The organism is Peribacillus sp. TH14 (assembly GCF_016651145.1).
Classification (GTDB): domain Bacteria; phylum Bacillota; class Bacilli; order Bacillales; family DSM-1321; genus Peribacillus; species Peribacillus butanolivorans.
The window spans coordinates 1,556,349-1,613,554 of sequence record NZ_JAEKEK010000001.1 but is presented as its reverse complement, the minus strand read 5'-3'; the positions used below and the strand labels follow the sequence as shown (position 1 = coordinate 1,613,554).

Genomic DNA, 57,206 nt, shown 5'->3' with positions numbered 1-57,206 from the left:
CAGGCAATCGAAGCTTCGAAAAGCAATTCGCTAGAAAAATTACTATTCGGCCTTGGTATCCGCCATGTTGGTTCGAAAGCAGCGAAGACCCTTGCGAGGGAATTCGGCACTATGGAAGCATTAAGCAAGGCGAGCCGTGAAGAACTTACAGCAATTAATGAAATTGGAGAAAAAATGGCTGATTCCATCGTGGCATATTTTGAATTGGAGGAAGTGCATGCACTGTTGAATGAGTTGGAAGCAGCCGGTGTGAACCTTATCTATAAAGGGGCAAGAGCTGTTTCTATAGAAGAAATCGATTCCATTTTCGCTGGAAAAACAGTCGTTTTGACAGGGAAACTGCATCAGCTAACACGTAATGAAGCGAAAGAAAAATTAGAGGCGCTAGGAGCTAACGTTGCTGGAAGTGTCAGCAAGAAAACGGATTTGGTCGTGGCCGGCGAAGATGCTGGTTCCAAACTAGAAAAGGCAGAAAGCCTAGGCGTTCTCGTATGGGATGAAGAGAGACTGATTGAGGAACTAAAAAAATAAGAGGTGTAGCTATGAGGAAACACTCTATTTTGGGGATGATTCTTATACTACTTCTTGCTGGATGTGCACCTAGTTTTGAGGATAAGCAAGAGGTAGTTCAAGACTCCAAAAACGAAAAGGATACAGCAATTATTCCGAAGTATAAAATTTCGGAAGAATATTATCAAACGATTCTTCCGTTTGAGCCATCAAAAGCCCGCGGTTTGGTCGTTTCGAATTTAAATACTCGATATGATATCGAAGAGTTTGAAAATGGACTGATGCGGTTGGCACAAACTCAATTTGACCCGGAAGAATACCTATTTCAAGAGGGGCAAATGCTCGACAGTTCCAAGATATCATCCTGGTTGAACAGAAAATATACAAAAAGCCAGTTGAAAGAAAAGAACAAGAAAGAAAGTGATAACGTAGGTTTAAATCCAGTTGATTCAGGTACAGGTGACATTGATAAGCGGAATGCGGAAAATCCAATTTACCTGGCTCATATTTTAGAACATAACTATTTGGTGAAATCAAAGGATAGCACAGTTAGCCTTGGTGGAGTTGTAATAGGCCTTGCCCTAAATTCAGTCCATTACTATCAAAAAGAAGCATACGGGGCAACCTATGAAAAGAAAATTGATAGTAAAGAACTAAAACAAGAAGGGGAGAAAATTGCTGAGGAAGTCTTAAAAAGATTGCGTAATATGGACAAGCTGAAAAATGTTCCGATTACCATTGCCTTGTTTGAGCAAAATGAAAAATCCTCTGTAGTGCCTGGGAATTTTATTTCCTATACGAATATAGGGAAAAACTCTAACAATATTGGAAAATGGACAAACTTAAACGAAGAATACTTCCTATTCCCTTCGGCAAGTGCAGAAAAAAAATATAGGGATGACGTCAACACATTCACAAATTTTAAAGAGGATGTTGAAGAATATTTCCCTAACTTTAATGGAGTTATTGGCAGGGCATTTTATATGGATGACCAATTACAAAGCTTGAACATCGATATCCCTATCCAATTTTATGGAAACTCAGAAGCGATTGGCTTTACACAATATGTGGCTGGTCTTGTAATGGAACGTTTCCCTAAATATATTGCAGTACAAGTATCGATCACTTCTGTAAATGGACCCGAAGCACTTATTGTTCGCGAGGCAAATCAAGACGAACCAACCGTGCATATATACGAATAAAAAAAAGATGAAGCTTAACAAGCTTCATCTTTTTTATTTGGAACAAATCTAGCCATGAGTAACCTTAACAAAATGGCTTTATGCCTGGCTATTATTCTTGAATGATATTATCTTATTTATACATAATTTGAAGAGTTTAACAGTTTTAGTTAGAATAAGATTGATAGTGTTGAAAAGTTATTTAAAACAGGGAGGGATTGTTTTGGTGCAATTGTATAAACATGAACCGTTTACGGATTTTTCTCAAGTGGCAAATAGCGAGGCGTATCAACAGGGGTTAGGCAGGGTGAAAACATACTTAGGTCAGAATTATGATTTAGTCATTGGTGGAGAAAAAATCTCTACAGAAAATAAAATTATTTCTATTAATCCAGCTAAAAAAGAAGAAGTGATAGGCTATGTATCGAAAGCCAATCGTGAGTTGGCTGAGAAGGCAGTTCAGGCAGCGGATGCGGCCTTTCAGACATGGCGTAAGGTAAAGCCTGAAGTAAGGGCAGATATACTGTTCAAAGCGGCAGCTATTGTCCGACGGAGGAAACATGAATTTTCGGCCTTGCTGACGAAAGAAGCTGGCAAGCCGTGGAATGAGGCAGATGGTGATACGGCTGAGGCTATCGATTTCTTAGAGTTTTATGCAAGGCAGATGCTCAAATTAAAAGACGGAATTCCTGTACAGAGCAGACCGAATGAAAATAATCGCTATGATTATATTCCACTTGGAGTGGGAATTATTATTTCCCCGTGGAATTTTCCTTTTGCTATTATGGCAGGAACGACTGTTGCGGCCATCGTAACGGGAAATACGGTTCTGTTAAAACCGGCATCGACTACTCCGGTTATCGCGGCTAAATTTGTGGAGGTGATGGAGGAAGCAGGTCTGCCTAATGGGGTATTGAACTTTGTCCCGGGGAGCGGTTCAGAAGTAGGCGATTATCTTATCGATCATCCCCGCACCCGTTTTGTTTCATTTACAGGATCTCGTGAAGTAGGTACGAGAATTTATGAACGTGCCGCAAAAGTGAATGAAGGTCAAATTTGGCTGAAGCGGGTGATTGCGGAAATGGGTGGTAAAGATACGATTGTAGTTGATAAGGAAGCGGACCTTGAATTGGCTGCTCAATCGATCGTGAATTCGGCATTCGGTTTTTCCGGGCAAAAGTGTTCTGCCTGTTCCCGGGCGGTCATTGTTGCTGAAGTATATGATCAGGTGCTAGAGCGTGCTTTAGAACTGGCAAAGGAATTGTCCGTTGGTGATCCAGAAGATGGTGCAAACTTCATGGGGCCGGTCATCGATGGTCAAGCTTATAAAAAAATCATGGAATACATTGAAATTGGGAAACAAGAAGGTCGTTTAGCCGCTGGTGGAAAGGGTGATGATACAACCGGTTATTTCATTGAACCAACGATCATTGCCGATCTTGATCCGTATGCCCGGCTCATGCAAGAAGAGGTTTTCGGCCCAGTTGTTGCTTTTTCGAAAGCAAAAGACTTTGATGAAGCGATTGAGATTGCAAATAATACGGATTATGGTCTGACGGGAGCAGTAATTACAAATAATCGTGAACATATGGAAAAAGCACGTGATGATTTTCATGTGGGAAATCTATACTTCAACCGTGGATGTACGGGCGCGATTGTAGGCTATCAGCCGTTCGGAGGCTTTAATATGTCAGGTACAGACTCAAAAGCAGGAGGACCCGATTATCTTATCCTTCATATGCAAGGAAAAACGACTTCAGAAGCATATTAATGGAAATGTAATCCCTTCCTATTTAGGAAGGGATTTTTGCAAGAATCGAGAACATTTGACTAATTTGACCGCCTTCTTGGAATTTCCCCGGAAATTTCGGCAACTTTCTCATATTTCCCGGAAAATACTTCTTTTTCTTTAAGAAATATTTGAATTTCGACATGGTATCTCTTGTTGCTTTACTGTGCAATAGTTTGATATGATTTAAACGATGATTTTATGGAGAAAAGCGACTATTTTAGTCGATTTGGATATTTTTTCGGAGGTGAAGAGAATGTCACGAATTTCTATGGAACAAGTAAAACACGTTGCCCATTTGGCTCGTTTGGCAATTACGGAAGAAGAAGCAGAACAGTTTCAGAATCAGCTTGAACAAATGATTTCATTTGCGGAGCAGTTGAATGAACTTGATACGGATCAGGTAAACCCGACTTCTCACGTTTTGGATATGAAAAATGTAATGCGCGAAGATGTTGCAAAACCAGGATTACCAGTAGAAGAAGTAGTTAAGAATGCACCGGATAGCAAAGAAGGATATATCCGTGTACCAGCCATTATGGAATAAGGAGGGACAATGATGTCGTTGTTCGAACAAAAAGTTTCCGAGCTTCATCAACGTTTACATAATAAAGAGATCAGCGTTACTGATCTTGTTAACGAATCGTATAAGCGAATCGGACAAGTAGAAGACAAGGTGAAGGCATTTTTGACATTAGATGAAGAAAACGCCCGCAACCAAGCAAAACAATTGGATGACCAATTAGTAAAAGGCGAGAGCCAAGGCGCCCTATTTGGCATGCCAATCGGTGTGAAGGATAATATTGTTACTAAAAATTTACGGACAACTTGTGCGAGCAAAATTTTGGAGAACTTTGATCCAATCTATGATGCAACCGTTGTTCAAAAGTTACAGCAGGCAGAAACGGTGACAATTGGAAAATTGAACATGGATGAATTTGCGATGGGTTCTTCAAATGAGAACTCAGCATATCAGGCAACACGCAATCCATGGAATACGGATTATGTACCAGGTGGCTCTTCAGGTGGTTCAGCTGCATCTGTCGCTTCTGGTGAAGTCTTATTCTCATTAGGTTCTGACACAGGTGGATCGATTCGCCAACCAGCTGCATACTGCGGAGTTGTCGGCTTAAAGCCTACATATGGACGGGTTTCCCGTTTCGGACTTGTAGCCTTTGCTTCTTCATTAGATCAAATCGGTCCGGTGACAAGAACGGTTGAAGATAATGCATACCTTCTTGAAGCGATTTCAGGCGTCGATCCAATGGATTCCACATCTGCTAACTTAGACGTACCGAATTTTGTGAATTCATTAACAGGCGATGTTAAAGGGTTGAAAATTGCAGTTCCTAAAGAATACCTTGGTGAAGGTGTTGGGGAAGAAGCACGTAATTCTGTACTTGAAGCTTTAAAAGTATTAGAAGGACTTGGAGCTGTATGGGAAGAAGTTTCCCTGCCGCATTCCAAATATGCTCTAGCTGCTTACTATCTGCTTTCTTCATCAGAAGCATCGGCAAACCTTTCCCGTTTTGATGGCGTTCGCTTCGGTCACCGTACAGATAATGCAGAAACCTTAATTGAAATGTACAAGCAAACTCGATCGGAAGGATTCGGTGACGAAGTAAAACGCCGTATCATGCTTGGAACTTTCTCCTTAAGCTCTGGTTATTATGATGCTTATTATAAAAAGGCTCAAAAAGTGCGTACATTGATCAAAAAAGACTTTGAAGATGTATTTGAAAAATATGATGTAATCGTTGGACCGACAACACCTACACCAGCTTTCAAAATCGGTGAAAAAGTTGCCGATCCATTAACGATGTATGCGAATGATATTTTAACGATTCCTGTCAACCTTGCTGGCGTACCAGGTATTTCCGTACCTTGTGGTTTCGCTGCTAATGGTCTACCGCTTGGTCTGCAAATGATCGGGAAGCATTTTGATGAAAGCACGATTTACCGCGCTGCTCACGCATTTGAGCAAGCAACAGATTTTCATAAACAATTTCCTAAGCTGTAAGGGGTGAAAAAAATGGACTTTGAAACGGTAATTGGTCTAGAAGTACACGTAGAATTAAAAACAGATTCAAAAATTTTCTCATCGAGCCCGAACCAATTCGGTGCCTCTCCAAATAGCAATACGACTGTAATCGATCTTGGCTATCCAGGTGTATTGCCTGTCGTCAATAAAAAGGCTGTTGATTTTGCAATGAAAGCTGCTATCGCGCTAAATTGTGAAGTGGCAGAAATCACGAAATTTGACCGGAAAAACTATTTTTATCCAGACAATCCGAAAGCTTACCAAATTTCTCAATTCGATCAGCCAATCGGTGAACATGGCTGGATTGAAATCGAAGTCGGTGGCAAGAAAAAGAAAATCGGCATTACACGTATTCATATGGAAGAAGATGCTGGTAAGCTGACACATAAAGGGAACTATTCACTTTGTGATTACAACCGCCAAGGTACTCCGCTTGTTGAGATCGTATCCGAGCCGGATATCACGTCTCCTGAAGAAGCGTATGCTTATCTGGAAAAATTGAAATCCATTATTCAATACACGGGTGTTTCCGATTGTAAAATGGAAGAAGGCTCACTTCGCTGTGATGCTAACATTTCCTTGAAACCAGTTGGGCAAAAAGAATTCGGTACGAAAACTGAATTGAAAAACTTGAACTCATTCAACTTCGTTCGTAAAGGGTTGGAGCATGAAGAAATCCGACAAGCAGAAGTATTGAATGAAGGCGGCGTAATCGAACAGGAAACACGTCGTTTCGATGAAGCTACAGGTAGAACAGTTCTAATGCGTATTAAAGAAGGCTCTGATGATTACCGCTATTTCCCGGAACCAGATTTATTGACTATCCATATCGACGAAGAATGGAAAGCACGCATTACTGCGGAGATTCCAGAACTTCCAGATGCACGAAAAAAACGTTACGTTGAAGAATTTGGTTTACCAGAGTATGATGCTGCTGTTTTAACGGTAACAAAAGAAATGGCTGATTTCTTTGAAGCAACAGTTGCTTCAGGTGCGGATGCGAAACTTGCATCGAACTGGATCATGGGTGAGGTTTCTGCTTTCTTAAACGCAGAAGGGAAAGAACTGCATGATATGGCGTTGACTGCTGAATCATTGGCAGGAATGATCAAACTGATTGAAGATGGTACAATTTCTTCTAAAATCGCGAAAAAGGTATTCAAAGAGTTGATCGAAAACGGTGGTAACGCAGAAACGATCGTTAAGGAAAAAGGACTTGTCCAAATTTCTGACGAAGGTGCATTACGATCAGCGGTTGAAGAAGCTTTGAATAATAACCCGCAATCAATTGAAGATTTTAAAGCTGGTAAACAAAAAGCAATCGGCTTCCTTGTCGGACAAATTATGAAAGCGACAAAAGGCCAAGCTAATCCACAACTTGTTAATAAAATTTTGGTTGAAGAAATCAATAAACGTTAATAATTGACCGTATCACTTTCTAAGTGATGCGGTTTTCATATGGTTATCAAAAGAGTTTTACGAGGAAATACTGGAACTTATAAGTGAGAAATTAATTTTATATTTTTTTTGGAGTTATCTGTAGGGGTAACTCCTTTTTGTGTCGTCTATTACATGAATGCTTAAATGAAAGGGGGGAGAGAAGTGACAGATGAGTTAGTGGAGAAGGTGAGAGGTGGAAATGATCATGCTTTCCGGATATTGATAGAAACGTATAAGGAGACGATTTTTAGAACCGTCTATTCCGTTTTACGCAATCAAAAGGATGCAGAAGATGTCACCCAGGAAGTCTTTATCAAAATCTATACTTCTCTTCCTCAATATAAAAATCAAGGTTTTAAAACATGGATTACGCGTATTGCCGTCAATCATGCAATAGATTTGAAGAGAAAACGAGAAAGGCAAAAGGAAGAATCACATGAAGTACAGCCTTCGGAAGCTCATTTAGGCCTATCTGATGATGTTGAGGCAGTGTTTTTTCGAAATGAAAAACGAAAGCAAGTATTACGGAAGCTGAATGACCTTCCGGAGGGGTATCGGGACGTTGTGTATGGCTATTACATACAAGAAAAAACATTCCAGCAAATTGCAGAGGAACAGCAGATTCAAGTCAAATCTGTTGAGGTAAAGCTATATCGGGCAAGGAATTGGATGAGAAAACATTGGAAAGAGGAGGATTTTTCATGAACCATGTTTCTGAAGCAGGGTGGATTGCTTATTTGGCGGATGAAATGCCTGATAATCTAAAAATAGAATATGAAAATCATTTATACTCCTGTGACGAGTGTTTAACAGTCTATATGGAGGCGATGGAAAGAGCTGAATCTAGTCTGCTCGTTGAAGAACTTGATATAGCAGATTCTGTTATGAGCTCGATTGCTCAACTAAATGAAGTATCTAATGAAGAGGTTAAGCAAATCAGAAAAGAAAAATCTCTTCGGACGATTACAAGACATTACCTGATTGCCGCTGGTTTTACGATTCTATTAATGGCAGCCGGAGTTTTTCAATCCCTGACTGAATACGTTGATTCTGTAGAATCCAGTACTGTAAAGGAAACTCAGACCTTAACCGATGGTCTTATTGATAAAACATTTAATTGGATGGACTCTATTGAAAAGAAAAATAAGGAGGGGTTTAGAAATGAATAAAAGTCCGATATTAGCTTTTTTGTTATCATTTCTTCCGGGTTTTGGTCATTTTTACCTAGGTAGGAGATATAAAGGTTTATTTTATTTTCTAGCCACGCTTGGATTAGGGCTGGGAGGCTTTTTTCTTACATTGATTAGTCAATTGGAAGCGTTTCTTGCCTTTTCCATTATAGGAATGGTGTTTTATTTCATCAGTATATTTGACTTGGTAGTTACCTCTCTAAGAAATCCTAAAAGCGAAACGGATGCAGGGGGAATAGTGGATCAGCCGGAAGCAGAAAGATTCTATGTAATTGTCCTTTCATTCGTGCCTGGTCTCGGACATTTTCAGCTCGGCCTCATGAATCGGGGACTTATTTTTCTAATTGGCTTTTTAGGCCTTGGCATTATGGTGATATTCATCAGTGTGATGACACAAATGGAAGGTCTGCTAATATTCATGGCTTTATTGCCAGTTATCTGGATTTACAGTTTTTTTGATTCTGTTCAACAGCTGAATAAAAAGCAAAGGGGTGAGGAGCTTATTGATCGGACCGTGTTGGAAGATTTCGAGGAGAGACGGGAATCTGGGAAGAAGAGTAAATCGGTCGCGACTTTATTCGCCATTTTCCCTGGGGCAGGTCATTTATATTTAGGGCTGCAAAAACGCGGAATCCAATTAATGGCCGGCTTTTTATTCGCCATTTATATATTGGATTTACTCCGTTTAGGATTCTTCTTTTTCCTTATTCCGATCATCTGGTTTTACAGCTTTTTTGATGGATTACAAAAAGCGGCTAAAATGGAAGAGGGTCCTGTTGAAGATACGCCCATAATTTCGGGAATTGTCAATCAGCAAAAATGGGTAGGCCTTGGTTTGGTGGGGCTAGGAATTTATTTCTTGGCAAGTAACATTATCGTTCCGGCAATTGCACCTCATTTAGATGAATGGGTTGGAAGCAACTTAGAATATTGGTTTAGAGATTATTTTCAAAAAGTACTCGTGTGTATCCTTCTTATAGGTGGAGGAATAAAATTGTTAGCTGGAAGTAAAAAAGCGAGAGACAAGGAGGAGACAAAATGAGAACATGGAGAGTCGGAACAATTTCAATGGGAGTCTCTCTGGTTGGTTTAGGTATGATTTTACTGATTTCTCAAATCGCAAATATGAATATGACGACGATTCTTCTTTCTTGGTGGCCGTTGCTTTTCATTATTTTGGGAGTGGAAATTCTCTTCTATATCTATTTTTCCAGAAAAGAAAGTTCCTTTGTAAAATATGATATTCTTAGTATTCTTTTCGTAGGATTGCTTGGAACGACGGGAATTGTTTTAATTCTGCTGACATCAAGTGGAATAATGGATCAAGTCAGGGCAGCCGTGCAAAGCGAAGAAAAAACAGTGAATTTACCTGGGTTCAATGAAAAGGCTGGAAAAGACATTCAGAGGGTCGTTCTAGATTCTGGATCATACCCATTGACGGTTGAAAGTGGGACCGATGAAGAAGTTTCTATATTCGGGACATATGATGAGCTTGTAACAGTAGATGCTGAATCCCTGTTGAAAAAGACGGAAGATTATTTAATGGTTGAGAGAAACGGTGATACACTTTATATCAGCTTCAAGGATTTACCGGTTCAAAATAGCCTTTTAGGCGGAGGCAGGACGAATCTCAAGGCTACTCTTATTATCCCTGCTGAATTATCATTAGAGATTAATGGACAAAGCACGGATCTTGTCTTAAAGCCAAGACAGCTTTTAAGTAATTGGAGTGTAAAAGATAGCGGCTACCTTAGCGTATACCTTCAAGAAAATAGTGATATCAAGATTGAAGCAAAAGGTGTCGAGGAGCTCGAGGGGCCTGAAAATAGCTGGAAAACGACCGAGATAAAAGAAGAAGACACGAATGAAGAAGGCACTGAAAAAACTGAAAAAAAGAATGGTACACTAAAGTCTGGAAAAGGGAATCATATCTTAACTGTCTTCGATACATATAAAGTGAATGTTCATTACCCATAATTTTAAACCATTTACTAGAATAAAATTGTAAAAAGCTTTATAATTTCCCTGATAAGATTTCTAGAAAAAGCATATAAAGAAATGGGCCGAAATGCGGTCCTCTTTTTTTTCGAATATTGCTTTTCATGTAGTGAACGATTAATATGTAATTTATGGAATCAATTTGTATAAGGATGATGGGAAATGAAAAGAGCAAGGTTGATTTACAACCCGACATCAGGCCGGGAAGCCATTAAGAAGAGTTTACCAGGGGTGCTTGCAAAGCTTGAAGCAGCTGGATATGAGGCTTCTACACATGCGACGACCGGTGCTGGTGATGCAACGAATGCAGCTAAAATTGCCATTGAACGCGGCTATGATATTGTCATTGCAGCAGGAGGCGACGGAACGATTTATGAGGTTGTTAATGGACTGGCCACTGCAGAAAAGCGCCCAAAACTAGGAATTATTCCGACAGGAACGACGAATGATTTCGCGCGGGCACTGCATTTACCGAAGTCAATCGAAGGGGCAGCTGATATTATTGCCAGTGGGCATACGATGCCAATCGATATTGGAAAAATGAATGATAAATATTTCATCAATATTGCTGGTGGGGGTCGATTGACTGAATTGACCTACGACGTGCCAATCAAGCTGAAAACAATGCTTGGGCAGCTAGCTTACTACATTAAAGGGATTGAAATGCTACCTTCTATCAAGCCGACAGAAGTTTCAATCGAATATGATGGAAGGCTTTTCGAAGGCGAGATTATGCTATTTTTAGTCGCCAATACAAATTCGGTCGGTGGCTTCGAAAAACTCGCACCAGACGCATCCCTTAATGACGGCATGTTCACGTTACTTATTTTGAAAAAGGCAAATCTTGCTGATATTGTCCGAGTCGTAACTTTGGCAATGCGCGGTGAACATATACATGATAAAAATGTCATTTATGAAAAAGCAAATCGGATCAAAGTAACTGCCAAAAAAGACATGATGCTTAATTTGGACGGGGAATTTGGTGGCATGGCCCCAGCTGAATTCGTAAACCAGTACCGTCATTTTGATGTATTCATCCCGGAAGGAATATTGCCGGACGATCCAACAAATAAATAATGAAAAGAAGGTCACTAAAGTGGGTGGCCTTTTAATTTTAATCTAGCAAGGAGAATGGGTAACGTGTACATCAGAAGAGCGACACCAGAAGACGCAGAAAAGGCAGCAGTATTAACACGACTTGCGATAAAGGAAATTGCCGAGGAGTTAACTGGCGAAACAGAAGAAGAAACAATACTCGCCGTTCTTGCCGACTTTTTTAGAAAAAGTGGAAATCGAATCAGCTATGAAAATACCTTCGTTAGTGAACATAATGGGGAAGTATCTGGACTGATCATTGCCTATCATGGAAAAGATGCTAAAGGGTTAGATGAACCAATAGTTGAAAGATTACGGCGGAAAATGAAAGATTCGAGTATTACACTCGACAAGGAAGCAGAGAGTGATGACTTTTATCTGGATACATTATGTGTTGACCCGAATTTTCAAGGGAAAGGAATTGGAAGTGCACTGATTCAATATGTTGAGGAGTATGCTAAGGAAAAAGGCTACCCAAGGGTTTCTTTAGTCGTTGAAGATGTGAATGAAGGGGCAAATCGTCTCTATAACAGGTTAGGATATAAGAAAATAAAAACCATTATGATAAGTGGCTATGAATTTGGATATATGGTAAAAAAATTAGAAGAACCCCTTGTTTAACAGGGGGTCCTTTTTACGTGTGTTTTTGATATATCACTTCTTCCACCATTCATTGAACTTTTCTTAGTGGAATGGGATCTACATTTGCTGTCCGTTCATCGCAGCCCAATCAGCATAAACTCCGGTTCCGTTGCAGCCGGGACAGTCGTGTATATCGGAAAAATGATATTCCGTTGGTACGAAAGAGCTGTATCCTCGCCCATAACAATCCGGACAGAGGCCCTTTTCCTCCATGCTTACTCGATGTTTTTCTAGCCTGTTTGCATTCCAGGCAGATATAGAGTTAAACAAACCCATTTCTTCACCTCATCTATTTTTCCTTATTTTTCTTTTTTTACCTCGCTTTTATACATGGAACTATGAAAAAACGTAATTCCTTCTACTATTATTTTATGAAAACCAATGTAAATTGGTGAGTCGTTTTGTGGCAAGGCTCTGAATGTGGTAAAATACAGGCTAGCTTATAAAAGAAAAGAGAAGATGATATGAAAAAAACAGCACCCGTTGCTAAAAATGATATTATAGAGGTTTTATTCGAAGATTTAACGCACGAAGGAGCTGGAGTAGCTAAAGTTGATGGCTATCCGATCTTTGTTCAGAACGCCCTTCCTGGTGAAAAGGCAAAAGTTAAAGTAATGAAGACAAATAAAGGTTATGGCTTCGGACGTTTGATGGAGATTATAGAAAATAGTCCGTATCGAGTTGAGATTACAACTGAAGACTTTCATAAATACGGTGGCTGTCAGCTACAGCATATGAGCTATGAAGGACAGTTGGAATTCAAAGAAAAACAAGTCCGTGAAGTGATGACTCGCATTGGAAAACTTGAGGATGTGAAGGTACACCCGATAATTGGTATGGAAAACCCAACTCATTATCGTAACAAAGCCCAAGTGCCTGTTGGTGAAAAGGACGGCAAGCTAATAGCGGGATTCTTTAAACCACGGACACATGAAATTGTAGAAACGAAAGAAAGCATTATCCAAAATGAAGTGATTAGTGAAGCTGTTCAAGTTGTAAAAGAAATCATCAGTAAACTTGGTATCCCTGCTTACAATGAAAAAACCCATAAAGGTGTATTGCGTCACATTATGGCTCGTTATGGCAAGCAAACAGGCGAATTGATGATAGTACTCGTTACAAGAACGAAAAGTATCCCTTTCATCGAAACAATCGTGAAGGAAATCGTTGAACGTCTTCCACAGGTGAAATCAATCGTCCAAAACGTAAATTCGAAGAAAACAAATGTTATCTTGGGCGACAACATGACTTTGCTATGGGGTAACGAAGTGATCTATGATTTGATCGGTGACGTGAAATTTGCGATTTCCGCAAAATCCTTTTATCAAATTAATCCAGATCAAACGAAGGTTCTTTATGATAAAGCACTTAATTATGCTGGTCTAACGGGCGAGGAAACGGTGATTGATGCTTATTGTGGCATTGGTACCATTTCATTATTCTTAGCACAAAAAGCGAAAAAGGTTATTGGTGTGGAAGTTGTATCAGAAGCGATTGAAGATGCACGCCGCAACGCTGAATTAAATGAAATCACAAATGCAGAATTCATCGTTGGTGATGCAGGAAACGTCATTGCTGAATGGTATCAAAAGGGTAACATGGCAGACGTCATCGTTGTTGATCCACCTCGTAAAGGTTGTGAAGAATCTCTTCTAAACACAATCATTGAGATGAAACCTAAAAAGGTCGTTTATGTATCTTGTAACCCAGGAACCTTGGCACGGGACCTTCATATTTTAGAAGAAGGCGGATATAAAGCAGTTGATATCCAACCTGTCGACATGTTCCCGATGACTACACATGTTGAAAATGTAGTGTTGTTAGAATTGAAATAATGGTGTAAGTGCCCAGTCATTGGACTGGGCTTATTTTATATTGATTTATATAATAAGTGTCTTTGTTAGATAGAGATGATGAAGCAGGACCCATTAAGGGCTCTGCTTTTTCAATGTGGTGTCAAAAATTGTAGTAAGGGTGCTGAGGAAAAAATTTTTTACATGTATATTCTTGACGTTCTAACTTGGACATATATTATGGAATATCGAATATCGAATATCGAATATCGAATATCGAATGGGAGGTAAGGTGATTTTATTAAATTCCAAAAAGTGATGGCTGTAATCGTTGGTAGCTTTTTGATAGGTATTGGAATTAATGGTTTTTTAGTTCCATATCATTTAATAGATGGCGGTGTTATTGGAATTGCTCTTATTATTCATTATTTTTTGGGCTTTCAAACGGGGTTATCCATGTTAGTTCTTAGTATTCCTTTATTTATATATGCTTGGTACTATGAACGTCACCTTTTCTATAGCAGCATCCATGGATTACTTTTGACTTCTCTTTTTATGGATTGGTTGAGTCCATTAAAAAAGGCATTTTCTATTTCCATTCTCAGTAGTTCGTTAATTGGCGGAGCTATCATTGGGCTGGGCATAGGGCTTATGCTTCGATATGAGACAAGCAGCGGAGGAACAGATTTGTTAGCAAAATTCATTTCCAAATCTTCCTCCATAGATATTGCTATAGTTATTATTGTCATTGATACACTCATTATTACAGCTGCCGTCTTTATCTTAGGTATGAGAATTTTTCTTTTTTCATGTCTGACGATTGTCATTATTGGACTGATTACATCACTTATGAAAGTGAGGGATTAAATTTTCTTATCAACCCAAAAGTATAAAATAAATTAGTTTTTTAAGATGAAGGCTACATGGTCAATTGCCTTTTGCAATTTTTCACTATTTTTGCTATACATTTCTTTAGCTTCCTTTGATTCAGTTCCAAGGGCAAATAACTCTAAGTCTGCTTGGCATTTTTTCAAAGTTGCGAGCATCAAAGGCTTTTCTTGTGGAGATGGCACTTTAATTTTATCATCAAAAAGATCCACGTTTAATTCACCATTGGAATTTGCTTGTCCAAGAAAGACATTCTCGATGGTTACGCCTAGCTTATCCAATTCGGTTTTCAACCAATTTCGGTTTAGGCCAATCGTGGAAAGTGGTTCATCAAGGATTTCTCCATCCATAATGACAGTCTGAGCCTCCTTGACTGAAGCAACTGCCAGATTCAAATCTTTTGCTGTTAAAGGTTGATTTTGCTTTTTTAACATAACAGAAAAGTCACCGTTTGCTTCTAACAAACCAAACTCAACATCAGCTACATCAAAGACATCCTTCTTTCGAAGTAACCCTAACAATTCATCAGTTGTATACTTTTCCTTTTTTAAATTGTCTTCCATGACTTTTCCATCTTTAATAAACACTGAGGCTTTTCCTTCCACAAGATCACGAATAGTTTTGCTTTTCAAAGAAATTAATCCTGCTATAAAAGGTGCGAGTGCAAAAACGAGAATAGAAAGCACCCCATTTATAATACTTCCTTCAACCTTTGTGGCTAACTCTGCCCCAACGTTCCCGATGGTTATGCCAGTTACATATTCAAAAAAGGAAAGCTGAGATATCTGTTTTTTACCTAACCATTTTGTGATTAAAAAAAGGACAATTAAAAAAAATAGTGACCGTAAAACGATTTGTAACCATTCAGGCATTACTTAGCACCTCCTGCAAATCATAGGTTTAATCAAAAACCCTTATATTGTGGTTCCTCTCGTTCTAATTCTCCAACTCGCTTGTGTACATCCTTCATCACTTCATTCACTACCATCATCGTTTCATGCAGGATACGTTTCGATTCATCATCTTGAGTTCGGAGTGCAAGGCTAGATAAACCAGCTTCTACACCCTTAAGGCTGGCGACACATTGTTTCACTTCAGATGCAATAGTCATCCTATATTCTCCTTATCCTTTTGGTTTAAAAATAATAGCTCCTATCATTCCGAAAATAATTGCTGCTGATATCCCGGCACTAGTTACTTCAAACATTCCTGAAATTACACCAATTAAGCCATGCTTTTCTGCCTCGGCCATTGCCCCATGCACAAGCGAATTCCCGAAACTTGTAATGGGGATCGTTGCGCCTGCACCTGCAAAATCAATAAATGGTTCGTATAAACCAAACCCATCTAAAAGAGCACCTACGACAACAAAGGTACTTAATGTATGGGCGGGTGTTAGCTTGAATACATCAAACATTATTTGCCCGATTACACAAATAAAGCCTCCTACAACAAAAGCCCAAAAATAAATCATCATTGCTATTCACCACCATATTCAATCGAAACGGCATGGGCGATACATGGAATCGTCTCGCTTTGCTGAAAGGATAGAGGAGATAATAATGCGCCGGTAGCTACGACTAACATACGTTTGAAATCTCCCTTTTTCATGCGGTTTAATAAATGCCCATATACAACCGTTGCTGAACATCCTGGTCCACTGGCTCCGGATAAAACTGGTTGCCCCTCTCTATAAATCATTAATCCGCAATCCTTATACTGTTCTTCACGTATAGGGGTTCCATGTTTTTTAAATAATTCTAATGAAGCTTTTTGCCCAATCTTTCCTAAATCTCCAGTTACAATCAAATCATAATAGGAAGGGTCGATGTTTCGTTCTCTTAGATGGGTCTCAATTGTATCGACAGCTGCTGGAGCCATGGCTCCTCCCATATTAAATGGATCGGTCAATCCCATGTCAATGACCCGGCCGATTGTGGCTGAAGTAACTCGAGGGCCTTTTCCGGAACTACTTAATAAGGCAACTCCTGCACCCGTAACGGTCCATTGGGCAGTGGGAGGCTTTTGACCGCCGTATTCAGTTGGGTAACGGAACTGCTTTTCAACAGCGGTGTTATGACTAGAAGCACCTGTTAACAGATAATCCGCTCCTTTGGTGTTAACAAGGTAAGCGCCGAGAGCAAGTCCTTCCATAGAGGTAGAACACGCTCCAAACAAGCCAAGATAGGGTGTACCCAAAGTTCGACAGGCAAAACTTGTAGGTGTTATTTGATTAATGAGGTCGCCGCCAAGGAAAAACTGAATCTGATCTTTTTGAAGGCCAGCCTTTTCGATTGCTTTTGTACTTGCTTCTTCTATGAGGACTTTGTGAGCCTTTTCATAGGAATCTTGATTTATCCATAAATCGGAATGAAGTAAATCAAAATCATCTGCAAGTAATCCTTCAGCTTCAAATGGTCCCCCGACAGTTCCTGTGGAGAGTATGACAGGTTTTTGATCGAAAACCCATGTACGATGACCCGTCAGCATTATAAACCACCCCATTGAATAAGAATTGTTTTAATCAGAGCAACAATAAAAGCGGAAAAAACGCCGAATAAGATGACGGAGCCTGCCAATTTAAACATATTACCACCAACTCCTAAAACAAATCCTTCTGTTCGATGTTCAATAGCGGCTGATATGACAGCATTCCCGAATCCTGTAAGCGGTACTGCAGATCCAGCTCCCCCAAATTGAGCGATTCGGTCATACACTCCAAATCCAGTAAGAAGCATAGCAATGAAAATTAGCGTTCCTGCAGTGGGGTTCCCAGCCGTTTGATCTGTGAAATCAAAGTAATGAATATAAATATTTTGAATAAACTGCCCGATAAGGCAAATGATTCCACCTGTTATAAAAGCTTTAATGCAATTTAGTAGTACTGGTCTTTTTGTTTCCAGTTGGGTTTGAAGTTGTTGATATTCTTGTTGGACAGGGGTTAATTTTTTCTTTTTATTATTTGACATGCTTGTATCACCTCTTCCATCTACGTCTGTTCCTTCATTAAACTTTTGATTTCTTTGAAGTCTTTTTTCAGTGAGTCCATCTTAGTCTTATCTTTTTCGAGCTTTTGTTCCAACTGGTCAAGTTCTAAAAACATCTTTTGGTCAGTTGAGATAAGAATTTTATAATCTGGGAACATGTTTTCTAAGTCTGATTGTGCTTGTTTTTTAACGCTCTTTAAACGGAAACGATCAAAATTATCTACTTTGACTGCCACTAACAATTCCTTATCGCTATTTACGGCTTTTACATCCGAAACCTCTTCCTCTGCTAATAGCCTATCTTTAGCTTGATTGGCCACGGATTGCTTTATTGGACTGCTAGTATGTACCTTCGAAATATTCAAGTTTTTATTATTATCTATTTGATTCGAATTTCCGGAACATCCTGAGACAAACCCGATAACAGTTATTAAAAAAAGGAATGTTTTTAATGTCTTCATTTTGTATTTCAAGGAATTGCCTCCTCAAATTAAAGATATAAAAAAGGTTGGTTGCCTCAACCAACCTTTTTATATGATTACTTATTGCTTATATTGTGGTTCTTCTTGCTCAATCTGATCAATACGAGGAGAAACGCTGTCAACAATCGATTGTGTTTGTTGAGCAGCTTGTTGATAAAGTTGTTTGGCTTGCTCGTTGTCCGTTGAAAGGGCGAAGGTCTCGAAGCTTGCTTGAGCACTTTTTAGTCCTGCTAAAGTCGTTTTAACATCACTGATTACTGTCATGGGTGTTACCTCCTTGGTTTTTAACTGCCTTTTTAGAATAAGGAAACATCAATTTTTATATACCTACCAAAATTCTCTAGATTGTGAAAAATAGTGATTTCAATCCCTTGTTTGCTTAAAAATCGCATGGCCTTGAGGATGAAACTTGATAAGGTTTATAAAATAATTTGTTTCCGATTCAAAGTATTTTATTGAGGGGGTTTAGTTTTGCTTCTTCAGTATAAAAAGGTAGCAAACGCCGATTGGCTGATACTTCTTTTGAACAAGTAACCCGGATTACTGAAGAACCAGTTATCAGTATACGGCGGATGTGGCTTTAGCGTCTGATGGAAACAGTTTGTTTTCATGAAAGTTAACTGCCACTCTGTTTCGTCAAGTGATGGTTGGTATATTTAAACTGAGGGTGTGCCGGGGGAACTGAGCAGTTTTTATGTGTAAAAAAGTAAAGGGACTGAGTTCGATTATTTAAGGGGAATTGCGCTTATCTATATTTAATCAAACGATTGATTAATAGCTGGAATAGTAATAAATATGGGGAGATAGCTAGCTTTTTTTGTATGTAAGGGAGTCAGCTATTTAAACAAATAAGTGCATTGTACGATTCAATTATTCACTCTAATTTAAAAACTGCCATAGTGTTTTAAAATTTTTAAAAAGTTGACTCAATTCAGAATTATACATATAATCATATTAAAGCTAACGTTATAACGTGAGGTGATATAACATGATGGTGGTTTTAGACGATTTGTATAATAGAGTGGTTTTTCAAATTTCGTTGGAAGAAGTAATGAAAGTTCTGCAAGGAATCAAGAGCAAACAAGAGTCGGAGATTGAATCAATGAAAAATAGGATACATAAATACGAGCAAAAACGAAGAGCAGAGGAAGCGTGGTATCAATCGCTATCCCCATTTAAACGGTTTTTTACGGGACGGGCTCCGAGCCATCATCAGGCTGTAGAGCATTTGGTGAATGTTAAAGAAAGATATATCAAAATTGAGAGTATAAAACAAAAGGTCGCTATTATAAATGAGGCGATGGGCTTACTGGAAGCAGACCCGGAAAAACGCGAAATAATATTGCCACCTACCATCATAGAAGATATAAAGGCTTGGCGGAAAGTGGAGGGACTACCAATATGACATTAGAAACGTTAAATGCTGGATTGGATACAATCTGGGTTGTTCTGACAGCAGCCATGATTCTATTAATGGAGGGCGGCTTTGCCTTATTAGAGGCAGGGTTTGTTCGTACTAAGAATAATGTGAACATCATTATGAAGGTTTTTGCTGATATTACGATTGGTACGCTTTGTTATTTCGTATTAGGTTTTGGGTTAATGTATGGGACGGATTTAATAGGGAGTATCGGGACGAGTGGTTTTATGCTGAAAGGTGATTTGTCGCACATCGATTTGACCATTTCAATAGATGCATTTTGGCTATTTCAAGGGGCGTTTGTAATTGCGGTAATCTCCATCGTTTCCGGAGCCGTTGCGGAAAGGATTAATTTTCGCGCGTACCTTATCTATGTGGTCATGATGACGGCGTTTATCTATCCGATTGCCGGTCACTGGGTATGGGGCGGCGGCTGGCTAAGTGAGTTAGGGATGCGGGATTTTGCAGGCTCAGCGGTCATTCATGCACTAGGTGGTTTTTCTGCACTGGCAGCAGCCATGGTGATTGGTCCGAGAGTGGGAAAATTTCCGTCAGAGGGACCTAGTTCTATTTCCCTGCCTAGTAATCTCCCGTTGGCATCGGTTGGAGCGTTCCTCTTATGGTTCGGCTGGTTTGGGTTTAATGCAGGAAGTACTCTGCAGGCTACAGATGGTCGTATCGGACATATTGCCATTGTCACGATGCTCTCAGCTGCATCAGGTGGTGCAGGTACTATGCTTTATACGTTATTTCGCTATGGACGATCAGATGCTCCGTCCGTCATCAATGGTTCACTAGCAGGACTTGTTGGCATTACTGCTGGCTGCGCTTTCGTTAGTGATATTGCTGCGATCCTAATTGGGGCAGTTTCCGGAATGCTTATGATAGCAGCGACTAACTGGTTAGAAGCCCGTAAGATTGACGATCCAGTGGGGGCCTTTCCTGTCCATGCGGCTTCTGGTATGTGGGGAACAATAGCTGTAGGTCTTTTTGCTACAGAAGGTGGTCTATTTACAGGTGGAGGATGGCATTTACTTAGGGTTCAAGCGTTGGGATTAATGGTATTGTGTATTTGGGGATTTGTATTAACATGGATGGTTTTTAAAGTCATCAATATTTGGGTACCAATTCGGTCTACGGATGAAGAAGAAGAGCTAGGCCTGGATATCAGCTATCATGGTATCATGGCCACTCATACCTCTCCAGAGTTTATTAAGTCAGAGAATTACTTTAAGCAGGAAGAAGAGGTAAAAAGGTAAGATTTATCTTAGAATAGAGTAAGAGGTGATTTATAAATGGGTACATGCAATCTAAATCATTCCCAGCAAGATGTCAGATTGAAATTAGAGAGTCAAATGAGATTTTTACCAAAGGACTTAGGTAAGAAATTGGGCCGCTTTCTAGAAAACGAAAATTCGCAGGAAACACTGAACGAATTGTTTCATCTTTTAAAGAAGTACGATTTGGCTTCTAAGGAAGAACAAGATGCAAGAAATGAAAAGTTAAATCATTTTATGAGATGATCGAGAAAGAACGGGAGTGCAAGAATGGCTCCTGTTCTTTTTTTGTTTCTGGTTTAAATTTGTAATATTTCCGAAAATAAATGGTTAAACATTCTTTTTGAGCGGAGTGAGAAATGAGGATCATGGGAGGCTTTAATAAAAATTCTTAAGTGATAATTTCATGGGGTATTTACATACTTATACAGAGGGCGCAGGGAAACTCGCTCCTTGATATTATTAGATACCTGTTTCGAGGAGTATTTAATGTAATAACAAGTAAAGGATGGAGGTGATTTATTGTTCAACGGCTATTCATGATATTTGAACAGATGAGGTGAGAAGGCATAGATTTCCGAACATGAATTTGAGAGTTATTTTTAGAAATTTAGAATATGGATATTAATTAACAATAATTTAATAATATGGGTAATAATAGTTCTCGTTATTTCCGTCGTTATTTACCTAAAATGTGTAATTATTGAAATGAATTATTTATGATGAAAAAGTACTAAATTTATAGGAGTTTATGTGTTAAGTGAGTAGGAAAAGGGAGAGAGTCCTAATAAATGAAAAATTGTAAATCATGTGGTAAGACGGTGAGTGAGGATTCTAAACTTTGCCTATCATGTGGCGCTTCTGTAGGTGAAGACCAAAAAACAGAAGAGGAAATGGCTACTTCTGAATTGAGGCAAGAACAAATCGAGGAAAAGCCCTCAAAAAAGCTATTCAAGAAAAAAACGTTAATTATTACGGCAGTATTAGCATTTATCATCATTACCAGTGCAGTTGCAGCTATTATTCATAAATCCCCGAAAGAGCTGTATCTTCTGTCTGAATACAAAACGTATCAGAATTACAAAGAGGAATGGACCAATAAGTATGGCAATTCAATTGAATTCCAAGAGAAAATGATGAAGCAACCTTCTAGTTCAGATATGACCCTTAGTGGAAGTGTCGAAATGGATTCATTAGGAAATAATCCAGACTTTGAAATGATTCAAGAATTATTGAGCCATATATCTTTTACAGCCAATACTGAACAGGATCCTATAAGCAAACAAGGTCACTACAAATTAGCCTTGAATGTCGAAAAGGAGAATGCTTTGGAAATTGAAATGTTCCAAAGTAAGGATAAACTCGGTTTGAAGGTTCCGGAGTTATATGAAAAATTCTTTTATTTGAATTTTGTTGAATATGGTGAGTTCATGCGTATGATTGATCCCTTATATGAGGGGCCTGAAACCTTAGAAGTATCGGATCTTAAATGGCAGGACCTGAAATTAACGGAGAAAGAACAGAAATATATTCAAAAACGGTATGGGTTATTCTTATTGGACCGATTAGAGGGTGAGAACTTTAAGGTACAAAAAGGCGTGGAATATAAGCATGAAGGCGAGACGATGAAGTTAAGGGAAGTGACTCTTAAGTTATCTGCCTCGGAAACTAAAAACCTTGTAAATGATTTTATGGATCAATTAATTGAAGATAATAAGCTTCATAGCATGATAGTTAATCGAGCACAAAAAGTGGCGAAGGCTAATGCGATGGCAGATGACGTAGAGGTACTTGATACAAAAGAAATGAAACGACAATTAATTAATGGGTTAAAAGATGCAAAGAATGAAATGAAGGATATTAGTTTTCCAAATGGGTTTTCTTCTACATTACTAATTAACAAGAGTGAGCAAGTTATCGACCGTAAAGTAACAATGGCGGTAGGAGGAAACTCAGATCAGGTCAATATGAAAGTGAACAGTAAAAATATTCCTTATGGGAATGATCAGATATTTGAAGAATTTAGCGTTGCATTATCTCCTGAAAAAGATGAGGATTCCCAGGTTATGTTCCAAGTTACAAATGATGTGGCTGTTAATAAAGATACGCGGGCTGAAAATCTTAAGGCTTCCTTTATGTATGAAGAGTACGGGGAGAGTGAGGAAATCAAGTTTGCGATGAAGAGTGATATTAACGGAGAAAACGGTGGTAAGCAGAACATCATTAGGAATTTTAACCTGAACTTCGCCGGTGGTGATTTATCTGATATGCCTTCTGCCTTTAAAGGAACAATTAAACAAGCGAGCGATCTTAACCTAAAGAAAGACTATTCCAATAGGAAATTTGAAGTAAAGCTTGGTCTAGAGGGTGATTTGGATTCAGGAACGGTTACAGTCAAGCTAGATTCTAAGACGAAGCTAAAGGATAAAGCCGATTTGCCAGATTTGGAGCTTGATTCTGGTGAAGGGTTAAGCGTAGTGAACATTTCTGAAAATAAGATGTATAAAATTCAGGAAGAAGTAGGAACGAATTTAATGGAGCTTGGTGTCAAATATGGGCTCATTCCGGAAGATAGGTATCAGTTCGATATTAACGATGAAGCTAGTTATGACGGTTATTATCAATTTGAAGACAAACATTCGGATGATAAGTTTTAGGTAGGGTGTGTTTTACATGAGAAACACGTTGGTTTTTACTTCCTTTTATTTGAAGGTGCTATTAGAAAATAGGAAGGCAGCCGAAGGAATGGCTGACTCCTATTTTCTTTTTATTGGGCGCAGCAGTCATTGGAAACTACTTTTTGAAAGAAGAGAGCCGAGTACAGCCATTTAAAGTAGCGATAGTAAAGATGATCCTACGGTTGAAACAAAGTTGGTCATCGAACAGCTTACAGATAGTCCACATTTGAACGGGATTATGACCAAGTTTGGAGGTTGATCAAAAAGAGGCAGAAGAGCTACTGCAAAACCAAACTGGAAATTAATCATTGTTGAAAAAAGACGGCCCAGCAAGGAAGAACAATGGTGTACATTACATATGACATGAGCGAAATCATGAAACTCTGTGACCGAATCGGTGTTCTGCAATATGGCGTCATGAATCACAGGTACCCTCAAGGAAGCGGCCGAAAGCTTCGGGGAATAAGGCTATTACAACATATCCCTAGAAGAAGTAGTATACAGACTATTAAGCGAAACGGATGATTGTTTGGAGAACTGGCAAATCAGTTAAGGCAACCCGAAATGACCGTTTTGTTAAGCTTTATACCTCTTAATCAATCGTTTGATTAATTCCATGTTCTTTTGATGAAAGAGCTAGTGAAAACGTAAAAAAACAGCAGAGGCCCATAATGAGCTCCTGCTGTTTTTTTCCTAAAAGCCATCATCTGTAGCGGAGAATGGGATGCTCAAGTTCCTTTCCACGGCCCGCAGTCTTTGATTAAGTCTGTTCAATCTGTTCGTATGACGCTGATCATTTTGGCTTAGCCTAGTTATTTCCTGGTTAACACGGTTCACTTCTCGATTCACCCGCGTAATCTCTTGGTTCAGTCGATTGATTTCTCTCGTTTGTTGCTCATTTTGACGCTCAAGCTCCCGAACTCTTCTTTCAATTTGTTGAGTTTGCGGCGGTTGTCTTTCAAAATCAAACTCCTCGGGCAAATGGTTATATGGATCGTCTTGAATCTGCTGAAAATTCCAATCTTGCTGTGGTACATATTCATATCGTTCGGGTTGTTGGAAGTATGGGTTGAAATTAGCCTGAATGTACTGATGATTTCCATTTTGTTGTGGAAAAGGATAAAAACCGTGTGAATTCATAGTTAGCTCTCCTTTGCAAACGGGATAGATACCCTATAACTTATGTGAGTTCTAGTAAAGTGGCAAGGCGATAGCCTAAAAAGAGTATAATGAAGAGGGGGCATTTTCCAATGAAAATATAAATTCATCGCTAAATTTGCAGAAACCATCCTGTTCCTATATCGTTTAAGTAGGAGAAAATTTTCTTCCATCTTGAAACCAATTACTGTGATAATCGTATATATAGAAAAGAGTGTAAGTCAGGAGTGTAGTGAAAATGAATCGCTTTCTTGCCGATGTTGTTCCAATATTAATTGCATTTCCAATGGTTTTGCCGGTTTGGCTGATTAGCTATTTTGCATTGAATCAATCGTTTGTTCTTTCTGTTGTCTTTTCCTTAGTTGGAGGGGGCCTCGCATACTGGCTAAGTTCCGTCTACTTTTCCTCACGATTCCTCAAAAAACATGAATTGACAAGAAAAGAATATCAATATATAAAGAAAAATTTAAGTGAAGCAAAACCGAAAATATGGCGAGTGCAAAAGGCACTAATTTCGGTCAGGCATATCTCTTCTTTTAAACAGAGGAAGGATATGATAAAGATGATCAGGAAAATATATAGTCTTACCAAAAAAGAACCAAAGCGCTTTTACCAGGCGGAACAATTTTATTATTCCCATCTGGATTCAGCCACGGAGTTGGCAGAGAAATATGTTTTTTTATCTCAGCAGCCCAGAAAGACTAAGGAGCTCGAACTATCTTTAACAGAAACACGTAAAACTTTAAAGGATCTTACTAAAACTATAGAAAAGGATTTATATAAAGTGATTGCCGATGATATAGATAACCTCAACTTTGAATTGGACGTTGCGAAGCAAACCATTAAAACTAGAAAAGAGTCACAAGTAATCGATGAAAGCAGGAGGTTAAAATGAATAATAATGATCCAAACCTGTTAAATAATACGACTAACGCCAATTTAATTGATGATCTTTTAGCCAATCCATTTGACGAGGTGCAGCAGTTGGAGAAGCTTTCTCCCCAGGAAGCAAAGCCGGTCAAACTGATTGATGTCATTCCGGAAGAAAACCGGGCAAAGGCCTACCAGCTTGCTGAACAAATTGACCCAACAAATCACCAGGCAATGATTTCCTATGGTACACCCGCTCAATCAAAACTCTTAACCTTTTCGAATTCGATGCTTGAGCATGTACAAAAAAAGGATGTAGGTGAAGTGGGCGACATTATCAGTGATTTAATGAAGAAGTTAAATGATCTGAGCCCGGATGAGCTTAAACCGGATAAGCCCTCGTTTTTTGCGCGTATGTTCGGGAAGTTGACGGGATCTGTACAGGAAGTACTTTCTAAGTATCAAAAAACAGGGGCTCAAATTGATCGAATCAGTGTAAAACTCGATCGGAGCAAGAATATCCTGCTATCGGATATCGTAATCCTTGAAAAGCTTTATGAAACGAATAAGGAATATTTTCAAGCGTTAAATGTCTACATTGCAGCGGGGGAAATTAAACTTGAAGAAATTCATGAGAAAACAATTCCAGAGCTAAAGAAATCTGCGGAATTAAGCAATGATCAAATGAAGTTTCAAGAAGTCAATGATATGCGCCAATTTGCTGAAAGATTAGATAAAAGGCTGTATGATTTGAAATTGAGTCGTGAAATCACCATTCAAAGCGCCCCGCAAATTAGGCTGATACAAAACACAAATCAGGCGCTTGTCGAGAAAATCCAATCTTCAATCATGACGGCCATTCCACTTTGGAAAAATCAGGTTGCAATTGCATTGACCTTGATCAGGCAGCGTCATGCTGTGGAGGCACAAAAGCAGGTTTCCAAAACGACAAATGATTTGCTATTAAAAAACTCGGAAATGCTGAAAATAAATACCATTGAAACGGCTAAGGAAAATGAGCGAGGGCTTGTCGACATTGAAACATTAAAGAACACCCAAGCTAATTTAATTTCCACGCTTGAAGAAACAATGCGAATTCAAGAAGAAGGCAGGCATAAACGTCGACATGCTGAACAGGAACTGGCTGCGATGGAGAATGAACTAAAGCAGAAACTTTTAGAGATAAAGGGATAAGGAGAGATTACATGGAAACTATTGAAGCTATAAAAACGAGAAGAAGTATTGGGGTTGTTAAACAAGATCCGGTACCAAAAGAATTGATTGAACAAATAATTGAAGCTGGAACGTATGCACCTAATCATCATCGAACAGAGCCTTGGCGTTTTTTTGTACTAACAGGAGAAGGAAGAAATAAACTAGGGCAGGTCTTTGAAGAGATAACAAGAATTGAAAATGCAGATGATACCCCGGAGAGTTTAATAAGTAAGATGGAAAGACAAAAAAAGAATCCACTAAGAGCTCCGGTCATTATTGCAGTAGGTATTGAACCTAGTGATAAGAATAATGTCTTAGTATCCGAAGAATATGCAGCAGTGAACAGTGCCGTTCAGAATATGCTTCTTGCCGCACATTCTCTAGGTCTTGGGGCAGTATGGAGAACTGGCAAAATCACCTATAATACGAAGGTTCGGGAATTTTTCAACTTATCCTCAAAAGGAGAAATACTAGCATTCATTTACTTGGGTTATCCCGATATGGAGCCAAAACCGGCTAAAAAAACACCGATTGATGAATTGACTACTTGGATCGAATGAAAAATTAATGGGAAGTAAATATAGGAGCAGTTGCATCAGTATAAACACACTGCGGCAGCTGTTTTTTTGTTCGATAAGATTTCTTTAATAGGTTTTTACCATATAGGATTTTGGCTTTCTTATGCTTCGTTTCAAGTGACGATTGAGGTTTTAGGTTGTACAATACATAGGGTGAATAAATTTTGATGAATTAGGATGTGTCTATAGATGAGAACGATTGATCCATTTGAGATTCTAGATGGAAAAGCGATTAAATATTTGGATGTTTTTGGCGTTGAGGATGGAATTGCTTTAAAGAGTAAGTATGAAGATAAAACGTATTGGATATATGATTATTATTGCATGCATCAGACCTGTGATTGCCAGGAAGTGTACCTTGAATTCGTGGAGGAGCGCAAGACCACCAGTCAGGCCGGACAGCATTTTGGAGTTCGGGTTTCATTCCGAGATAATCAATTCGTCCTAGAGGATTATAATATTTCCAAGCAAAAGGCGATGGATATTGCTGAAGACACGTTAAAGTACAGTAAAGACGTAATGGAACTGTTTAAGAAGCGCTATCAGCAAATGAAGGAAAAAGGCTCACAAATTATCATGGAGAGTGCAAAAGCGGCTAAAATGCCACATGTTCATACAGAACCAGTCATCGGAAGAAATGAGCCATGTCTATGTGGCAGCGGGAAAAAATACAAAAAATGCTGCGGTGCAGCTTAAGTTCATTTAAGGGAGGCTGACTCGATTCGGAGTCGCTTCTTTTTTTTGAAATCTAACATGGAAAAATAGAATGATTTCATAAATAAAAAAAATACTATAGTATTACAGGAACGTTTGTTCTATAATGGGGGTACCAGATAATGACAAGAAGAAGAAATAAAAAGTAGTAATTTAGACGGAATTTTCCGAATACTCCTTTTTTATTTTCAAAAATCTGGTATATATAAGAGAGAAGAGTTTTTTGATCTCATCTCTTTCAACGGTAGACGGCAACCAGACGGGATAGAAGATCCCCCACTGATGGCAGTTTAACTTATTGAACGAAGGAAGGGGTAATCAAATGACAAAAGAAAAAAGATTAATACCTTACAAAGTTCTTGAAGTAATGGACACGGTTAAAGAAAAAATTCCTGAGGGTGTAGAGCTTGTGAAAGCCCCGGCAATTTGGGAAAAGAGCAATTATGGTGAAGGCGTGGTCGTTGCTGTCATCGATACAGGCATTGATAAAGAGCATCCAGACCTCAAAGAAAGAATTATTGGTGGAAAGGATTTTACCAATACCGGGGATTATCAAGATGATAACGGGCATGGAACACATGTCAGCGGTACGGTTTTGGCTGCCCTTAATAAAGTTGGAGTAGTTGGAGTGGCTCCGAAAGCAAGTATTTTAGCGTTGAAAGCCTTAAATGGAAAAGGACAAGGCGATATAAATTGGATTAATGGAGCTTTAGAGTATGCGATTAATTGGCAGGGGCCTAATGAAGAAAAGGTTTCAGTTATTTCACTTTCCCTCGGTGGTCCTCCAGATGAGGCGGAACATAAGCTTATTCAAAGAGCGCTTCAGAAAGATATCCTTGTTGTATGTGCAGCTGGAAATAGTGGGGATGGGCGTGATGAAACGGATGAATTGGATTACCCAGGGGCATATCCCGAGGTAGTGGAAGTCGGAGCCGTGGATTTAAGCAGAAATTTGGCGGATTTTTCAAATACAAATGATGAAATTGACCTGGTAGCGCCAGGAGTTGATATTCTCTCTACGTATCCAGGAAATAGATATGCTAGGCTGAGCGGAACGTCTATGGCAACGCCTCATGTAAGCGGTGCGGCAGCTCTTTTGAAAGTGATTGCTGAAAAGGAATTTGGCCGTAAGCTAACTGAAGCGGAATTATATGCACAGTTAGTGAAAAGTACAGAAGATCTGGGAATAAGCAAAAGAGCCCAGGGGAATGGGCTACTAAACTTAACAATAGCGGAACAAAGAGTTGAAAAATCCATTAAGATTACCATAGAATCAGAAAATCTTCAGTTACCAAGTAAAACGGTGGTCATGGAATATTAAAAATAAAAAAGGTGTCCCAAGAAATTTTGGGACACCTAAAAGATTATTTTTTACTTTTCCTAATGGCTGCTAAAAGGGCTACAATAGAGAGAATCAAAGATATCCCTGCAAGAGTAATGATCAGTGTTTCATTGTTATCATCTTCTGCTTTTGCAGAATCCTTTGAACTGTCGGCTGAATTTGAAGCTGCGTGATCACTTTTTTCTGCATGGCTATGGCCCTCAGATCCTGTATTAGCTTTGGAAGCTACCGAAATCTCAGTTACAGAATGCGGTAGGTTGGAGCTTTCATCTCCACTCCATTCAACAATTTCACCATCTTCATAATATTGAAAGGCATCCCAAGCTACATTTGTTTCTTCTTTAGGGTTTTGGGCAACGAATAAAAATTGCTGGAATTGTCCAGCGGCAATTCCTTCATCGGTCGCTTCCCATGTTACCGTTTTTACATGACCTTCTTTGTTACCTTCAGTTGTTACTTTCCACCCTGGTACAGGCTGGTAGCTTTCAAAAGTAATGCCTTTCGGTATCTTTAAAGTCACCTTGGTGGTGGCAGTTTCTTTTTCAACGGGTACTTTAAGTGTATAGGTTTCCCAAGCCTCAGGTGCAGATGAACTAGGCTTAACAGTAACGTGTGCATTCGCTGAACCAGAAAAAATGAATAGTGCAGCAAATGTAGAGATAAGAAGCTTTGAAATGTTTTTCATTTAAATAAATCCCTTCTGTTATGAATTTCCTACTAATATTGTAAAATCGGCATCAATTGAATCTAGACTTTCAGTTAATCCATGGACCTGAATCTTCCACTTTCCTGACATGGTTAGAATCGACTTGGATGTAAACGTACCTGTATTTTCTCCCTGAAGTTGAAGTTTTATTTCTCCTCCGCCGGTATCTACAGGCTCCATTATGATTGTAAGCTGTTCAACTTCGGTATAAGGCATGCCTTCATCATTGGATATGTTTACTTGGATTCTGTTTTCACCGACTTCATTGGGAGTTACCATTAACGTAACCTCATTATTTTCTGCAGTCATCAAAGTTTTCTCAATTGGTCCTGGAGAAGACATGGCCGTTTGGACATTTGTTAATAGAGCGGCTACAAGGAGAACGACGATTCCTACACCAAACTCTATTCCCACACTATAACCAAGTTTTTTTTCTTTCTTTTTCCCCCTGAAAAAATGAAATGCTCCTAAAACAATCATGACTAACATGAGACCAACTTTCGCAAGTAACAATTGTCCATATGTTGTTTTTAACAATGAATGGATAGTCGGTACATGCTGTAAGCTGCTATATATCCCGCTAACGATCAGTATGATTACAAACAGAAATGCCCATCTGGAAAACCTTTGAATGATTGACCAGTAAAATGTTTTCTTATCTTCTGTCTGCCGATCAGCAAGCCCAGGCAATATCACCAATAAGGCCATAAGGCCGCCCAACCATAAAGCCATGGACAATAAATGGAGGATATCCATCAAAACGGCCAGAACCTGATTAGGAACAGCTGCCGTATGTCCAATTGAAGCCTTACAAACCATCAAGCTGACTATTATGATGAAAGAAAGATAGGGTAGTGATTTATTCAGGGAGTTCTCTAGCATGAAATAAATCACTAAAAATAGAAAGAGCAATATTAGAATTTCAACGATCCAGATGGCTCCAAAGTTTGTAGCATTCAATACTTCTTTTATATAACTCACATTAAATGCATCAGTCCAACCTACGCCAGCGTCAATCGTCACCTTTAAAGGCAGACTGAAGAAGATGGAAAATGCTAAACCTGCATATGAAAGCCAAAGGTATAGACGGGCTCTTCTGCTGGCTTCAAAAAGGCGAGAATCCTTCATTAACGATAATTGGAAAAAAAGGATTCCGGTAAGGGCTGCAAAAGATATGTATTGAAGACTTTGCAGGAAAACGTTGATGGAATTCGGAAAACCTGCATTCATTTCGGGATTTTCTTGGTCTGATAGGCCCGCTGAATCTCCGAATTGAAAGGGGATTGTCCCTTCAATGGGGTGGCCATCACTCGAAACCACTCTCCATTTTATGTTGTAAATTCCTTCATCGAGAGTGCCTTTCCACTTAGCTTCCAGTATTTTTTCACTTTGTTCCGAGATTGTACTGTCTTGAATTTGTATTTTGTCCCCATCTTGGCTGAATACCTCAAGTGAATGGAAAGCTGGTTGTATATTCTCACTGAATTGAATGCTGATCTTTTCAGGAAGAGTATCCATTGCTTCATTTGGACTAGGATTAGAACTTATAACAGAAGCGTGACCAGAAGCCGTTACTGGATATAAAAGCAAACTGAATAGGCTGATAACCAGCCATAAATAATTCTTCATATTGGTGCGTCATCACCCTTTCATAAGATTATGCAAGCTCAGTATAAAATAAAAATGTGAAAAAACAGTGAAAAAAAAAATACTTATATAAGGAAATTAAGAAATACTAGAAAGAGATAAAATACCTATAATAAATTTACCACTTAACGTAACTAAAATGAAAAGAGGACAGAAAATGAAATTTCAAAGTTATCCCAACACCTATGTCGGCTATGTACATATCATTATAGAGGATTTATCGCGTAGTTTAAAATTTTATAAGGAGATTATTGGATTCGAAGTACTTGAGCAATCTGCTGATAAAGCAGTGTTAACAGCAGATGGGAAGACGCCACTACTGATTTTGGAACAACCAGATGGTGTAACACCGAAGCAATTGAGGACGACTGGTTTATATCATTTTGCGCTTTTAGTACCATGCAGAGCTGATTTGGCTAAGATATTACTGCACTTGATTCAATGTCGATATCCGCTGCAAGGAGCTTCGGATCACTATGTAAGTGAGGCCATTTATTTAGGGGACCCTGACGGAAATGGAATTGAAATTTATTGTGATAGGCCGGAAGAAACCTGGAAGTGGCAGAATGGGCAAGTCGAAATGGGTACGGAGGCCCTTGATGCAGAAGGACTATTAGCAGAAAATGATGAATCACCTTGGGCAGGTCTGCCAAGTGAAACCGTAATGGGCCACATTCATTTACACGTAGCAGACATTGGTGCTACCGAAGAGTTTTATACAAAAGGACTAGGCTTTGAAATTGTTGTACGATATGGAGGGCAAGCCCTATTTGTCTCTACAGGCAACTACCATCATCACATTGGCCTTAATACATGGAATGGAGTCGGGGCTCCTGCACCGGAGGCAACAAGTGTAGGACTGAAATCGTTCACGCTTATTTTACCAAGTGAAGAGGCACGAAAAAACACAGTAGAGCGATTACAGCAATTAGGATCATTTATAAACCAGGAGAAAGAAGCTGTTGTAACAAAGGATCCGTCAGGAAATGTCATCCATTTAGTCGTTCCCACATTAAGAAATAATTAAGGTTTCTTTGTTAACCTGACCCTACCACATTTGCAGGAATAATAGGGGGGATAGGCGTTGTTAAAGAAAAGGTTTAAAGAAAAAGGTGTGAAGGTGATCTTGGTCGGTTCTCTTGTGGGAATGGGAACGTTCACTTATATGCCTACAGCAGAGGCTACGGAGGATACAGCGGTCACACAGGGAGAGGCCCAAACGGTAAATACTCTATCTAAGCTCGAAATAGATGGTATAACATTGAATCAACAGTTTTCTGCTGATGTTTTAGAGTATAGTGCAACAGTAGGGAAGAATGTTGAAAAAATCAGCTTACTTGCTGAGAGTTCTAGTGAGACTGCTACCGTATCAGTGAATGGTATACAACTGACAAATGGGAAGGCTGAGGTTTTTTCTCTTCAAACTGGTAAGAATACGTTCACGATCACGGTCAGTGATGGGATAAATGAAACGACTACCTATACCATCCAGGTTGATAAATCGGAAAGCGATGACAACCTTTTAACTGCGATTGGATTATCAAAAGGTTCTTTAACATTTGATGCGTCTGTAACAGCTTATAAGGTTTCTTTGGCGAATAAAGTCAATACCATTACGGTGGCTCCAACAGTGAGTGACAGTACTGCAAGGGTAAACGTAATTGGAATAGATGCAACGAGTAAAGGAGTAAAGGTGAACCTTCCAGTTGGTAAGACAACGGTGAAGATTGTCGTTGCAGCAGAAAATGGAGATAAAAAAACATACACGCTTACGATTACAAGGGCTGCAGCTAAAGCAAAGAGAACCGAAGATAAGGATACCTCTAAAGGAGATGAAGCTAAAAAGGAATCTTCAACGGGAACAAGTAAAACTCAACCTTCCTCCGATAACGGTGACAAACCATCATCAACTCCTTCGGATTTATCCAAAGGTCAAGTGCTAAGTAGCCAAGCACCTAAAGCACAGCAGATTGCAAGCATTTCCACACAAAAACCCTTATCGGATTCTGTTAAAAAGGCAATTTCAGCTGGGTCCGTAGGTGAGGAAGGCAATACCACACCAGTGTTGAACACTTTGACAGTATCAAAAGGAACGTGGAACAAATCTTTTGATTCTGATGAGCATACATATCATATCGAAGTCGATAAGGATATTACCTCAGTCCAAATTGAAGCTATAGCTAGCGCAAGTGGAGCTACGATAAAATATGACGGTGAAAGCAGTAAAACCGTAACGATTAAGAATAAAGCTAAGACTGCAATTTCAGTTACAGTCTCAAAAGATGGAGCACGACGTACCTACGTCCTTGTTTTCGATAAAGATATCGATGTAGACATGGATGAGGAAGAAACTGTAGATGATGCCAAAACTGAAAAAGAGGCAGTAGTTGGAGCAAAACAAATGAGTACATCTAGTAAATCGGAAAACCTTAAATCCAATAACAGAGGTAGCCAGATGATGCCGATGGATAATCAATCAACAGAATCCATCTCATTTTTGGGGAAAATAAAGAAATTCGTTCTCTCTCTTTTTTAATATTACCAAGGGACTGTTTCAAAAAATTTGAAGGGGTCTTTTTTTAGACTACAAAAAAAGGACAAGATTTAATAGGCTTGTCCTGAAATTTATATTGGTAAAACAATTTTGACTTCGGTTCCATGATTTAGCTCGCTGTTAAAACGAACCTTTCCTCTGTGCGCCTCAATAATTCGGCAGCTAACGGTCAATCCTAGACCCGTTCCTCTTTCTTTAGATGAATAAAAAGGTTCTCCTAGATGTTTCAAACGATTTTTTTCGATTCCACTTCCATTATCCCTGATGGTTATGGAAAGGGTATTGTCTATTTGCTCGAAATCAATCCAAATGTGATCGGCGGAGGCCTCCATAGAGTTCTTAATCATGTTTATAAAAACTTGTTTGAGCTGATTTGCCTCACATGAAAGAAGCGGGATTTCATTTTTTACATCTATCGATATTTTTGTAGAATATGAGTCTGCCTCTGGTTTAAGCAAGGTTTTGACTTCATCCATCAGTCCAATAATTTGGTGTTTACTGAATGGGAGTTCCTGAGGTTTTGCAAGAACAAGTAATTCGCTTACAATCAGATTGATTCGGTCTAATTCACTGAGCATAATAGTGTAGTATTGTTCAAAGGGGTGGTCGCTCTTTTTAAGTAACTGGACGAATCCTTTTAAAGAAGTTAATGGGTTACGTACTTCGTGTGCTACACTGGCAGCAAGTTCACCGACTATTGACAACTTTTCGGTTCTTCTTAAGCGTGCTTCCGTTTCTCGGATTTGAGTTACATCTTTAGCATAGGTAATAATTCCGACTAATTCATTTCCAATAAGCATCGGGACAAATGTACATGAAAGTAAAAGAGACTCCCCGTATTTCGTGAGAAACTCTATATCTTTTCCTTTTTTTATCCCCTTTTGGTTTTCGACGACGTATTGACAGGATGTACGAATCAGTTCTTCATCTTCTGCGGAAAAGTTTAACTCAATAAAAGAGGCACCTTGGATTTCTTCTTGATGAAAGCCTGTAACTGTTTCAAACCTTGGATTGACGGTGGTAATTATTCCGGTTAAATCAAGCATCAGCATCGGATAAGGGTTGTGTTCGAACAATGATTTATAGCGCTGTTCACTCTCAAATAATTGATTTTCTGCGACAACTCTTTCAGAAATATCCCTGCCAATGACCACTAATCCTTTTCGGGAACCATCTTCAAAGAACAAAGGAACTTTGATGGTATCAAAGGTCTTATGATTGCCGTTGGGTAGCGGGATGATTTCCTCACACCGCGTAATCTCCTTTTTTATCCACGTTTCTTCATCTGAAATTTCACAGTAGATTAACGACTCTTTATAAAATTCGGAGTATTCTGCGAGCTCACTGTCTTTTTTCCCCTTATAGTCTACATGTTCCAATTGAAATAATTGCAGACCAAAGGTGTTGGATTCAAGCCATCGGCCATCTCCATCCTTGAAGTTAACGAAGTCTACCATTGAATTAATGAGCGTGCGACGACGCTGTTCCTCTTCTTTTAATTGCTTGAATTTTTCTCTTTTAGCCAAATAAAGAAATAAAATCAAGCCTATTGATAAAAGAAAAACAATTCCTTCTGCTCTTTGGAGTTGAATAAAGACCTCTTTGTTTTCAATATTAGTAGTTAAAAAGTAGTCGAACACGACTAGCGTAAGAATCCCAAATAGGATATATAGTACTAAAATGGAGCGTTTGGACATGGAGATTCTCCCTGATTTACGACATTTCAAAGGTTAAAAATACATACACATTTTAACAAACTATCAAAGAAAAATATATGCAGAATCATAAATAAAAAAACAGGAACCCTAACAGTCACCTGTTTTTCCTGAAGAAGGTTACTTTCTTTTTCTTCTTAAAGCGTTTATAGATAAGGAAAAATAGTAAGAAGAGGAAGGCGAGTACAGCTAGTGTATATTGGTTCATTTCCACAGATAGGAGACCATAAGGGATTAAGGATAGAAAGAAAAAGTATATAAGATTGCCGAGTGCGGTCGCTAATAAAAAATCCTTGAAGGTTACAGAACTGACTCCTGCTGCCAAGTTAATTAAACTTGTTGGTATGAGTGGGAATATCCTTCCGGTAAACACGTACATAAAGCCATGCTCTACAACGGATTCTTTCCATTTTGGGCCCATTTTCTTTAAGAGAGGTGCCTGAAACCAGTTCCTGGCTGCATAAAAAATGAATCCTGATGCAACGACACTTGTAACCCAACTCCATAGGTACCCATATATGAATCCAAATATCGCGACATTGATGGTTAGGAGTAAAATTAAGGGTATAATGGTAAAAGAATTTTGGACAATCATCAACACAAATGTCACAACAAAAGTAAGCAAAAGGTTTTCTGTCAATATGGTTATAACTGAATCCAAATCACTTTTCCAAACCATGGTGAACAATTCTGCATTGGAAACGATAAATATTACTATTACCAGTAGACCGATTAAGGTCAGTATTTTTTTCAAAAGGTCACCACCATTCATTCTAATAGTTTATCATCTTCAGGTTCAATGGTGAAAAAAAGAGCTTCCGCATGAAGCAGACAGCTCTTTTCCATTATAGTGGGCTAACGACGCAAAGATTCCTTTATAGCCACTTTTCAAACTGAATTCTTTTGTTCATTCCATAAATGATTGGCGCACCAATCAAGAGGACAACGCACTCACCGACAGCCGTGGTCATCCAGCTAAACCAGAAAGGTAAGCCAAAGGCAAGGTTCAGTTCAATTGCAATTAAAAACATTGTGAATGTGAAAAAGATAATCGTGGCGATCATTCGTCCTTTAATGCTTTTTATGAACCGAGATACAAAAATGACAAGCAATAAGGCGAGCACGGATTGCCCTACCCCAAAAATCAAATCATACGGCACCATCGGCGAAAAGAGCAGATTCGATATGAAAACGCCGCCCACTATGCCGTAGATATATTTTTTATTGAATACAATCAGATGATTCAACATTTCCGGTACACGAAATTGAAACATCTCAAAAGCTATTGGTTTAAACACCAATGAGACCGCCACATACAAGGCAGCCAATAACCCGTTTATCACAAGTGTACGAACATTCATTTTAATCTCTCCCTAGTTTTTTATCGTGGGATGGTTACGAACCACGGTTAGGCGTTTGCCCAATGATTAATAGTATCCCATGTAAGCTTGTTTCGTCAATTTGTAAAGAATGGTTTCAAAATAATAAGGTTTCAAGCTGTGGATGTCTCAATGATTTTGATTTATTGCAATAAAGGATGATATTATTTTTACATGTACTTCAAAGGAGTGGATATAATATGTCGATCGAGAGTGTCAAGAGCCATTTTAAAAAATGGAATCGGGAAGGCGATGTAATGGAGTTCGAAACATCGAGTGCTACGGTGATTGAAGCAGCAGAAACCATCGGTGTTATTCCAGCGCTAATTGCTAAGACTCTTTCCTTTAAGGGGGAAGGTGAGCATGCGATTTTGGTTGTTGCCGCAGGGGACGCAAAAGTGGATAATAAGAAATTTCGTCAGACGTTCGGTTTCAAGGCACGAATGCTGTCAGCTGAGGATGTGCTTGAGCAGACTGGTCATGCCATTGGAGGAGTCTGCCCGTTTGGGTTGGCAAATGACCTAGATGTTTTCCTTGATGTGTCGATGAAGCGCTTTGAGTCTTTATTCCCAGCATGCGGAAGTGCGAACTCTGCAATAGAACTTAAACTTGCTGAATTATTTGAATATTCAGGAGCAAAGGATTGGGTTGATGTTTGTAAGGCATGGGAAGAAGAGCAGAATGAGGAAGCAGCAGTAGGTAAGGCAGTTGATGGATTTTGATTTATCGTACCAAAAAGAACCACATAGAATGGAAATGAGTCCACTTGGGTGGACTTTATTTGTTGATAACGAGAGACATTACCTGTTCCCTTTTTATTACTGGGTTTTTAGTTATAAGCTTTTAACTTGTTCCGAATAGGTTTGCTCCCATTTTCTTCTGAAAAGTTGACCGCAGATGTAAATTAACGGTCTAATTAGGGGAGGTTTGTTCAACATGGCGCATAGGCAAATCGTTCAGAAAGTTCGTAAGTGGAGGGTAAAAGATGTTCAATGAAAGCTATAAAAAAAACAATAGCAGTTACCTCAGTCTTAAAACTCTTTATGAAGAAAATATCACGGTTAAGAGCATTGCCCAGGAACTTGAGTTTTGCCATAAAAACGATTTAGCACTGGGGATACAAAAAGAATTGGAAAAAAAGAATTTCGATATATTGGCGGTAGAGGATCAAGGGGAAATTATCGGATATATCGAAAGGCAAGAACTTGGTGAAGGTAAGATTGCGGAGTATTTGAAATGTTTTACACCAAGAGAATTGGTTTCGGACTCAACCCCTTTGATTCAACTTCTTCATATTTTTAAGAATAAAACGAGGGTGTTCGTGTTAGAGAATAATTCAATTAAAAAGTTGATTACCCACGCTGACCTTCAAAAGCCTCCAATCAGAATGCTGATTTTTGGATATATTACCCTTTTGGAAATGAGGATGAGCGATATCATCATGGATAAATTCGGGGATGACAGTTGGTATCCAATGATCAGCGGAGATCGTTTAGAAAAGGCTACCGAATTATATAGGAGGAGAATCGATAAAAATGAGGATATCAATTTAATAGAGTGTCTGCAAATCAGTGATAAATTCGATATCATTCATAAAGATCAGGAATTGAGGTTCTTCTTCCAAATTCCTTCTAAAAGTAAAGGAAAGAAAGATGCGAATGCCATTCGAAAATTACGGGATAAGATTTCTCATGCTAATGAACTTGGGTTGGACATGTCCTGGATAGAAATCATCGAAGTGGTGGAATCCTGTGGCCAACTGCTCGAAATCTCTGAATCCTATCGGTATGAAAAATAAAATGATGGTGAGAGACGTTTTAGGTAGACCATACTTCAAATAACTCTGCAATTTTTAAAGCAGAGCTGTAAAGCATCCTCAAGACGAACTGGAATTAAGGAGAACCAGCTACTATGCTGGTTCCTTTTTGTTTAACCCCCTGACAGAAAAAACTGCCCATACGTGAGGCAGCTTCTTCAAATAGTTAGAACTCCGGTAGTTCATCCAGGTTATTTTCCTTTACCCCATCGGGCTCACTCCGCAATATGTCACGGCCATATTTATGGAAGACATCAACATTGGCGAGGTTGCCTGCCTTAGCTTCCGAAAGAGCGGTGGGATAGTCAAGCTCCCGCCCAGAATTTGTTTTGATGGCAATAATATTGTCATCTTCATTTTTTCGTACTGCGATAATTTCTTCTTTTCCAGTTGTATCATGTTGGTTTACTTGTGGGGTTCCCTGCTGTTTGTAGGATTCATATGCTTTTTCAAATTGGTCCATGCTTGGACACCTCCTATTTATAGGGTGAGCTATTTGGTCAGCAATATACAAACCAGGTTTCGTCCAGATTGAGCCGCATTTTTGTCAAAATGGGCCGACTTTTCGGCATTTTTTTATGAAAAGACTGTTGTCCGGGCTTTATTCTTCTGGCATGGCACTTGCATCATAAATAAATGGAAGTGAGAAATATCCACTTAAAAAAGGGAGGAATATGAATCATGAATGTAAGACAAGGGGCAAGTACTGCGGATGCAAAAAAAATACAAGACGTTAAGACAATGAAGGCGGCGGTCGTCAATGAATTTAATCAAGAGCTTGAGATTAAAGATGTACCAATCCCTGAATTAGAATATGGTGAGATATTAGTGAAAATTAAAGCATGTGGCGTGTGTCATACCGATTTACATGCGGTACATGGTGATTGGCCGGTAAAACCGAAGCTGCCGCTTATTCCTGGACATGAGGGAGTAGGCATTATTGAGAAGGTGGCAGAAGGCGTTACTACATTAAAGGTTGGTGACCGCGTTGGGATTCCATGGCTTTACTCGGCATGTGGCGATTGTGAATACTGTCTGACTGGACGGGAAACGCTTTGCCTGGATCAATTGAATGCAGGATATTCTGTGGATGGCGGTTATGCGGAATATTGCAAAGCGCCAGCAAAATATGTGGTCAAGGTTCCTGAAGGTCTTGACTTTGCGGAAGTTTCACCGATTTTCTGTGCTGGTGTAACGACTTATAAAGCGCTTAAAGTGTCAGAAGCTAAACCTGGAGATTGGGTAGCAATCTATGGAATTGGTGGATTGGGTCATGTTGCTCTTCAATACGCGAAAGCTATGGGCTTTAATGTCATTGCCGTTGATATTCAAGATGATAAGCTTGATCTGGCTACAGAATTAGGAGCAGATTTCACGGTTAATGGTCTTAAGAGCGATCCTGTACAAGCCATTAAGGAAAAAGTTGGTGGAGTACAAGCGGCCATTTCTGTAGCGGTTACGAAAAAAGCTTTCGAACAGGCTTACAGTTCAGTTAAAAGGGGTGGAACATTGGTCGTTGTCGGATTGCCGAATGACGAACTTCCAATTCCAATTTTTGATACGGTACTAAATGGGGTGACTGTAAAAGGGTCAATCGTTGGTACAAGAAAAGATCTACAAGAAGCTGTTCAATTTGCGGCTGATGGCAAAGTAAGGACGAATATTGAAACGAGAACGCTTGATGAAATCAACGACGTGTTTCAAATGATGGAAAAGGGCGAAATCAACGGAAGAATCGTATTAACTTTAGAATAGAAATAAACAAACGAGGGAGTCCTAAAATCGGGCACCCTCGTTTGTTCTAGGTAGCTTATAAGAATTCTATAATTAGATTATGTCTGATTCTTCTCATTTAATATATATCGCAATTTTCTCATGGAGATCTGCAAACGCTTGGCCGCTTCATTTCGGTTTCCATAGGTTTTTTGAAGTGCCTGCATGACGAGTTCTTTGCCAATTGTAGATTCGAGTTGTTTGATTTCCTTAAGGATTTCCTCGAGCATTAGTTCATCTTTCTCATTAAAGTCGGCAACCAGCTGTTTACGCCATTCTTCGAGATGATTTTCAGTCGACTGATTCGCATTCGGCGGGTCTTTTTTTATTGGAATAACCTGGTTGGTAGATAGAAGGAGATCATTTGCCGAGATTTCCTGTTTATGGTCAGCAAGAGTGAGAGTTCGCATGATTACATTAGATAATTCGCGTATATTACCGGGCCAGTCGTATTGCTGTAATTTTTCAATAGCTTCATTGGAAAAGGAGATATCTGCCTGGCCAGTTCTTTCAACCAAATGTCGGACAAGGAGGGGAATATCTTCTTTTCTGTTACGCAAGGCGGGGATATCAAGAGTGACGACGTTCAGTCGATAAAATAGGTCTTCCCGGAATTTGTTTTTTTCAACTGCCTGCTGCAGACTTTCATTGGAGGCGGCTACTAAGCGGGCATTTGTTCTTAATGTCCCGCTACTTCCGACACGCATAAATTCCCGTGTTTCCAAAACTCGAAGCAATTTGACTTGTATGGCCGGACTCGCGTCGGCAATTTCATCGAGGAAAAGGGTGCCATTCCCTGCAATTTCAAAGAAACCTTTTCGTTGTTGGGTTGCTCCGGTGAAGGCCCCTTTTTCATGCCCAAATAATTCGCTTTCGAGAAGGGATTCCGAGATTGCTCCACAATTAATACCAATAAAGGGCTCGTGGCTTCGTGGGCTTGCTGAGTGAATGAAACGGGAAAGTACTTCTTTGCCACTCCCTGTTTCTCCCTCGATCAAGACATTGACGGATTTTTGAGCCACTTTGAAAGCCATTTCAATCAGTTCCTTCATTAATAAACTTTCTCCTACAATGAGACCCGACTCTTTGGCAAGGTTATGGATAAAATGTTGATTCAAATCGTCGTTTTCATTCAATAGGTTGTCAAGTTGCTTTTCCAATACTTCAATATCCACAAAGGGTTTTTCCATATAATCACTCGCTCCAAGTTTCATTGCCTCGACAGCGGTCTTGACTGTGCTGTATCCGGTCATAATCAGTGCCTTGCAAAGCGGTTGTTTTTGTTTCAGATGCTGCAGGAGAGAAAGGCCATCACAATCTGGAAGCTTTAGGTCTATCATCGCGGCATCAAAGCGCTGCTGATTAAAATCTATTTGGTGAAATTCCTTTCCACTGTTCACGACCTGTACGTGATATCCTTTCATCGAAAAAAGGCGGGATAAAAAGGTACCAACTTCTTTTTCATCGTCTACCACAAGTAAATTAATCATCTCATCATCTCCTTTCATCTTCTGGCTGCAAGGGAAGCCTCAGGAAAAATACACTTCCTTTTCCAGGTGCGCTTATTACGTCAATTTTGCCTCCATGGTCTTTCGCAATGCCAAGGCTCACAGATAATCCTAGGCCTGTACCTTTTTCACGGTCCTTAGTCGTATGAAAAGGATGAAAAATGAGCGGCAGCCGCTCTGCTTCAATCCCAGCCCCGTTATCAGCAACCTTCACCACCATGAATTCTTCTTCAGAATAGGTATGAATCGTAATGGATTTTTCCGATATATCACAATCATCCAATGCATCCTTGGCATTCAATAGCAAGTTGATGATTATTTGTTCTATCTGAGGCTGGCTTCCCTTTATGAAAGGAAGATCTTCCTGAAGGGAAAGATGAAGGGAAATTTGTTTCTTCCCTAGTTGAAACTTCAGAAGGTTCATTACCTGATGTATGGCCTCGTTAATAGAGTAATAGTGGAATCTATATTCATCTTGACGGGAAAAGGTAAGTAAGCTTTTCACGATTTGCCTGCACCGGTCGCCGCAATTTTTAATATCGTTTAGAAGCATATAATCTTCGTTGTCTGGTAAAGTGTTCCGTAATAAAAGCTGTGAGTTTCCAAGAATGGCCGTTAATGGGCTATTCAATTCATGGGCAACTCCAGCTGCCATTTCGCCGATGGCTCCGAGCTTGCCTGCATGTAACAATTGAGCTTCCATCTGTCTTCTCTCGGTGACATTTTTATAATAAGCAATGACTCCATAGACCTGTTGATCCTTATTTTGAATCGGATAGGCATGCATTTCCAAGATCGCTTCAGGCTGAAGCAAAATTTCTTGAAACCCTGGCTTATCCTGTACAAAGGTCTCTTGAATCAGTGTCTGAGATTTCTCAATTAAAGGACTTAAGTCAAAAAAAGCTCTGGCTGCATCATTTGATTGGTAGACTTCTCCTTGGCGATCAAAGACGATGATCATATCTTCGACGGCCTTAAAGGTATCCTCCCATTCTTGTTTGGAATGGAGAACTTCTTTATAGAGCTGGGCATTCTCCAAAGTCAGTGCAAGCTGGTTGGAAAGTTGCTCAAGAAAATCCAACTCATCTTTATGCCACGTTTTCTTTTTCTTTCTGCCGAAGGTCCAAACCCCTATTTTTTTATTTTTCCCATACAGGGGCACCAATAGAAGCGTTTCAATCTCAAGAGATAGCAGTCTTTTTTTTTCCGGGAAGTCTTGTAGCATTTTGATTTCCACCTGAATGGATTGTTCGTCTTTCAAGGCAGATGAGAAGTCCTGAAAAGGGTGTAATAGGTTGTTGGATTCAATTTCAAGCTCGCATTGGCCATTAGGACAAATATGGAGAAGAGTTGGTTCTTCTTCGTATAAAATGACAAAATGACTGTCATCGAATGTAATTAGGTGCTTGAGTTTTGAGATAACATTTCGGAGAATTTCGTGAATATCCATGTCTATATTCATGTTTTTAGTGATATCGTTCATAATTTCAAGCTGCATATTTTTCTTCTTCAACTGATCCACGGTTTTCTTAAGTTCCGTGTAATATGTTTTTTTCGAAGACTTAACGCCTGTCATTAAATCGATCAACTCAGATTTGTTCATGTTTTCACCTCTTATAGGGCTGTAAGGAGCAACTGCCTAATCTGTTCTAATGACATATCCCGAGGGTTCGTAATCATGCAGGCATCCTCGAGGGCGGTCATTCCTATTGTATCAATCATGTCTTTGGTAATGCCCACGTCACCTAGGCTCCTGGGTGTCCCGATATCCTGGGACAAGTCCCTTACAAAGTGTACGGCAGCGGTGCCGGCTTGCTGCTCAGTTAAAGCTCTCGTATCAATCCCCATGATCTCTGCTATTTGGCTGAATCGCTTCGGGGCCGCAATTCGGTTGAAGTCCATGACATGGGGAAGAAGGATAGCATTGATTTCACCATGCGGAAGCAGGTACTTTCCGCCAATGGCATGTGAAATTGCATGGGCTGCTCCCAATATGGCATTGGAAAAGGCAAGACCGGCTTGCAGGCTGGCCATCGCCATCGCTTCTTTTGCTTCCTCATTATGTTTAGACGCAACGGAAGGGCGTAGGTAACGGGAAACAATGGACAAGGCGTTTTTGGCTTGTACATCGGTCAAAGGTGTTGCAGCGATAGATACATAAGATTCAATGGCGTGTGTCAAAACATCCATTCCAGTAGCGGCGGTCAAATCTGCTTCTAAGGTCGTTAAGGTAGCCGGGTCAACAATCGCAATATCAGGAACGAGGGATTTTGAAATGATCGTCATTTTTTTCTCCCGGAACGAATCGACAATCACAGAAAACTGTGAGACTTCCGAACCCGATCCGGCAGTGGTCATGATCATCACCATAGGGGGTAGAGGAGAATGGACTTTATCAACCCCTTCATAGTCACTGATGGTTCCACCATTCGTTGCCAAAAGGGCGATCCCTTTTGCAACATCCAAGGCACTGCCTCCCCCCACACCTATGATGGCGTCGCATTCATGATCATTAAAAAATAAACAACCGGCTTCTATCTCCCTGTCTTTCGGATTGGTCGTCGTTTCAATGAAGGTGGCAAAAGCAAGCCCCGCATTTTGGCAGGCTTCCATGACAATATCAAGCCAACCAGCATTGGCTACACCGGAATCACTAACTATCAGTGTCTTTTTGGCACCCAACCGCAAGCAAGCCTCGCCAGCTTGTTCAATAGAACCTTTTCCAAAAATAACTTCCGGCATCACAAATTTAGTTATCGACATCTTCGCGCCTTCTTCCCTGATTAAAGTCATTTTCTCTTTGTACTATTTTCCCGAAGAAAGGCGAAAATCCTGTTTGAATCGCAGGAATTTTTATATAATGTGACAAATTATTAAATAAAATACAACTTTTGGTATAGATCAAATTTCCTGCTAGTTTCTTAAATTTGTAAATTTGTTACTTAAGGCACAGATTAATAGGGATAAACCTACCTAGTTAGAATTTTCTGTATATTGTAAAATAATGGAGGGAATCTATTAAACTGGGAGGCAATCTATGAAAAAACAATTTCTATCCTTATCATTAGTCGCAGCATTAACATTCGGGGCAGCCGGAACCACTACTACTACTGCTACTGCTTTAGCGACACCGCATTCTTCTCCAGTACATCAGGCGCCATCCACAGACAAGCAAATCGTTAAAAGGATCGATGTCGACAAAATCTACAAGAATATTGAATACCTTTCACAAACACCTCGAGTAGCCGGGACGGAATCTGAGTATAAGGCCGTCCAGTTCATCAAAAAGCAATTTAAATCTTATGGCTATAAAGCCGATATTGAAGAGTTCAGTTTTTTATCCTATACAGACCCAAATCTGGTCGAGCTGTCCGTTGACGGATTTGATGGGGAAATCCAATCAAACCATTTAACCTATTCAGTAAATGGTGATCTATCCGGTGAAATGGTATACGCCGGTTTAGGAACGAAGGAAGAGCTTGAAAAAGCGGGTGTTACAGGGAAGATTGCCCTTATTCAAAGAGGCAGCCTCACTTTTGCAGAGAAAGTATTGAATGCAGCAGAAAAAGGAGCAGCGGGTGTCATCCTATTCAATAATGCAGATGGGGAATTAAATGGGACACTTGGAGGGGCTAATGATAAGTATATTCCATCTGTCACGATAACGAAAAAGGATGGAGAAGCCCTGCTTGAAAAATTGAATGCTGGAGTTAAGCTAACGGCATCATTAAAAATTGAAGGGGCTTATTCTGGAGAAAAAACCTCTTATAACGTAGTGGCCACAAAAAAAGCAACCAAGAACAATAAAGCAAAGAAGAGCGATATCATTTATATCACAGGTCATCATGATTCCGTCGCCGGGGCACCTGGAGCGAATGACGATGCATCAGGAACGTCCGTTACACTTGAACTTGCACGTGTTTTGAAGAATCTTCCTACAGATACGGAAATTCGTTTCGTTACCTTTGGCGCCGAGGAAAATGGATTGCTAGGTTCGCAGCATTATGTGGACAACCTCTCTGATGAAGATATCAAGCGGACGATTGCTAACTTCAACCTAGATATGGTAGGAAGCAGGGACGCTGGGGATTTGGTTATTTTGACTAATGATGGAGAAATGAACCTTGTAACCGAGCTGGCTCAGGAATCAAGTACAAGACTGAATGGTGAGCCGACTCCATATGGACAAGGCGGGCGAAGTGACCATGTATCTTTCGCTGAGGCTGGGATTCCCGCTGCTTTATTCATACACAGTCCATCAGAACCTTGGTATCATACTCCTGATGATACCATTGATAAAATCTCAAAAGAAAAGCTTCAAGATGTTGCTGAAATTGTCGGCACCGCTGTCTATGACCAAGCTAAATTGGAAGCTAAAAAACCTAATCCAAATCATAAAAAAGGGAAAAAGGTGAAAGCGCCGCATTTATTTGACGAAAAGGAATTGAGATAATTCATTAAAAAAGGTATGAATTTTAGAGGGTGCAGCTTGCACTCTTTTTTTTATGTTTAAAAATGGAAAAACCACGATGCTGAATATAGAGAAAAAAGCTATGAGTGCAGCAGGCACCATAGCGCATGAAGCGGATGCTCTTTTAGGAAAAGGAGAAGCCGTCATTGATCAATTGGAAAGTAAAATATCATATTTAAAAGGGTGGTTGTTTTAATGACGACAATCAAACTGAATCATCCTGCCGTAACTAAGCAATTGGAATTCACCTCGAAGTGGATTGATCGTGAAACCAACCTGAAGAAGGTCTTTGAGCAATATATCAAAATCGTCCAAAAAAATGTAGAAGATACGATATTGTTATTCTTAGTCAAAATCTCATTAGCTTTGGCAAAATCATTTCCCCATTAAAAAGCCCTTAAGGTTAAGGGCTTATCATCATTGCTATTACGACTGAGGCAGCGAATCAGCACGAGTCCGAAACTGAGAGAATCAGTGCCAAAAGAACAAACTAGAAACCGGATTCGATCTGGTAACGGCAGCAAGCTGCAAGAAGCTGAAACCATATCGGTCGCAGCGCCGGAATTATACCAGCTTAAGTAGAGCCTGTATACCTGTTAGGATAATCCCTATTATAAAACCACAAACCGCTCCGTTCACACGAATCCATTGTAAATCTTTTCCTACACCATTTTCCATCATATCAATTAGAGTTTCGTTGTCTAGCTTATCTAAATTTTCTTGTACAAGATTGCCGATCTGCGTATGATTATTTTCAATGAGAACAGTAATTTGTTTCTGAATCCAATTATCAATGTGGGTGCTATTTTCTTTTATGTTGTCTAGTATGTGATAAATCAATGGAGTAAGATAAGTATCCATGAAATTTTTATCTTCAACGAAATCTAATGCATCTTGTTGAATTTGTTGTAGACTTCCCATTATTGCTGCTTCAGGTTCCCATTTTGTTAGAAGTTGTTTTTTCCATTTTTCAACTCCTTCTAACAGTTCCCGGTTATGGTCAATGCCTTGTATCTCTTTCCTGATATATAAGATTAAAGCCTCTCTATTTGGTTCTTCCTCGTTTTGTAAATTATTTACGACACTTAATAAAAGGTTTTGTATGATATTCCCAAGTTTCTCTTCGTTAAGTAGACTTTGAATGGATTTAACGGCAAACTGAAGCATACCATCTAGTTCAATCTTACTAAGTACATCCATGGAAACAGTGCCTAGTTGGTGACTTGTTTGTTTTTTTCTTAACCAATCTTCAGCTTTTTTCAAAACATGATCCAAAGCTTTCCTATCAAATTGTTCATTAAGTAGCTGTGAACTTACTAAATGAAGAAGCTTGCTCATTTCTATGTTAGAAAGTGTAGCTTCAATTTTTTTTGCAACGAAAGGTGTAATCTTTTCAATATCTATATAACAAATCATTTGCTTGATAAGTTTAATAAGAACTTTTCTAAAAGCATCACTTTGTATCTCTTTTACTAAAATAGGGATCAATTTTTCTGTAAAAGGAATATGTTTTACTTTGTCTTGAATACTTTCCTTTGAAAGCCAGTCATTTTTTAACATCGAAACAAGTGCATTTGTCATTCTTTTACGATTGTTGGGCAAAAGAGCTGTATGAGGGATTGGTAATCCAAGCGGATGGCGGAATAATGCAGTGACTGCAAACCAATCTGCTAATCCACCAACTAGACCTGCCTCAAACCCTCCATGTAATAAATCTAACGGCAACGAACCTTGAAATGGAGTGGTTGCAATATAACCCAACCCCATGATAATTAGTGAATATCTAGCAATTTTTCTTGACGATTTTATTTTTGGTGACATTATATTCCCTCATCCTTAAAATGATATTCAATTACTATATCCAAATCATTAGCAAGAGTTTTATGTCTTACTTTTATCTAGTAGTATAGCAGGTAGTTCAAAAAATTACCCCCAACAAAGGCAGTAAGTTCATTTATTCAGGGGAAAAAGCATATCACTTATTAAGTAATGGAACCTTAAAAATGCATCACAATATGAATCAGCCCTACAATCATTAATATATCACGTTGAATATTTGTTATCTTCCTTGAAATGTTCAATATGCAGATAGTTAATTCACAATAAAAAAAGCCGATTTACTCAATCGGCTTAATCCACTAATTTAATTAAAAGAGTCAAAAAAGCCCTCCAGATTATCGATTTTTTGGATCATATACACATTATTATGCGCCTATTTTTATCGAATTATTTTTAGCGTTCTCTCCATTTTTTTTATCTTTCATGCGACTGAAAATAAAGGCTAGAACGGAGCCTGATATATTATGCCAAACGCTGAAAATGGCACTAGGTACCGCGGCCAAAGGCGAGAAATGAGCTGTTGCTATTGCTACACCTAAACCGGAATTCTGCATACCAACCTCCATTGCAACTGCTTTCTGTTTAGCTAAATCCATCCCGCATAAACGAGCAAAGAAAAAGCCGAGGAAAAAACCAAGAACATTATGAAGAACGACTACTGCAAAAATCAGCAATCCTGTTTTAGCCAGCTGTGCTTGGCTGCCAGCTACTACAGCAGATACGATCAGAACAATAGAAATGACAGATACTAGAGGCAAAGCCTTTGCACCAGCCTCTGCTTGTTTGCCGAAAAACTTTTTAACAACAAATCCAAGCATCAGTGGGATAATCACCACTTGAATGATAGAAATAAATAATGATCCAATACTAATATTAACCCATTTACTTGCCAAGAGCAGAATAAGCAGGGGGGTTACGATAGGTGCTAGAATAGTGGAAACAGAAGCAATGGCAACTGCAAGCGCAACATTTCCTCTCGCAAGAAACACCATGACATTTGATGCTGTTCCACTTGGGCAACACCCAACCAAAATAACACCAACAGCCACTTCTTTCGGTAAATCGAACCCTATTGCTAATACAAACGCTAATAATGGCATAATGATAAAGTGTCCTGCTACCCCTAGTGCTACTTCTTTCGGTCGACGGAAAACTTCTTTAAAATCCGCTGTTGATAGTGTAAGTCCCATGCCAAACATGACAATTCCTAATAATGGAACAATATAGGCTCCAATCCATATAAAATGATTAGGCATGATATACGCAATAATTGCGAAAATAATGACCCATAAGGTAAACGTTTTACCAGCAAAAGAGCTGATTTTCTCTACTAAACCCATAGTGACCTCCTAGATGTTTTAAAATAAATCAATTATAAATTATATTCAGAATATTTAAAACCCTTTTAAGTAATAAAAAATATCAATGCGTTTCTAACCAGCCATTTGGGAATCAATTTACTACTTCTTATGTTTATGAAGATAAACTTTAATAAAAAAGCGGACAAGGTTTTAAAAACTTTGTTCGCCATTTTTATTTAGATAGGCCTATATATTATTGGCAAACTAATTTATAAGGAAAGTAACCACTGGTTTTCTAGAGCGCGAATCAGTATTGGTTGTTTTAAAAGCTCAATTATTGCTATTGTAAGAATAACTAGGGTTATTAAATGAAGTGGAGATGTGGTTTCTTTGATACATATATTAATTGCTGATGATGATCGTCATATTAGAGAATTATTAAAATTTCACTTAGAAAAAGAAGGGTACATGGTGTTCGAAGCAAAGGATGGAAATGAAGCTTCATCAATACTAGAGAAAGAACGAATCCATCTTGCTGTTGTAGATATTATGATGCCATATAAAAACGGACTGGATCTTTGTAAGGAAATACGGGATCAATATGATCTACCGGTTATTTTATTGACAGCTAAAGATCAACTTATCGATAAAGAAAAGGGGTACTTTGCTGGTACTGATGATTATCTCGTCAAGCCATTTGAACCCCGAGAGCTATTATTTCGAATTAAAGCTCTTTTGCGCAGGTATCGCATGGTTAATTCTGAATTGATTTCCTTGAATCAAACGGTTATTGACCGTAAAAGTTATGAAGTGCGAATAAAGGGGAATACGTTGCTCCTGCCGCTTAAGGAATTTGAGCTACTAGCTCAGCTGGGGAGTTTTCCTGATCAGGTCTTTACACGTGAGCAGCTAATTGAACTGGTGTGGGGTGCTGATTTTGAAGGGGATGATCGGACTGTTGATGTCCATATTAAACGGTTAAGGGAACGTTTTGCAGGGCGGACCGATGATTTTGTGATAACGACTGTCCGTGGCTTAGGTTATAAACTGGAGGTCAATAAGAAGTGAAAACACTTTATTTCAGGATAGTTATTCAAACCATTTTGATCATGGTACTTGCCAGTGTCATCGCTTTTTTAATTTCCAATGTCTATTATCATAAGGTTCAGAAACCACACAATGGTGAGAAGATAAGCAAAGTTGCTGGTGATATCGTCTCCTTATATGAAGAAAATCCAGGTCAGGATATTGATGCGTATTTAAATCATATTGCAGGATTGCACTATCAAATGTATTTATTTAATGAGCAGGGTGAAGGGACTTTGTATGGGGAGCCGTTTCGGGAAACAGCTTTGGATTCAGACACGATTTCAGGAGTTTTGAACGGGAAAACCTATCAAGGGATCGCTAATTATAATAATGGGCTGTTTATTACGGGTTTTTTTGAGGATGTATTAATCAATAGCGTTGGGGTACCAATTAATGTGGATGGCGAGAAATATGCCTTGTTTGTAAGGCCGAATATAGAACTGCAGTTTGGAGAGTTCCGCTTTTTCCTTGCTGTTTTGCTCGTACTTACGCTCCTTCTCAGTTTCTTATTTGTGATCATTAACACGCGATTCATTGTTAAGCCAATTACGAAATTAACAGAAGCCACAAAGAGAATCGCTGATGGGGATTATAGTAGTAAATTGAATGTAACCCGAAGCGATGAGATAGGGGATTTGGCACAGCATTTCTCGAAAATGACTCAAAGCATCCAGCGGTTAGATGATATGAGACAGGAATTCGTTTCAAATGTTTCTCATGAAATTCAATCTCCGCTCGCATCTATACAAGGTTTTTCTCAAACCCTTCAATCGGAGGAATTAACAAAGGAACAAAGAAATAATTACTTGTCTATTATTGAAAAAGAGAGCCGGCGCATGTCCTTGTTGAGTAAACAGCTCCTAATGCTTGCTTCCTTGGATATAGAGGATGACCCGCTGCAACGGTCAAATTTCGATTTAGCGCAACAAATACGGCAAGTGATGTTCATGCTGGAATGGAATTGGCGGGAAAAAGATATGGTGATCGAAATGGATTTACCTTCAACCATCATTTCTGCTGATGAGAAACTATTAAACCAAGTATGGACTAACTTGATAACCAACAGTATTAAATACTCTGATATCGGTAGTTCGATTGTTATTCAAATCAAGAAAATTGATGGCTTTGTAGAAGTGAAGATTGCGGACACGGGTATGGGAATTCCAGAAGAAGACCTCCCTTATATCCTTGATCGCTTTTATAAAGTTGATAAAGTGAGAAATCGCAGTGAAACAGGCAGTGGCTTAGGACTTTCGATAACAAAGAAGACGGTTGAACTACATGGCGGAACGATTGAGGTTCAAAGCGAACTTGGCAAAGGGACCACTTTTTATATCCGGTTGCCCCTTATGTAATCATTCGTTCATCTTCCATTCATATTGATTGATTACAATCAAAACATACCGATTGAAGTAGGACTTGATCGGTAAATAAAAGGAATGGGAGATGAAATAATGTTTTTAGCAATACGTGAACTAAAGCATTCAAAGTTACGTTATCTGCTGATTGGACTGATTATGGTATTGGTCGCTTTGCTTGTCTTTATCATTTCAGGATTAGCTAATGGACTTTCTTCAGATAATGCTTCATCCATTCAAAATATGAAGGCCGACTATTTCGTTATGGAGCATGACTCTAAAAATAAACTGAACCGATCAATTATATCCATGGAAAAGCTAGATGAAATCCGGGCTTCATCTGATGTTAAAGCAGCCGAAGGTCTTGGGCAAATGATGATTACTTTAAACAAAGTTGGCTCATCGGAAAAAACGGATGTCACTATTTTTGCGACCAATGCTAGCGGTATATTGGCACCGAAGATCATAGAAGGAACGAACTATGACAATAAGAAGCAAGGTGAAATAGTTGCGGATCGTTCTTTAAAAGAGTTTGGCTATAGATTAGGTGATTCATTAAAAGATGACTTGTCAGGAAAAGTATTAACCATTGTTGGTTTTACTGAAAAACAGTCTTACAGCCATTCCCCGGTAGTTTACATGAATATTAAGGGATGGCAGGAGATGAATCCTGTATTGAAGAATCAAGACAATAATTCAATTAGCACTATAGCAGTTCAGATGGATTCAAAGGCAGAAGAAGCTGTACGCAAATCAATGTCTGGTGATGTAACACTCATATCGAAAGATGAATCACTTCAGAGTATTCCAGGGTTCAAAGAGGAACAGGGTACATTGACGATGATGATTGCCTTTTTGTTTGTTATAGCAGCTTTTGTTTTGGCAGTGTTCTTCTATGTCATTACTTTACAAAAAACGAATCAATTTGGTGTACTTAAGGCACTTGGAGCTAATACGAGCTACCTTGCAAAAAGTATCGTTGGTCAGGTTATGCTACTTGCCGTGGCATGCATAGCCATTAGTGTTGCACTGACATATGGCGCCACTTTAATTATGCCAGAAGGAATGCCATTTGAATTGAGTACCAATTTGGTTATTAAATATTCCGTGTTACTTTTGGTTGTATCCGTATTGGGTTCGCTGCTATCACTTTATCGAGTAGCGAAGATAGATGCGATCGAAGCAATAGGGAGGGTATCATGATGGGAGATAAACTATTATTTGAAAACGTCAGTAAGATTTATGGGGAAGGCGATAATAAGGTGACAGCCCTTGATAATATTTCCCTGAATGTGAGAGCGGGGGAATTCGTCGCCATCGTGGGTCCATCAGGCTCAGGAAAAAGTACTTTTCTTTCCATAGCCGGTGCGTTACTTTCCCCGAGTAAAGGACGTTTACTTTTGAATAATGAGGATATTACATCACTATCTTCAAAGGAATTGACTCGAGTGCGCCTTGAAAAGATCGGGTTTGTATTCCAATCATCGAATCTTGTGCCATATCTAACCGTACGAGATCAGCTTCTGCTCATTTCTGAACTGATTGGCAAACGGGATAAAAAAACTGTGAAAAAAGCGGACGAATTGCTTAGCCACCTTGGACTTAGACATCGGGCAGATCACTTGCCAGAAGCACTGTCGGGCGGAGAGCGGCAGCGTGTAGCCATCGCCCGTTCGTTGATGAATGATCCTGAAATCATTTTAGCGGATGAACCAACCGCAAGTCTTGATTCCAAAAGAGGCAGGGATGTTGTTGAAATGCTTGCTCATGAGGTGAAGTCAAGAAATAAAGCAGCCATTATGGTGACACATGATGAAAGAATGTTAGATTTATGTGATCGAGTAGTCAATATTACAGATGGCCGGGTTTTCGGGTGAAAAAGTTAAACGTAAACACATTTTCATCTTAAGATGATTTGAGTAATTTTCAATTGAAATAAAGGCTGAAATATTCCGATTGGACTGAACCTAAAATAATAAGACAATATTAATATTCTTTTAAAAGAGAACAAGGTTTGAACGGACCTAGTAAAATGAGACACAATAAAAAACTTTAATTAGGCCGCCGCTTCTCCAAAGGAATTTGGAGAAGCGGCGGCCTAATTTTTCTTGAATTGGAACCTTGTTTAGTTAAATTCAATAACAAGATGAGCTCTACTTATTTATGAAAAACTAATCCGAATGCATGCACAGTAAGCACCTGAATTCTAGAGGAAACAGTAGTCTATATAAATACTTTATAGAACGGACTTAAATTATGTAAGGAAAGACGGGAAAAGGTGATCTCCCAGTATATTTTATAAACGGCTATAAGATAGAAAAAGGATACTATGCTGGTATACCAGACCATTATCTTCGGATTAAGGTGTTAGGGTAGGGGTGCATGCTTTTTTATATTAAAGAACAAACAATGATAGGTTGCCTTCACACCTGATTCATCTTGGTATTTTGTTTCGTATATGTTGATTAACTCTCGAAAAAAAGAAGGGCGCTGGCAGTAGTTTTCTTTGTTGCTGTTAGCTGCACCAATCTTTTTAATTGAAGTGAAAAATTCACGTACTGTCTGAAAGTACTCTAGTTCAAGCTTTTCCATTTTTGTTATCTCGATTGGAAATGCTGATGAAAAGGGGAGTGCTTCTTCACAAACTTGGGATAATTCTTCTAGTGTGTAAAACATTTGGCCTGGTGAACTATCAATGGAAAGTTGAAGCTTTTCTTTCGCATGTTCATATGACATATGAAGCTCTTGAAAGGTATCGATTCCGAACGTTGAAAATATCAGGCTTCCTTCAGCCGTTAATCGTGCAATCAATTTTTCAAGAGTTGCAGGAAGATTATTCAGCCATTGAAATGTTGCATTAGAAATAATCAAGTCGTAATTTTCATTAAGCGCCATTTCTTCGATATCAGTACATAAAAATGTAACACGATCTTCCTTTGTCATTCCTTTCGCCACTTCAACCATTCCTGGTGCCAAATCAACAGCGGTAATAGAAGCATTAGGAAATGTATTAACGAGTAACCTCGTTAAGTAACCAGTGCCGCAGCCAATTTCAAGGATGTTAATTCTTTGTTTGCTGTTTTTTTGAGGGAGCAAATCCACTAATTGTTTCGCCATGTTTTTTTGAACATTGGCATACGCATCATATGTTTTCGCGTGTTCACTGAACCGCTTACTTAACAATCGTTTATCTATCATGAATGTACTCCTTTTGAATAAATGTTTTTATATGCTCCATACATTCCTGTGGTTTTGTGAAAAATGGAATATGACCAGCGCCTTCGATAATATGAACCTCGGCTTTCCCACCCAGATTTTCTTTAATGAAAGATGAGGCTTCGAGTGGGCAAATTTTGTCTTCTCTCCCATGAAGCAATATAAAGGGGACTTCAATCCGGTCGAGTCTTGATCTAGCATCTTTCTGAATTAGATAATCCAAACCAATCAGAAGCGAAAATACGTCATCCCCATGAAACTCGCTTTGAATTGTCGTGATGAATTGATGATAAAAACCTTCTTCTTTTTCAGCTTCGGAAAACATTGCTTCATAGAAAGAAGTCAAAGTCTTCTCTTTATTGCGCTGCAGTTGTTTCTTCATGCGCTCGACCATTCGTGGATCCCAGCCAAATGAATAATTATCTCCTGTGGTAAACCGACTTGTTGCGCCAAAAAGGATATAACCTTTTATTTTTTCTCGAAACGAACTTGAAAGTTCAAGTGATACTATTGTTCCTAATGACCAGCTCAGTAAATAAACAGGACCATCGATGGAAGCGATTGTGTCTATGACTCGTTCTTCAAAGTCATTTAGTGTTTTCATATCTCTCCATTCTATGAATGAGAGATGAAATACTTCTGACAGCGGTTTGATTAACGGTTGAAACGCATCTTTTTCCATTCCCCAGCCAGGAAGCATGACTAAATTCGGCTGTTTCATTCAATAACACCCATTTCTTTTCCAATGATCGAAACTTTTTCAACTGCCCAATCAAGATCTTTTATATCGTGGAGAGCTGTTACGGTAAAACGGATTCTCGCCTCATTTTCAGGAACGGTCGGCGGCCTGACAGCAATAGCTGCAATTCCTTCTTTCTGCAAACGTGTGGCAAATTCCATCGCTTTTTCGTTTTCCCCGATGACGATAGGAACAATTTGTGATCGACTTCCACAAATATTAAACCCGTAATATGTGAGTTCTTCTCTAAAGTGTTCTGAATGTGTTTGGAGCAGTGAGCGGCGTTCTGGTTCTTGTTGTACAAGTTCTATCGCTGTTTTCATAGCACCGAGTATGGCTGGGGGGAGCGCAGTTGAATATATGAATCCGCGCATGCTATTTTTAAAATAATCGATGAGCCATTTTTTCCCGACGACATAGGCCCCGAATGAACCGAGCGCTTTACTGAATGTTCCTATTTGGATATCTATTTTATTTTGAAGATGGAGATGACCGGCATAACCTTCACCGTTTTTACCGTAGATGCCGCTTCCGTGTGCTTCATCAGTCATTAACATAGCGTTATAACGTTCTTTTAACCAAACAAGGTCTTCAAGATAAGCAAAGTTACCGTCCATGCTGAAGACCGTATCCGTCACGATTAATTTACGTGCTTCCATCGATGATTTTTTCAATAATGCTTCTAAATGATCTAAATCATTATGACGATAGCGTAGATGCTTTGCACGGCTTAAAAGAGCTCCATCGACAATGCTTGCATGATTCAATTTATCGCTATAAATAATATCGTTACGGGACAGCAGGGTG

General features: G+C 39.2%; 59 protein-coding genes and 1 riboswitch (2 of these 60 cut by a window edge). Of the genes, 36 read left to right on the top strand and 23 right to left on the bottom strand.

The genetic code is table 11. The annotated features are described in order from the left end of the window. From ligA to JFU50_RS07830, 12 genes are all read left to right on the top strand, one after another. Positions 1-531 carry the 3' portion of an NAD-dependent DNA ligase LigA gene (ligA, locus tag JFU50_RS07885; protein ID WP_201222345.1) on the top strand. The gene continues 1,476 nt to the left of window position 1, outside the view, so the window shows 531 of its 2,007 coding nt (coding positions 1,477-2,007); the start codon falls outside the window, past its left edge; it ends in the stop codon at positions 529-531. 11 nt (positions 532-542) lie between these two features. Next, complete coding sequence (locus JFU50_RS07880) at positions 543-1,712, top strand: CamS family sex pheromone protein (protein WP_201183236.1); 1,170 nt, start codon at positions 543-545, stop codon at positions 1,710-1,712. A gap of 202 nt (positions 1,713-1,914) precedes the next feature. Further along, the gene (pruA, locus tag JFU50_RS07875) at positions 1,915-3,462 is read left to right on the top strand and encodes an L-glutamate gamma-semialdehyde dehydrogenase (protein WP_201222343.1); all 1,548 of its coding nucleotides are present in this window, start codon (positions 1,915-1,917) and stop codon (positions 3,460-3,462) included. Between the two features lie 274 nt (positions 3,463-3,736). After that, complete coding sequence (gatC, locus tag JFU50_RS07870; RefSeq protein ID WP_053344220.1) at positions 3,737-4,027, top strand: Asp-tRNA(Asn)/Glu-tRNA(Gln) amidotransferase subunit GatC; 291 nt, start codon at positions 3,737-3,739, stop codon at positions 4,025-4,027. Between the two features lie 12 nt (positions 4,028-4,039). Then, positions 4,040-5,500 (top strand): Asp-tRNA(Asn)/Glu-tRNA(Gln) amidotransferase subunit GatA, encoded by a 1,461-nt coding sequence (gatA, locus tag JFU50_RS07865; RefSeq protein ID WP_057218305.1) that lies wholly within the window; start codon positions 4,040-4,042, stop codon positions 5,498-5,500. Between the two features lie 12 nt (positions 5,501-5,512). Beyond that, on the top strand, positions 5,513-6,940 hold the full coding sequence (gene gatB, locus JFU50_RS07860; protein ID WP_201183234.1) for an Asp-tRNA(Asn)/Glu-tRNA(Gln) amidotransferase subunit GatB: 1,428 nt from the start codon (positions 5,513-5,515) through the stop codon (positions 6,938-6,940). A gap of 183 nt (positions 6,941-7,123) precedes the next feature. Next, a complete protein-coding gene (locus JFU50_RS07855) occupies positions 7,124-7,666 on the top strand; it encodes a sigma-70 family RNA polymerase sigma factor (RefSeq protein WP_309558432.1) in 543 nt (180 codons plus the stop codon). Beyond that, positions 7,663-8,130 carry a hypothetical protein gene (locus JFU50_RS07850; RefSeq protein WP_201183232.1) on the top strand — a complete coding sequence of 156 codons (468 nt, stop codon included), beginning with the start codon at positions 7,663-7,665 and terminating at the stop codon, positions 8,128-8,130. The genes JFU50_RS07855 and JFU50_RS07850 overlap by 4 nt, the downstream gene beginning before the upstream one ends. After that, positions 8,123-9,193: a hypothetical protein gene (locus tag JFU50_RS07845; RefSeq protein ID WP_201222341.1), complete on the top strand. Its 1,071-nt coding sequence runs from the start codon at positions 8,123-8,125 to the stop codon at positions 9,191-9,193. Before JFU50_RS07850 ends, JFU50_RS07845 begins: the two co-directional genes overlap by 8 nt. Then, positions 9,190-10,128, top strand: coding sequence for a hypothetical protein (locus JFU50_RS07840; protein WP_201183230.1), 939 nt, complete (start codon positions 9,190-9,192; stop codon positions 10,126-10,128). Before JFU50_RS07845 ends, JFU50_RS07840 begins: the two co-directional genes overlap by 4 nt. A gap of 183 nt (positions 10,129-10,311) precedes the next feature. Beyond that, positions 10,312-11,226: a diacylglycerol kinase gene (locus JFU50_RS07835; RefSeq protein WP_201183229.1), complete on the top strand. Its 915-nt coding sequence runs from the start codon at positions 10,312-10,314 to the stop codon at positions 11,224-11,226. Positions 11,227-11,289: 63 nt separating this feature from the next. Continuing rightward, the gene (locus JFU50_RS07830) at positions 11,290-11,865 is read left to right on the top strand and encodes a GNAT family N-acetyltransferase (RefSeq protein ID WP_057218296.1); all 576 of its coding nucleotides are present in this window, start codon (positions 11,290-11,292) and stop codon (positions 11,863-11,865) included. A gap of 78 nt (positions 11,866-11,943) precedes the next feature. On the opposite strand, the gene JFU50_RS07825 is transcribed toward JFU50_RS07830, so the two are convergent. Beyond that, on the bottom strand, positions 11,944-12,162 hold the full coding sequence (locus JFU50_RS07825; protein ID WP_053344229.1) for a hypothetical protein: 219 nt from the start codon (positions 12,160-12,162) through the stop codon (positions 11,944-11,946). A 188-nt stretch (positions 12,163-12,350) separates the two neighbouring features. Here JFU50_RS07825 and rlmD point away from each other — a divergent pair, with 188 nt between their 5' ends. Then, a complete protein-coding gene (gene rlmD, locus JFU50_RS07820; protein ID WP_201222339.1) occupies positions 12,351-13,721 on the top strand; it encodes a 23S rRNA (uracil(1939)-C(5))-methyltransferase RlmD in 1,371 nt (456 codons plus the stop codon). Positions 13,722-13,997: 276 nt separating this feature from the next. Next, entirely contained in the window at positions 13,998-14,546 is a 549-nt protein-coding gene (locus tag JFU50_RS07815) for a YitT family protein (RefSeq protein WP_201183224.1), read from the top strand. A 32-nt stretch (positions 14,547-14,578) separates the two neighbouring features. Here the strand turns inward: JFU50_RS07815 and JFU50_RS07810 are convergent, their stop codons facing one another. The 7 genes from JFU50_RS07810 to JFU50_RS07780 all read right to left on the bottom strand — a co-directional run bounded on the left by JFU50_RS07810 (position 14,579) and on the right by JFU50_RS07780 (position 18,300). After that, on the bottom strand, positions 14,579-15,439 hold the full coding sequence (locus tag JFU50_RS07810; RefSeq protein ID WP_201183222.1) for a DUF421 domain-containing protein: 861 nt from the start codon (positions 15,437-15,439) through the stop codon (positions 14,579-14,581). 32 nt (positions 15,440-15,471) lie between these two features. Then, on the bottom strand, positions 15,472-15,678 hold the full coding sequence (locus tag JFU50_RS07805; protein WP_053344233.1) for a DUF1657 domain-containing protein: 207 nt from the start codon (positions 15,676-15,678) through the stop codon (positions 15,472-15,474). A gap of 12 nt (positions 15,679-15,690) precedes the next feature. Beyond that, positions 15,691-16,041 (bottom strand): stage V sporulation protein AE, encoded by a 351-nt coding sequence (spoVAE, locus tag JFU50_RS07800; RefSeq protein WP_053347930.1) that lies wholly within the window; start codon positions 16,039-16,041, stop codon positions 15,691-15,693. Positions 16,042-16,046: 5 nt separating this feature from the next. Next, the gene (spoVAD, locus tag JFU50_RS07795; RefSeq protein WP_053344234.1) at positions 16,047-17,057 is read right to left on the bottom strand and encodes a stage V sporulation protein AD; all 1,011 of its coding nucleotides are present in this window, start codon (positions 17,055-17,057) and stop codon (positions 16,047-16,049) included. Continuing rightward, positions 17,057-17,536, bottom strand: coding sequence for a stage V sporulation protein AC (gene spoVAC, locus JFU50_RS07790; protein ID WP_201183220.1), 480 nt, complete (start codon positions 17,534-17,536; stop codon positions 17,057-17,059). Before spoVAC ends, spoVAD begins: the two co-directional genes overlap by 1 nt. A 20-nt stretch (positions 17,537-17,556) precedes the next feature. After that, the gene (locus JFU50_RS07785) at positions 17,557-18,027 is read right to left on the bottom strand and encodes a YhcN/YlaJ family sporulation lipoprotein (RefSeq protein WP_201183218.1); all 471 of its coding nucleotides are present in this window, start codon (positions 18,025-18,027) and stop codon (positions 17,557-17,559) included. Between the two features lie 69 nt (positions 18,028-18,096). Further along, the gene (locus tag JFU50_RS07780) at positions 18,097-18,300 is read right to left on the bottom strand and encodes a DUF1657 domain-containing protein (RefSeq protein ID WP_053344237.1); all 204 of its coding nucleotides are present in this window, start codon (positions 18,298-18,300) and stop codon (positions 18,097-18,099) included. A gap of 724 nt (positions 18,301-19,024) precedes the next feature. Here JFU50_RS07780 and JFU50_RS07775 point away from each other — a divergent pair. From JFU50_RS07775 to JFU50_RS07755, 5 genes are all read left to right on the top strand, one after another. Beyond that, positions 19,025-19,441, top strand: a complete 417-nt coding sequence (locus JFU50_RS07775) for a hypothetical protein (RefSeq protein WP_201183216.1) — start codon at positions 19,025-19,027, stop codon at positions 19,439-19,441. Beyond that, a complete protein-coding gene (locus tag JFU50_RS07770) occupies positions 19,438-20,715 on the top strand; it encodes an ammonium transporter (RefSeq protein WP_201183215.1) in 1,278 nt (425 codons plus the stop codon). The genes JFU50_RS07775 and JFU50_RS07770 overlap by 4 nt, the downstream gene beginning before the upstream one ends. 36 nt (positions 20,716-20,751) lie before the next feature. Then, positions 20,752-20,979: a group-specific protein gene (locus tag JFU50_RS07765; protein WP_201183213.1), complete on the top strand. Its 228-nt coding sequence runs from the start codon at positions 20,752-20,754 to the stop codon at positions 20,977-20,979. A gap of 545 nt (positions 20,980-21,524) precedes the next feature. After that, a complete protein-coding gene (locus JFU50_RS07760) occupies positions 21,525-23,390 on the top strand; it encodes a DUF6583 family protein (protein ID WP_201222337.1) in 1,866 nt (621 codons plus the stop codon). A gap of 16 nt (positions 23,391-23,406) precedes the next feature. Continuing rightward, a complete protein-coding gene (locus tag JFU50_RS07755) occupies positions 23,407-23,565 on the top strand; it encodes a hypothetical protein (protein ID WP_201183209.1) in 159 nt (52 codons plus the stop codon). Positions 23,566-24,104: 539 nt separating this feature from the next. Here JFU50_RS07755 and JFU50_RS07750 read toward each other — a convergent pair. Next, the gene (locus JFU50_RS07750) at positions 24,105-24,551 is read right to left on the bottom strand and encodes a hypothetical protein (RefSeq protein WP_207196240.1); all 447 of its coding nucleotides are present in this window, start codon (positions 24,549-24,551) and stop codon (positions 24,105-24,107) included. A gap of 256 nt (positions 24,552-24,807) precedes the next feature. On the opposite strand from JFU50_RS07750, the gene JFU50_RS07745 reads away from it, so the two are divergent. The 5 genes from JFU50_RS07745 (at position 24,808) to JFU50_RS07725 (ending at position 29,267) form a co-directional block, all read left to right on the top strand. Then, positions 24,808-25,464, top strand: coding sequence for a 5-bromo-4-chloroindolyl phosphate hydrolysis family protein (locus JFU50_RS07745; RefSeq protein ID WP_201222335.1), 657 nt, complete (start codon positions 24,808-24,810; stop codon positions 25,462-25,464). Then, positions 25,461-26,633 carry a toxic anion resistance protein gene (locus JFU50_RS07740; protein ID WP_201183205.1) on the top strand — a complete coding sequence of 391 codons (1,173 nt, stop codon included), beginning with the start codon at positions 25,461-25,463 and terminating at the stop codon, positions 26,631-26,633. The genes JFU50_RS07745 and JFU50_RS07740 overlap by 4 nt, the downstream gene beginning before the upstream one ends. Positions 26,634-26,644: 11 nt before the next feature. After that, positions 26,645-27,214, top strand: coding sequence for a nitroreductase family protein (locus tag JFU50_RS07735; protein WP_057218282.1), 570 nt, complete (start codon positions 26,645-26,647; stop codon positions 27,212-27,214). Positions 27,215-27,421: 207 nt separating this feature from the next. Continuing rightward, positions 27,422-27,928, top strand: coding sequence for an SEC-C metal-binding domain-containing protein (locus JFU50_RS07730; protein ID WP_201183203.1), 507 nt, complete (start codon positions 27,422-27,424; stop codon positions 27,926-27,928). A 340-nt stretch (positions 27,929-28,268) separates the two neighbouring features. Next, a complete protein-coding gene (locus JFU50_RS07725) occupies positions 28,269-29,267 on the top strand; it encodes a S8 family peptidase (protein ID WP_201183201.1) in 999 nt (332 codons plus the stop codon). 43 nt (positions 29,268-29,310) lie between these two features. Here the strand turns inward: JFU50_RS07725 and JFU50_RS07720 are convergent, their stop codons facing one another. Together JFU50_RS07720 and JFU50_RS07715 are read right to left on the bottom strand one after the other, a co-directional pair. After that, entirely contained in the window at positions 29,311-29,973 is a 663-nt protein-coding gene (locus JFU50_RS07720) for a YcnI family copper-binding membrane protein (protein WP_201222333.1), read from the bottom strand. An 18-nt stretch (positions 29,974-29,991) separates the two neighbouring features. After that, on the bottom strand, positions 29,992-31,623 hold the full coding sequence (locus JFU50_RS07715; RefSeq protein ID WP_201222331.1) for a copper resistance protein CopC: 1,632 nt from the start codon (positions 31,621-31,623) through the stop codon (positions 29,992-29,994). A 175-nt stretch (positions 31,624-31,798) separates the two neighbouring features. Between JFU50_RS07715 and JFU50_RS07710 the strand changes: the two genes are divergently transcribed. Continuing rightward, positions 31,799-32,668: a VOC family protein gene (locus tag JFU50_RS07710; protein ID WP_201222329.1), complete on the top strand. Its 870-nt coding sequence runs from the start codon at positions 31,799-31,801 to the stop codon at positions 32,666-32,668. 57 nt (positions 32,669-32,725) lie between these two features. After that, positions 32,726-34,177 carry a cadherin-like beta sandwich domain-containing protein gene (locus JFU50_RS07705; RefSeq protein ID WP_201222327.1) on the top strand — a complete coding sequence of 484 codons (1,452 nt, stop codon included), beginning with the start codon at positions 32,726-32,728 and terminating at the stop codon, positions 34,175-34,177. An 89-nt stretch (positions 34,178-34,266) separates the two neighbouring features. Here the strand turns inward: JFU50_RS07705 and JFU50_RS07700 are convergent, their stop codons facing one another. From JFU50_RS07700 to JFU50_RS07690, 3 genes are all read right to left on the bottom strand, one after another. Continuing rightward, a complete protein-coding gene (locus JFU50_RS07700) occupies positions 34,267-35,892 on the bottom strand; it encodes a PAS domain-containing sensor histidine kinase (RefSeq protein ID WP_201222326.1) in 1,626 nt (541 codons plus the stop codon). Positions 35,893-36,007: 115 nt separating this feature from the next. Next, a complete protein-coding gene (locus JFU50_RS07695; RefSeq protein WP_201183188.1) occupies positions 36,008-36,664 on the bottom strand; it encodes a TVP38/TMEM64 family protein in 657 nt (218 codons plus the stop codon). A 121-nt stretch (positions 36,665-36,785) separates the two neighbouring features. Next, on the bottom strand, positions 36,786-37,271 hold the full coding sequence (locus JFU50_RS07690; RefSeq protein WP_201183186.1) for a QueT transporter family protein: 486 nt from the start codon (positions 37,269-37,271) through the stop codon (positions 36,786-36,788). A 6-nt stretch (positions 37,272-37,277) separates the two neighbouring features. Next, a riboswitch (PreQ1 riboswitch) is annotated at positions 37,278-37,322 on the bottom strand. A 167-nt stretch (positions 37,323-37,489) separates the two neighbouring features. Here JFU50_RS07690 and JFU50_RS07685 point away from each other — a divergent pair. Beyond that, entirely contained in the window at positions 37,490-38,011 is a 522-nt protein-coding gene (locus JFU50_RS07685; RefSeq protein ID WP_201222325.1) for a YbaK/EbsC family protein, read from the top strand. 263 nt (positions 38,012-38,274) lie between these two features. After that, positions 38,275-39,087, top strand: coding sequence for a hypothetical protein (locus tag JFU50_RS07680; protein WP_056522703.1), 813 nt, complete (start codon positions 38,275-38,277; stop codon positions 39,085-39,087). A gap of 184 nt (positions 39,088-39,271) precedes the next feature. On the opposite strand, the gene JFU50_RS07675 is transcribed toward JFU50_RS07680, so the two are convergent. Then, positions 39,272-39,568 carry a DUF3892 domain-containing protein gene (locus JFU50_RS07675; protein WP_053344256.1) on the bottom strand — a complete coding sequence of 99 codons (297 nt, stop codon included), beginning with the start codon at positions 39,566-39,568 and terminating at the stop codon, positions 39,272-39,274. A 278-nt stretch (positions 39,569-39,846) separates the two neighbouring features. Here JFU50_RS07675 and adhP point away from each other — a divergent pair, with 278 nt between their 5' ends. After that, the gene (gene adhP, locus JFU50_RS07670) at positions 39,847-40,860 is read left to right on the top strand and encodes an alcohol dehydrogenase AdhP (RefSeq protein WP_053347932.1); all 1,014 of its coding nucleotides are present in this window, start codon (positions 39,847-39,849) and stop codon (positions 40,858-40,860) included. 77 nt (positions 40,861-40,937) lie between these two features. Here the strand turns inward: adhP and JFU50_RS07665 are convergent, their stop codons facing one another. The 3 genes from JFU50_RS07665 to JFU50_RS07655 are packed head-to-tail and all read right to left on the bottom strand — an operon-like array spanning position 40,938 to position 45,149. Then, on the bottom strand, positions 40,938-42,368 hold the full coding sequence (locus JFU50_RS07665) for a sigma-54-dependent transcriptional regulator (RefSeq protein WP_201222324.1): 1,431 nt from the start codon (positions 42,366-42,368) through the stop codon (positions 40,938-40,940). A gap of 4 nt (positions 42,369-42,372) precedes the next feature. Next, entirely contained in the window at positions 42,373-43,989 is a 1,617-nt protein-coding gene (locus JFU50_RS07660) for a sensor histidine kinase (protein WP_201222323.1), read from the bottom strand. An 11-nt stretch (positions 43,990-44,000) separates the two neighbouring features. Next, on the bottom strand, positions 44,001-45,149 hold the full coding sequence (locus JFU50_RS07655; RefSeq protein ID WP_098176995.1) for an iron-containing alcohol dehydrogenase: 1,149 nt from the start codon (positions 45,147-45,149) through the stop codon (positions 44,001-44,003). A 274-nt stretch (positions 45,150-45,423) separates the two neighbouring features. Here JFU50_RS07655 and JFU50_RS07650 point away from each other — a divergent pair, with 274 nt between their 5' ends. From JFU50_RS07650 to JFU50_RS07640, 3 genes are read left to right on the top strand one after another with little or no spacing between them, the layout of a single operon-like run. Then, the gene (locus JFU50_RS07650; RefSeq protein ID WP_201222322.1) at positions 45,424-46,839 is read left to right on the top strand and encodes a M28 family peptidase; all 1,416 of its coding nucleotides are present in this window, start codon (positions 45,424-45,426) and stop codon (positions 46,837-46,839) included. Between the two features lie 52 nt (positions 46,840-46,891). Then, the gene (locus JFU50_RS07645; protein ID WP_201183177.1) at positions 46,892-47,053 is read left to right on the top strand and encodes a hypothetical protein; all 162 of its coding nucleotides are present in this window, start codon (positions 46,892-46,894) and stop codon (positions 47,051-47,053) included. Then, the gene (locus JFU50_RS07640) at positions 47,053-47,247 is read left to right on the top strand and encodes a DUF5344 family protein (RefSeq protein ID WP_201183175.1); all 195 of its coding nucleotides are present in this window, start codon (positions 47,053-47,055) and stop codon (positions 47,245-47,247) included. Before JFU50_RS07645 ends, JFU50_RS07640 begins: the two co-directional genes overlap by 1 nt. A 174-nt stretch (positions 47,248-47,421) precedes the next feature. Here JFU50_RS07640 and JFU50_RS07635 read toward each other — a convergent pair whose 3' ends face one another. Together JFU50_RS07635 and JFU50_RS07630 are read right to left on the bottom strand one after the other, a co-directional pair. Then, positions 47,422-48,678, bottom strand: a complete 1,257-nt coding sequence (locus JFU50_RS07635) for a DUF445 domain-containing protein (RefSeq protein ID WP_201222321.1) — start codon at positions 48,676-48,678, stop codon at positions 47,422-47,424. A 383-nt stretch (positions 48,679-49,061) separates the two neighbouring features. Beyond that, a complete protein-coding gene (locus JFU50_RS07630; protein WP_201183171.1) occupies positions 49,062-50,036 on the bottom strand; it encodes a bile acid:sodium symporter family protein in 975 nt (324 codons plus the stop codon). 351 nt (positions 50,037-50,387) lie between these two features. Between JFU50_RS07630 and JFU50_RS07625 the strand changes: the two genes are divergently transcribed. From JFU50_RS07625 to JFU50_RS07610, 4 genes are all read left to right on the top strand, one after another. Further along, entirely contained in the window at positions 50,388-51,065 is a 678-nt protein-coding gene (locus tag JFU50_RS07625) for a response regulator transcription factor (RefSeq protein WP_201222320.1), read from the top strand. Continuing rightward, a complete protein-coding gene (locus tag JFU50_RS07620) occupies positions 51,062-52,441 on the top strand; it encodes a sensor histidine kinase (protein ID WP_201183167.1) in 1,380 nt (459 codons plus the stop codon). Before JFU50_RS07625 ends, JFU50_RS07620 begins: the two co-directional genes overlap by 4 nt. A gap of 99 nt (positions 52,442-52,540) precedes the next feature. Beyond that, positions 52,541-53,647, top strand: a complete 1,107-nt coding sequence (locus tag JFU50_RS07615; protein ID WP_201222318.1) for an ABC transporter permease — start codon at positions 52,541-52,543, stop codon at positions 53,645-53,647. Continuing rightward, positions 53,644-54,321 carry an ABC transporter ATP-binding protein gene (locus JFU50_RS07610; protein ID WP_201183163.1) on the top strand — a complete coding sequence of 226 codons (678 nt, stop codon included), beginning with the start codon at positions 53,644-53,646 and terminating at the stop codon, positions 54,319-54,321. The genes JFU50_RS07615 and JFU50_RS07610 overlap by 4 nt, the downstream gene beginning before the upstream one ends. Before the next feature lie 490 nt (positions 54,322-54,811). Here JFU50_RS07610 and bioC read toward each other — a convergent pair whose 3' ends face one another. The 3 genes in view from bioC to bioF are tightly spaced (each overlapping or abutting the next) and all read right to left on the bottom strand, a layout consistent with a single transcriptional unit that may run on beyond the window. Then, positions 54,812-55,642 (bottom strand): malonyl-ACP O-methyltransferase BioC, encoded by an 831-nt coding sequence (gene bioC / locus JFU50_RS07605; RefSeq protein ID WP_201222316.1) that lies wholly within the window; start codon positions 55,640-55,642, stop codon positions 54,812-54,814. Further along, entirely contained in the window at positions 55,632-56,381 is a 750-nt protein-coding gene (locus tag JFU50_RS07600; RefSeq protein ID WP_201222314.1) for an alpha/beta fold hydrolase, read from the bottom strand. Before JFU50_RS07600 ends, bioC begins: the two co-directional genes overlap by 11 nt. Continuing rightward, positions 56,378-57,206, bottom strand: the 3' portion of a protein-coding gene (gene bioF, locus JFU50_RS07595; RefSeq protein WP_201222312.1) for an 8-amino-7-oxononanoate synthase. The gene runs 371 nt beyond the window's last position; 829 of the gene's 1,200 nt are visible here — the last part of the coding sequence; its start codon lies beyond the right edge, outside the window; it ends in the stop codon at positions 56,378-56,380. Before bioF ends, JFU50_RS07600 begins: the two co-directional genes overlap by 4 nt.

Excerpts from the sequence above, each read along its gene's own strand:
- JFU50_RS07880 (WP_201183236.1), top strand. The coding sequence starts at position 543 with ATGAGGAAACACTCTATTTTGGGGATGATTCTTATACTACTTCTTGCT.
- gatC (WP_053344220.1), top strand. The coding sequence starts at position 3,737 with ATGTCACGAATTTCTATGGAACAAGTAAAACACGTTGCCCATTTGGCT.
- gatA (WP_057218305.1), top strand. The coding sequence starts at position 4,040 with ATGTCGTTGTTCGAACAAAAAGTTTCCGAGCTTCATCAACGTTTACAT.
- gatB (WP_201183234.1), top strand. The coding sequence starts at position 5,513 with ATGGACTTTGAAACGGTAATTGGTCTAGAAGTACACGTAGAATTAAAA.
- JFU50_RS07850 (WP_201183232.1), top strand. The coding sequence starts at position 7,663 with ATGAACCATGTTTCTGAAGCAGGGTGGATTGCTTATTTGGCGGATGAA.
- JFU50_RS07845 (WP_201222341.1), top strand. The coding sequence starts at position 8,123 with ATGAATAAAAGTCCGATATTAGCTTTTTTGTTATCATTTCTTCCGGGT.
- JFU50_RS07840 (WP_201183230.1), top strand. The coding sequence starts at position 9,190 with ATGAGAACATGGAGAGTCGGAACAATTTCAATGGGAGTCTCTCTGGTT.
- JFU50_RS07835 (WP_201183229.1), top strand. The coding sequence starts at position 10,312 with ATGAAAAGAGCAAGGTTGATTTACAACCCGACATCAGGCCGGGAAGCC.
- JFU50_RS07825 (WP_053344229.1), bottom strand. The coding sequence starts at position 12,162 with ATGGGTTTGTTTAACTCTATATCTGCCTGGAATGCAAACAGGCTAGAA.
- rlmD (WP_201222339.1), top strand. The coding sequence starts at position 12,351 with ATGAAAAAAACAGCACCCGTTGCTAAAAATGATATTATAGAGGTTTTA.
- JFU50_RS07815 (WP_201183224.1), top strand. The coding sequence starts at position 13,998 with ATGGCTGTAATCGTTGGTAGCTTTTTGATAGGTATTGGAATTAATGGT.
- JFU50_RS07810 (WP_201183222.1), bottom strand. The coding sequence starts at position 15,439 with ATGCCTGAATGGTTACAAATCGTTTTACGGTCACTATTTTTTTTAATT.
- JFU50_RS07805 (WP_053344233.1), bottom strand. The coding sequence starts at position 15,678 with ATGACTATTGCATCTGAAGTGAAACAATGTGTCGCCAGCCTTAAGGGT.
- spoVAE (WP_053347930.1), bottom strand. The coding sequence starts at position 16,041 with ATGATTTATTTTTGGGCTTTTGTTGTAGGAGGCTTTATTTGTGTAATC.
- spoVAD (WP_053344234.1), bottom strand. The coding sequence starts at position 17,057 with ATGCTGACGGGTCATCGTACATGGGTTTTCGATCAAAAACCTGTCATA.
- spoVAC (WP_201183220.1), bottom strand. The coding sequence starts at position 17,536 with ATGTCAAATAATAAAAAGAAAAAATTAACCCCTGTCCAACAAGAATAT.
- JFU50_RS07780 (WP_053344237.1), bottom strand. The coding sequence starts at position 18,300 with ATGACAGTAATCAGTGATGTTAAAACGACTTTAGCAGGACTAAAAAGT.
- JFU50_RS07775 (WP_201183216.1), top strand. The coding sequence starts at position 19,025 with ATGATGGTGGTTTTAGACGATTTGTATAATAGAGTGGTTTTTCAAATT.
- JFU50_RS07770 (WP_201183215.1), top strand. The coding sequence starts at position 19,438 with ATGACATTAGAAACGTTAAATGCTGGATTGGATACAATCTGGGTTGTT.
- JFU50_RS07765 (WP_201183213.1), top strand. The coding sequence starts at position 20,752 with ATGGGTACATGCAATCTAAATCATTCCCAGCAAGATGTCAGATTGAAA.
- JFU50_RS07760 (WP_201222337.1), top strand. The coding sequence starts at position 21,525 with ATGAAAAATTGTAAATCATGTGGTAAGACGGTGAGTGAGGATTCTAAA.
- JFU50_RS07755 (WP_201183209.1), top strand. The coding sequence starts at position 23,407 with ATGAGAAACACGTTGGTTTTTACTTCCTTTTATTTGAAGGTGCTATTA.
- JFU50_RS07750 (WP_207196240.1), bottom strand. The coding sequence starts at position 24,551 with ATGAATTCACACGGTTTTTATCCTTTTCCACAACAAAATGGAAATCAT.
- JFU50_RS07745 (WP_201222335.1), top strand. The coding sequence starts at position 24,808 with ATGAATCGCTTTCTTGCCGATGTTGTTCCAATATTAATTGCATTTCCA.
- JFU50_RS07740 (WP_201183205.1), top strand. The coding sequence starts at position 25,461 with ATGAATAATAATGATCCAAACCTGTTAAATAATACGACTAACGCCAAT.
- JFU50_RS07735 (WP_057218282.1), top strand. The coding sequence starts at position 26,645 with ATGGAAACTATTGAAGCTATAAAAACGAGAAGAAGTATTGGGGTTGTT.
- JFU50_RS07730 (WP_201183203.1), top strand. The coding sequence starts at position 27,422 with ATGAGAACGATTGATCCATTTGAGATTCTAGATGGAAAAGCGATTAAA.
- JFU50_RS07725 (WP_201183201.1), top strand. The coding sequence starts at position 28,269 with ATGACAAAAGAAAAAAGATTAATACCTTACAAAGTTCTTGAAGTAATG.
- JFU50_RS07720 (WP_201222333.1), bottom strand. The coding sequence starts at position 29,973 with ATGAAAAACATTTCAAAGCTTCTTATCTCTACATTTGCTGCACTATTC.
- JFU50_RS07715 (WP_201222331.1), bottom strand. The coding sequence starts at position 31,623 with ATGAAGAATTATTTATGGCTGGTTATCAGCCTATTCAGTTTGCTTTTA.
- JFU50_RS07710 (WP_201222329.1), top strand. The coding sequence starts at position 31,799 with ATGAAATTTCAAAGTTATCCCAACACCTATGTCGGCTATGTACATATC.
- JFU50_RS07700 (WP_201222326.1), bottom strand. The coding sequence starts at position 35,892 with ATGTCCAAACGCTCCATTTTAGTACTATATATCCTATTTGGGATTCTT.
- JFU50_RS07690 (WP_201183186.1), bottom strand. The coding sequence starts at position 37,271 with ATGAATGTTCGTACACTTGTGATAAACGGGTTATTGGCTGCCTTGTAT.
- JFU50_RS07685 (WP_201222325.1), top strand. The coding sequence starts at position 37,490 with ATGTCGATCGAGAGTGTCAAGAGCCATTTTAAAAAATGGAATCGGGAA.
- JFU50_RS07680 (WP_056522703.1), top strand. The coding sequence starts at position 38,275 with ATGTTCAATGAAAGCTATAAAAAAAACAATAGCAGTTACCTCAGTCTT.
- JFU50_RS07675 (WP_053344256.1), bottom strand. The coding sequence starts at position 39,568 with ATGGACCAATTTGAAAAAGCATATGAATCCTACAAACAGCAGGGAACC.
- adhP (WP_053347932.1), top strand. The coding sequence starts at position 39,847 with ATGAAGGCGGCGGTCGTCAATGAATTTAATCAAGAGCTTGAGATTAAA.
- JFU50_RS07665 (WP_201222324.1), bottom strand. The coding sequence starts at position 42,368 with ATGATTAATTTACTTGTGGTAGACGATGAAAAAGAAGTTGGTACCTTT.
- JFU50_RS07660 (WP_201222323.1), bottom strand. The coding sequence starts at position 43,989 with ATGAACAAATCTGAGTTGATCGATTTAATGACAGGCGTTAAGTCTTCG.
- JFU50_RS07655 (WP_098176995.1), bottom strand. The coding sequence starts at position 45,149 with ATGTCGATAACTAAATTTGTGATGCCGGAAGTTATTTTTGGAAAAGGT.
- JFU50_RS07650 (WP_201222322.1), top strand. The coding sequence starts at position 45,424 with ATGAAAAAACAATTTCTATCCTTATCATTAGTCGCAGCATTAACATTC.
- JFU50_RS07645 (WP_201183177.1), top strand. The coding sequence starts at position 46,892 with ATGTTTAAAAATGGAAAAACCACGATGCTGAATATAGAGAAAAAAGCT.
- JFU50_RS07640 (WP_201183175.1), top strand. The coding sequence starts at position 47,053 with ATGACGACAATCAAACTGAATCATCCTGCCGTAACTAAGCAATTGGAA.
- JFU50_RS07635 (WP_201222321.1), bottom strand. The coding sequence starts at position 48,678 with ATGTCACCAAAAATAAAATCGTCAAGAAAAATTGCTAGATATTCACTA.
- JFU50_RS07630 (WP_201183171.1), bottom strand. The coding sequence starts at position 50,036 with ATGGGTTTAGTAGAGAAAATCAGCTCTTTTGCTGGTAAAACGTTTACC.
- JFU50_RS07615 (WP_201222318.1), top strand. The coding sequence starts at position 52,541 with ATGTTTTTAGCAATACGTGAACTAAAGCATTCAAAGTTACGTTATCTG.
- JFU50_RS07610 (WP_201183163.1), top strand. The coding sequence starts at position 53,644 with ATGATGGGAGATAAACTATTATTTGAAAACGTCAGTAAGATTTATGGG.
- bioC (WP_201222316.1), bottom strand. The coding sequence starts at position 55,642 with ATGATAGATAAACGATTGTTAAGTAAGCGGTTCAGTGAACACGCGAAA.
- JFU50_RS07600 (WP_201222314.1), bottom strand. The coding sequence starts at position 56,381 with ATGAAACAGCCGAATTTAGTCATGCTTCCTGGCTGGGGAATGGAAAAA.